General features: G+C 71.0%; 56 protein-coding genes (1 of these 56 only partly in view). 38 read left to right on the top strand and 18 right to left on the bottom strand.

Translation table 11 applies throughout. The features are described from left to right. Positions 1-2,121 carry the 5' portion of a lantibiotic dehydratase gene (locus tag ACIGJO_RS07310; protein ID WP_399953417.1) on the bottom strand. 1,335 nt of this gene lie to the left of the window's left edge, so 2,121 of the gene's 3,456 nt are visible here — the first part of the coding sequence; its start codon is at positions 2,119-2,121; its stop codon lies beyond the left edge, outside the window. A gap of 85 nt (positions 2,122-2,206) precedes the next feature. Beyond that, complete coding sequence (locus ACIGJO_RS07305) at positions 2,207-2,377, bottom strand: gallidermin/nisin family lantibiotic (protein ID WP_399953415.1); 171 nt, start codon at positions 2,375-2,377, stop codon at positions 2,207-2,209. Positions 2,378-2,624: 247 nt separating this feature from the next. Here ACIGJO_RS07305 and ACIGJO_RS07300 point away from each other — a divergent pair, with 247 nt between their 5' ends. The 7 genes from ACIGJO_RS07300 to ACIGJO_RS07270 all read left to right on the top strand — a co-directional run bounded on the left by ACIGJO_RS07300 (position 2,625) and on the right by ACIGJO_RS07270 (position 8,309). Beyond that, positions 2,625-3,182: a sigma-70 family RNA polymerase sigma factor gene (locus ACIGJO_RS07300; protein ID WP_329942197.1), complete on the top strand. Its 558-nt coding sequence runs from the start codon at positions 2,625-2,627 to the stop codon at positions 3,180-3,182. Beyond that, complete coding sequence (locus tag ACIGJO_RS07295) at positions 3,179-4,075, top strand: hypothetical protein (protein WP_399953412.1); 897 nt, start codon at positions 3,179-3,181, stop codon at positions 4,073-4,075. The genes ACIGJO_RS07300 and ACIGJO_RS07295 overlap by 4 nt, the downstream gene beginning before the upstream one ends. A gap of 318 nt (positions 4,076-4,393) precedes the next feature. Continuing rightward, positions 4,394-5,029, top strand: coding sequence for a hypothetical protein (locus tag ACIGJO_RS07290; protein WP_399953409.1), 636 nt, complete (start codon positions 4,394-4,396; stop codon positions 5,027-5,029). Beyond that, positions 5,029-5,820: a hypothetical protein gene (locus ACIGJO_RS07285; RefSeq protein WP_399953406.1), complete on the top strand. Its 792-nt coding sequence runs from the start codon at positions 5,029-5,031 to the stop codon at positions 5,818-5,820. Before ACIGJO_RS07290 ends, ACIGJO_RS07285 begins: the two co-directional genes overlap by 1 nt. Then, positions 5,817-6,719: an ATP-binding cassette domain-containing protein gene (locus tag ACIGJO_RS07280; protein ID WP_399953402.1), complete on the top strand. Its 903-nt coding sequence runs from the start codon at positions 5,817-5,819 to the stop codon at positions 6,717-6,719. The genes ACIGJO_RS07285 and ACIGJO_RS07280 overlap by 4 nt, the downstream gene beginning before the upstream one ends. Positions 6,720-6,738: 19 nt before the next feature. Further along, entirely contained in the window at positions 6,739-7,176 is a 438-nt protein-coding gene (locus ACIGJO_RS07275) for a DUF2511 domain-containing protein (protein ID WP_399953399.1), read from the top strand. 155 nt (positions 7,177-7,331) lie between these two features. Next, positions 7,332-8,309: a hypothetical protein gene (locus ACIGJO_RS07270; RefSeq protein WP_399953396.1), complete on the top strand. Its 978-nt coding sequence runs from the start codon at positions 7,332-7,334 to the stop codon at positions 8,307-8,309. Here the strand turns inward: ACIGJO_RS07270 and ACIGJO_RS07265 are convergent. Further along, positions 8,232-8,969 (bottom strand): ABC transporter ATP-binding protein, encoded by a 738-nt coding sequence (locus tag ACIGJO_RS07265; RefSeq protein WP_399953393.1) that lies wholly within the window; start codon positions 8,967-8,969, stop codon positions 8,232-8,234. The two genes, ACIGJO_RS07270 and ACIGJO_RS07265, sit on opposite strands and share 78 nt — an antisense overlap. Before the next feature lies 1 nt (position 8,970). Further along, positions 8,971-9,774, bottom strand: coding sequence for an ABC transporter permease (locus ACIGJO_RS07260; RefSeq protein ID WP_266932301.1), 804 nt, complete (start codon positions 9,772-9,774; stop codon positions 8,971-8,973). A gap of 310 nt (positions 9,775-10,084) precedes the next feature. Here ACIGJO_RS07260 and ACIGJO_RS07255 point away from each other — a divergent pair, with 310 nt between their 5' ends. Both ACIGJO_RS07255 and ACIGJO_RS07250 read left to right on the top strand, forming a co-directional pair. Continuing rightward, on the top strand, positions 10,085-10,408 hold the full coding sequence (locus ACIGJO_RS07255; RefSeq protein WP_399953390.1) for a hypothetical protein: 324 nt from the start codon (positions 10,085-10,087) through the stop codon (positions 10,406-10,408). 67 nt (positions 10,409-10,475) lie between these two features. Then, on the top strand, positions 10,476-10,709 hold the full coding sequence (locus tag ACIGJO_RS07250; protein ID WP_399953387.1) for a hypothetical protein: 234 nt from the start codon (positions 10,476-10,478) through the stop codon (positions 10,707-10,709). 192 nt (positions 10,710-10,901) lie between these two features. Here ACIGJO_RS07250 and ACIGJO_RS07245 read toward each other — a convergent pair whose 3' ends face one another. Next, positions 10,902-12,719 carry a bifunctional metallophosphatase/5'-nucleotidase gene (locus ACIGJO_RS07245; protein ID WP_399953384.1) on the bottom strand — a complete coding sequence of 606 codons (1,818 nt, stop codon included), beginning with the start codon at positions 12,717-12,719 and terminating at the stop codon, positions 10,902-10,904. A gap of 222 nt (positions 12,720-12,941) precedes the next feature. On the opposite strand from ACIGJO_RS07245, the gene mshD reads away from it, so the two are divergent. From mshD to pstB, 11 genes are all read left to right on the top strand, one after another. Next, positions 12,942-13,865, top strand: coding sequence for a mycothiol synthase (gene mshD, locus ACIGJO_RS07240; protein WP_399953382.1), 924 nt, complete (start codon positions 12,942-12,944; stop codon positions 13,863-13,865). A 112-nt stretch (positions 13,866-13,977) separates the two neighbouring features. Continuing rightward, the gene (locus ACIGJO_RS07235; RefSeq protein WP_399953379.1) at positions 13,978-14,388 is read left to right on the top strand and encodes a GntR family transcriptional regulator; all 411 of its coding nucleotides are present in this window, start codon (positions 13,978-13,980) and stop codon (positions 14,386-14,388) included. Then, the gene (locus tag ACIGJO_RS07230) at positions 14,385-15,287 is read left to right on the top strand and encodes an ABC transporter ATP-binding protein (RefSeq protein WP_399953376.1); all 903 of its coding nucleotides are present in this window, start codon (positions 14,385-14,387) and stop codon (positions 15,285-15,287) included. Before ACIGJO_RS07235 ends, ACIGJO_RS07230 begins: the two co-directional genes overlap by 4 nt. Beyond that, positions 15,284-16,339: an ABC transporter permease gene (locus tag ACIGJO_RS07225; protein ID WP_399953374.1), complete on the top strand. Its 1,056-nt coding sequence runs from the start codon at positions 15,284-15,286 to the stop codon at positions 16,337-16,339. The genes ACIGJO_RS07230 and ACIGJO_RS07225 overlap by 4 nt, the downstream gene beginning before the upstream one ends. Positions 16,340-16,848: 509 nt before the next feature. Further along, the gene (locus ACIGJO_RS07220; RefSeq protein WP_399953371.1) at positions 16,849-19,095 is read left to right on the top strand and encodes an RNA degradosome polyphosphate kinase; all 2,247 of its coding nucleotides are present in this window, start codon (positions 16,849-16,851) and stop codon (positions 19,093-19,095) included. After that, a complete protein-coding gene (locus ACIGJO_RS07215) occupies positions 19,064-20,131 on the top strand; it encodes a CHAD domain-containing protein (protein ID WP_399953368.1) in 1,068 nt (355 codons plus the stop codon). The genes ACIGJO_RS07220 and ACIGJO_RS07215 overlap by 32 nt, the downstream gene beginning before the upstream one ends. Further along, the gene (locus ACIGJO_RS07210) at positions 20,128-20,589 is read left to right on the top strand and encodes an NUDIX hydrolase (RefSeq protein ID WP_399953365.1); all 462 of its coding nucleotides are present in this window, start codon (positions 20,128-20,130) and stop codon (positions 20,587-20,589) included. The genes ACIGJO_RS07215 and ACIGJO_RS07210 overlap by 4 nt, the downstream gene beginning before the upstream one ends. A 528-nt stretch (positions 20,590-21,117) precedes the next feature. Next, on the top strand, positions 21,118-22,257 hold the full coding sequence (pstS, locus tag ACIGJO_RS07205; RefSeq protein ID WP_399953362.1) for a phosphate ABC transporter substrate-binding protein PstS: 1,140 nt from the start codon (positions 21,118-21,120) through the stop codon (positions 22,255-22,257). Positions 22,258-22,515: 258 nt separating this feature from the next. Then, positions 22,516-23,508, top strand: a complete 993-nt coding sequence (pstC, locus tag ACIGJO_RS07200; RefSeq protein WP_399953360.1) for a phosphate ABC transporter permease subunit PstC — start codon at positions 22,516-22,518, stop codon at positions 23,506-23,508. Further along, positions 23,505-24,587, top strand: coding sequence for a phosphate ABC transporter permease PstA (pstA, locus tag ACIGJO_RS07195; protein ID WP_399953358.1), 1,083 nt, complete (start codon positions 23,505-23,507; stop codon positions 24,585-24,587). The genes pstC and pstA overlap by 4 nt, the downstream gene beginning before the upstream one ends. A gap of 43 nt (positions 24,588-24,630) precedes the next feature. Then, complete coding sequence (pstB, locus tag ACIGJO_RS07190; protein WP_399953355.1) at positions 24,631-25,407, top strand: phosphate ABC transporter ATP-binding protein PstB; 777 nt, start codon at positions 24,631-24,633, stop codon at positions 25,405-25,407. A 160-nt stretch (positions 25,408-25,567) separates the two neighbouring features. Here pstB and ACIGJO_RS07185 read toward each other — a convergent pair whose 3' ends face one another. Together ACIGJO_RS07185 and ACIGJO_RS07180 are read right to left on the bottom strand one after the other, a co-directional pair. Then, positions 25,568-26,566, bottom strand: coding sequence for an anion permease (locus tag ACIGJO_RS07185; protein ID WP_399953352.1), 999 nt, complete (start codon positions 26,564-26,566; stop codon positions 25,568-25,570). A gap of 5 nt (positions 26,567-26,571) precedes the next feature. Continuing rightward, a complete protein-coding gene (locus ACIGJO_RS07180; protein WP_266932334.1) occupies positions 26,572-27,192 on the bottom strand; it encodes a DUF47 domain-containing protein in 621 nt (206 codons plus the stop codon). Between the two features lie 231 nt (positions 27,193-27,423). Between ACIGJO_RS07180 and ACIGJO_RS07175 the strand changes: the two genes are divergently transcribed. Beyond that, positions 27,424-27,777 carry a metal-sensitive transcriptional regulator gene (locus ACIGJO_RS07175; RefSeq protein WP_399954508.1) on the top strand — a complete coding sequence of 118 codons (354 nt, stop codon included), beginning with the start codon at positions 27,424-27,426 and terminating at the stop codon, positions 27,775-27,777. 33 nt (positions 27,778-27,810) lie between these two features. Here the strand turns inward: ACIGJO_RS07175 and ACIGJO_RS07170 are convergent, their stop codons facing one another. Further along, positions 27,811-28,089 carry a hypothetical protein gene (locus tag ACIGJO_RS07170; protein WP_399954570.1) on the bottom strand — a complete coding sequence of 93 codons (279 nt, stop codon included), beginning with the start codon at positions 28,087-28,089 and terminating at the stop codon, positions 27,811-27,813. 218 nt (positions 28,090-28,307) lie between these two features. Continuing rightward, positions 28,308-29,165 carry a hypothetical protein gene (locus tag ACIGJO_RS07165; RefSeq protein WP_399953349.1) on the bottom strand — a complete coding sequence of 286 codons (858 nt, stop codon included), beginning with the start codon at positions 29,163-29,165 and terminating at the stop codon, positions 28,308-28,310. A gap of 175 nt (positions 29,166-29,340) precedes the next feature. Here ACIGJO_RS07165 and ACIGJO_RS07160 point away from each other — a divergent pair, with 175 nt between their 5' ends. Then, a complete protein-coding gene (locus ACIGJO_RS07160) occupies positions 29,341-29,571 on the top strand; it encodes a hypothetical protein (protein ID WP_399953346.1) in 231 nt (76 codons plus the stop codon). A gap of 166 nt (positions 29,572-29,737) precedes the next feature. Next, positions 29,738-31,387: an FAD-binding oxidoreductase gene (locus ACIGJO_RS07155; RefSeq protein WP_399953343.1), complete on the top strand. Its 1,650-nt coding sequence runs from the start codon at positions 29,738-29,740 to the stop codon at positions 31,385-31,387. A gap of 193 nt (positions 31,388-31,580) precedes the next feature. On the opposite strand, the gene ACIGJO_RS07150 is transcribed toward ACIGJO_RS07155, so the two are convergent. The 8 genes from ACIGJO_RS07150 to ACIGJO_RS07115 form a co-directional block, all read right to left on the bottom strand. After that, positions 31,581-32,312 (bottom strand): phosphatase PAP2 family protein, encoded by a 732-nt coding sequence (locus tag ACIGJO_RS07150; protein WP_399953341.1) that lies wholly within the window; start codon positions 32,310-32,312, stop codon positions 31,581-31,583. A gap of 356 nt (positions 32,313-32,668) precedes the next feature. Beyond that, the gene (locus ACIGJO_RS07145) at positions 32,669-33,661 is read right to left on the bottom strand and encodes an NlpC/P60 family protein (RefSeq protein ID WP_399953338.1); all 993 of its coding nucleotides are present in this window, start codon (positions 33,659-33,661) and stop codon (positions 32,669-32,671) included. 105 nt (positions 33,662-33,766) lie between these two features. Then, a complete protein-coding gene (locus ACIGJO_RS07140; protein WP_399954505.1) occupies positions 33,767-34,303 on the bottom strand; it encodes a hypothetical protein in 537 nt (178 codons plus the stop codon). A 23-nt stretch (positions 34,304-34,326) separates the two neighbouring features. Continuing rightward, positions 34,327-36,666, bottom strand: a complete 2,340-nt coding sequence (locus ACIGJO_RS07135; protein ID WP_399953335.1) for an alpha/beta hydrolase — start codon at positions 36,664-36,666, stop codon at positions 34,327-34,329. A 232-nt stretch (positions 36,667-36,898) separates the two neighbouring features. Next, positions 36,899-37,378, bottom strand: coding sequence for a hypothetical protein (locus ACIGJO_RS07130; RefSeq protein ID WP_399953332.1), 480 nt, complete (start codon positions 37,376-37,378; stop codon positions 36,899-36,901). An 80-nt stretch (positions 37,379-37,458) separates the two neighbouring features. Beyond that, the gene (locus ACIGJO_RS07125) at positions 37,459-39,276 is read right to left on the bottom strand and encodes an alpha/beta hydrolase (protein WP_399953329.1); all 1,818 of its coding nucleotides are present in this window, start codon (positions 39,274-39,276) and stop codon (positions 37,459-37,461) included. Next, positions 39,273-39,671 carry a hypothetical protein gene (locus ACIGJO_RS07120; RefSeq protein WP_399953326.1) on the bottom strand — a complete coding sequence of 133 codons (399 nt, stop codon included), beginning with the start codon at positions 39,669-39,671 and terminating at the stop codon, positions 39,273-39,275. Before ACIGJO_RS07120 ends, ACIGJO_RS07125 begins: the two co-directional genes overlap by 4 nt. Positions 39,672-39,860: 189 nt before the next feature. Next, positions 39,861-40,331 carry an ATP-binding protein gene (locus ACIGJO_RS07115; RefSeq protein WP_399953323.1) on the bottom strand — a complete coding sequence of 157 codons (471 nt, stop codon included), beginning with the start codon at positions 40,329-40,331 and terminating at the stop codon, positions 39,861-39,863. Between the two features lie 221 nt (positions 40,332-40,552). Here ACIGJO_RS07115 and ACIGJO_RS07110 point away from each other — a divergent pair, with 221 nt between their 5' ends. From ACIGJO_RS07110 to ACIGJO_RS07060, 11 genes are all read left to right on the top strand, one after another. After that, entirely contained in the window at positions 40,553-41,404 is an 852-nt protein-coding gene (locus ACIGJO_RS07110) for a helix-turn-helix domain-containing protein (protein WP_399953320.1), read from the top strand. A gap of 11 nt (positions 41,405-41,415) precedes the next feature. Beyond that, on the top strand, positions 41,416-41,604 hold the full coding sequence (locus ACIGJO_RS07105) for a DUF397 domain-containing protein (RefSeq protein WP_399953317.1): 189 nt from the start codon (positions 41,416-41,418) through the stop codon (positions 41,602-41,604). After that, positions 41,597-41,956 carry a DUF397 domain-containing protein gene (locus ACIGJO_RS07100; protein ID WP_399953314.1) on the top strand — a complete coding sequence of 120 codons (360 nt, stop codon included), beginning with the start codon at positions 41,597-41,599 and terminating at the stop codon, positions 41,954-41,956. The genes ACIGJO_RS07105 and ACIGJO_RS07100 overlap by 8 nt, the downstream gene beginning before the upstream one ends. A gap of 74 nt (positions 41,957-42,030) precedes the next feature. Continuing rightward, on the top strand, positions 42,031-42,960 hold the full coding sequence (locus ACIGJO_RS07095) for an aldo/keto reductase (RefSeq protein WP_399953310.1): 930 nt from the start codon (positions 42,031-42,033) through the stop codon (positions 42,958-42,960). A 74-nt stretch (positions 42,961-43,034) separates the two neighbouring features. Next, entirely contained in the window at positions 43,035-43,664 is a 630-nt protein-coding gene (locus ACIGJO_RS07090) for a DUF402 domain-containing protein (RefSeq protein ID WP_399953307.1), read from the top strand. Positions 43,665-43,992: 328 nt separating this feature from the next. Beyond that, positions 43,993-44,301 (top strand): hypothetical protein, encoded by a 309-nt coding sequence (locus ACIGJO_RS07085; protein ID WP_015610155.1) that lies wholly within the window; start codon positions 43,993-43,995, stop codon positions 44,299-44,301. Positions 44,302-44,509: 208 nt separating this feature from the next. Beyond that, entirely contained in the window at positions 44,510-45,388 is an 879-nt protein-coding gene (locus ACIGJO_RS07080; protein WP_399953304.1) for a hypothetical protein, read from the top strand. Continuing rightward, positions 45,378-46,739, top strand: coding sequence for a hypothetical protein (locus ACIGJO_RS07075; RefSeq protein ID WP_399953301.1), 1,362 nt, complete (start codon positions 45,378-45,380; stop codon positions 46,737-46,739). The genes ACIGJO_RS07080 and ACIGJO_RS07075 overlap by 11 nt, the downstream gene beginning before the upstream one ends. Then, positions 46,736-48,286 carry an SCO6880 family protein gene (locus ACIGJO_RS07070; protein WP_399953299.1) on the top strand — a complete coding sequence of 517 codons (1,551 nt, stop codon included), beginning with the start codon at positions 46,736-46,738 and terminating at the stop codon, positions 48,284-48,286. The genes ACIGJO_RS07075 and ACIGJO_RS07070 overlap by 4 nt, the downstream gene beginning before the upstream one ends. A 151-nt stretch (positions 48,287-48,437) precedes the next feature. Next, entirely contained in the window at positions 48,438-49,856 is a 1,419-nt protein-coding gene (locus ACIGJO_RS07065) for an ATP-binding protein (protein WP_399953296.1), read from the top strand. 1 nt (position 49,857) lies between these two features. Further along, complete coding sequence (locus tag ACIGJO_RS07060; protein WP_399953293.1) at positions 49,858-51,516, top strand: type IV secretory system conjugative DNA transfer family protein; 1,659 nt, start codon at positions 49,858-49,860, stop codon at positions 51,514-51,516. 13 nt (positions 51,517-51,529) lie between these two features. On the opposite strand, the gene ACIGJO_RS07055 is transcribed toward ACIGJO_RS07060, so the two are convergent. Then, entirely contained in the window at positions 51,530-52,090 is a 561-nt protein-coding gene (locus tag ACIGJO_RS07055) for a GNAT family N-acetyltransferase (RefSeq protein WP_399953291.1), read from the bottom strand. A gap of 163 nt (positions 52,091-52,253) precedes the next feature. Between ACIGJO_RS07055 and ACIGJO_RS07050 the strand changes: the two genes are divergently transcribed. The 4 genes from ACIGJO_RS07050 to ACIGJO_RS07035 all read left to right on the top strand — a co-directional run bounded on the left by ACIGJO_RS07050 (position 52,254) and on the right by ACIGJO_RS07035 (position 56,205). Then, positions 52,254-53,189, top strand: a complete 936-nt coding sequence (locus tag ACIGJO_RS07050) for an ATP-binding cassette domain-containing protein (protein ID WP_399953287.1) — start codon at positions 52,254-52,256, stop codon at positions 53,187-53,189. After that, the gene (locus tag ACIGJO_RS07045; protein WP_399953284.1) at positions 53,186-54,040 is read left to right on the top strand and encodes an ABC transporter permease; all 855 of its coding nucleotides are present in this window, start codon (positions 53,186-53,188) and stop codon (positions 54,038-54,040) included. The genes ACIGJO_RS07050 and ACIGJO_RS07045 overlap by 4 nt, the downstream gene beginning before the upstream one ends. Before the next feature lie 201 nt (positions 54,041-54,241). Beyond that, the gene (locus tag ACIGJO_RS07040; protein WP_399953282.1) at positions 54,242-55,543 is read left to right on the top strand and encodes a sensor histidine kinase; all 1,302 of its coding nucleotides are present in this window, start codon (positions 54,242-54,244) and stop codon (positions 55,541-55,543) included. Continuing rightward, a complete protein-coding gene (locus ACIGJO_RS07035) occupies positions 55,540-56,205 on the top strand; it encodes a response regulator (protein WP_399953280.1) in 666 nt (221 codons plus the stop codon). The genes ACIGJO_RS07040 and ACIGJO_RS07035 overlap by 4 nt, the downstream gene beginning before the upstream one ends. Positions 56,206-56,409: the final 204 nt, after the last annotated feature.

The following is a 56,409-nucleotide window of genomic DNA, read 5'->3' as shown; positions in this document are numbered from 1 at the left end:
CGACTCGGCCCGGGCGCGGATCACGTCCAGCCGCCAGACGGCGCAGGCGAGGACGAACCTGCCGTACCGCACGCGCGGCACGAAGGGGGCGTCGGCGAGCGGCCCCCAGTTCCACGGCTCCCACAGGCGCTGGCCCTCCAGTCCGATCTCCCACAGCAGCCGGACGGCGTTGGGCGCCTGGGCGGGAGCGCTGATCATGTTGCCGAGCACCGGGACGATCTCACGGCCGGTGGGCAGGTGCACGGCGGTCAGCCGGTCCAGGGTGGCGCCGATCCCGATGTCCGTCAGCCGCAGTTCCTCGACACCCGGGGTGTCCGGGAGGCCCACGGCGATGCGGCGGCCCGTGGCCGGGGTGGTGTGCGCGAGGTTGGCGGCCCGGCCCGAGCGCGGCCGGAAGGCGAGGTCGACCGGGACGGCGTCCTGGATGTGCACGGGGTTGTGCCGGTGCAGGGCGGCGAACCCCGGTCGCCAGTCGGGGTGCTGGTCCGCGAACCGGGCGAAGGTCGCCCCGGCCCGGTGCGAGCCGGGCGACGGGGACAGGAAGACCCGGAAGTCGCCCCGGTCCAGCGCCGCCACGTCGGGGGCGACGACCTGCACTGTCACCTCGCACGAGTTGGGGAGGTCCGCGGGGTCTGCGGTGTCGTGGCACAGCTCGTCCAGGTCCGCGTCGTGGAGGACGACCTCGCGCAGGCCCGCGCGCTGTGCGGTGGCGGCCAGCCGTGCCATCGCCCGGTCCCGGCGGGCGGTACGGGGGTCGTCGGGCGGGGTGACGGGGGCCTCGCTGTTGGGCCAGCCGTAGCCCGGCGGGGCGCCGAGGCCGGTCGATTCGTCGAGGAGCTCCAGCACGGGGACCAGCCGGTCGGCTCCATGGACGTCGAGGAAGCGTCGGTGGTAGTCGCGCAGGGCGAAGAGCCCGAGCTTGGGGCGGGACAGGCGCCACATCGCCCCGGCGGCCTGCTCGACGGTGGTGCGCACCGCGTGGGGCAGGTGCAGCACGGTGTCGAGGCGGGTGTCGATGTGGAGCGGGGTGTCGTCCGGTTCCACCGACCGCGCCGCCCGCAGCAGCCGCCCGAGGTGGGCGTGGCCGGCGCCGACGGGCCGGGCGTCGTACAGCCGCCGTTCCCGGTCGACCGCCAGCAGCGCCTCGTGCGTACGCCGGGTGTCCTCGGATGCCCCCGTGACCTGGGCCAGCAGGTCCAGGACATGGTGCAGCGGATCGTCACCGGCCAGCGGCGGACGCAGTCCGGTGATGAGGATCTCCTGACGCACCAGCTCGCCGAGCAGCTCGTGGATCCGCTCGACGGGGGCTCCGGGGAAGGCCGTTTCGACGCACCGGACCAGTTCGCCGTACGGCAGCGGGGCCACGCACTCGGCGACGGCCCGCCGGACGACGGGGGTGTGCCGGACCGACACCGTGGAACGGCCCTCGCCGCTGTCGTCGAGCCGTACGCCGTTCGTCGAGGGAGCGGTGAGGACCAGCCGGTCCCCGCGCCCGATCAGGGCCTGGTGGGCCTGGACGGTCAGGGTGGACAGCACGGCCGGGTCGCGTTCGAGGCGGTGGCCGATCCTGGTGAGCCACTGCATGTCCACATGCGTACGGGTGCGGTGTGCGGTGCCCCGCCGGGCCTCGGCGGTGGCGTCGAACCGCCCGGCCGCCACACCGGCGAACAGCCCGAAGGGGGTGGGCCGGGTACGCATCCTGATGTCGTAGCGCAGCACGGCGAGGGCGGCCCGGCGCAGCTGGCCCGCCCGGATTCCGGCGGCGCCGCGCTCGGCGACGCGGGCGACCATGGCACTGAGGCTGGGGGAAGCCAGATCGAGTGCTTCGGTCAGCAGCCGGTCGGCGGGGACCGCGGCGAGGAGTTCGGCGCAGGCGGCGAGATCGTGGGGGCCGCCTGCGCCGGGGAGGGGTAGTCCGGGTGCGTCCGGTGCCAGGGGAGCGCGGTACAGAAAGACGTCTCCGGCCTCGAACGGTGTTGCCTTGAGCGGTGCTGCCTTGAGCGATGTTGCCTTGAGCGGTGCTGCCTCGAAGGGTGCTGCCCTGAGCGGTGCTGCCCTGAGCACTGTGGCCCTGAGCGGTGGCTCGTCGGACGGCGGTGTCTCCTGGGCCGGTTCCCCCACCGATGTCCTCCATCTCGTCCGCACCTCACGCCCGGGAGTGTGCCCGTGAGGCCGGAACGAGGCCCGGCCCCACGGGTCTGAACTGTCAGCAGCAGTGGCTGCAGCCGGAGCCGCCGCCCTCGCTGGTGCACCCCGGGGTGCAGTACGAGATGCTCGTGATGGCAGGACCGGCGACGGACTGCTCCACGCCGATCTCCAGGTCGAGGTCGAACAGCCCCGAGTCGTTGGCCCTCTGAGCGGGATCCTTGATACCCATGCTCTCTCCTTCATAGGAATCGAAGCGGATGCTCGTGGGCCGCGGCGGATGCTCGTGGATCGCGACCCACGATGCACCGAACCACGTGTCCGGTGACCGGACAACGGAATCGGAGCTGCTTGGCAGTCCTGGCAGTGCTGTCAGTACCGGTCTCCGAACAGCGGCAGTTCTGCCCGGATTCGTCCTGATCCGAAGAATTCCGTCGTAAGCCGTGAACCGACCAGGCGTTTATGGATACGTACGTGGTGTGTGTTCGGACGAAGCTCTGCTGACCGGTGTCGCCCAGGGCGACCAGGCAGCCCTGCGTACCCTCTACGATCGGCACGCTGCCGCCATGCTGCGCCTCATCGGCAGACTCACCTCGGACCGGGGAGTCTCCGAGGAGATCCTCCAGGAGGCGTGGCTCGCGGTCTGGCGGTCGGCCGGCGGTTTCCGGGGCGAGTCCTCCGTACGGGGGTGGCTCATGGGCGTGGCCAGACGGCAGGCCCACAATCAGCTCCGCAAGTCCCGGCCGCGGCTGGTCGACCTGGCCGAGGCCCACGACGTGGCGGATCCCTCGTCCAGCGTCGAGGACCAGATCGTGCGGGACGCCGAGCGCACCGCGTTACTGACAGCCGTCCGCACTCTTCCCGGACATCTGCGCGAGGTGCTCGCCCTGGTCCTGGTCGAGGACCTGGCCTACCCGGAGGTGGCCACCGCGCTCGCCATCCCGGTGGGCACCGTCAAGAGCCGGATGTCTCAAGCGCGCAGACGGCTGGGCCACATGCTCGCCGCCACGCGGCTGGAAGGATCGGGACGACGATGACAGACCACCTCACGGACGATGTCCTGGCGCATCCGTCGGGCGAAGGCCCCGACGAGAAGCGCCGGCTGCGGCATCTGGAGACGTGTGCCGCCTGCCGCGGCCGGAGCGCGGTGTGGCAGGACATCCGGTCGGCGCTGCGCACCGAGTCCGCCGAACAGGCCCTCGCCGTACCTTCCTTCGACGCGCTGCTGGGCCCCGCTCTGGCCGGCCCGGCCGAGCGGGCCCCGCGCGCGGACGCCGTGCCCGTGCGCCGCAGGACCGCGCTCCCCTGGCGGACGGCGGGTCAGCTCGTGCTGCGTCAGGCCCTGCTGATGCCGAGGAGCTGGGCGCCGCTCAGCGCCGCCGGGTTCGTCGGAGCGGCGGTACTGGCGGCGGCCGACGCGCAGGATCGTTTCGGGACACGGCTCTTCGGCGCGGTGGTGGTGCTGCTGGTGGTCTTCGGCGCGCTGATGGTCGCCTCGCCCCGGCGGGACCCCCGGCGGGAGCTGCTGTTCACGCTGCCGGTGTCCCCCGCCGTGGTCTTCCTCTCCCGGCTGACCGTGGTGCTCGGGGTCGATGTGGCGCTGGCCATGGGCTGTTCGGCGCTGGTGGCGGGGCCCGGCTGGTGGCCGGTGGTGTCGAGCTGGCTCGGCGAATCGCTGCTGGCCGCCTCGCTGACGCTGGCTCTGTCGGTCCGCTTCTCGACCGCGGCCGGAGCCTCGGCGGGCGCGGGGCTGTGGCTGCTGGGTCTCGTGGGCGGGCCGCTGGCGGGGGTCACCACCCCGTTCGCCGGTTTCCTGGACGCCCTGCTCGCGACGACGCCGTGGAGCCTGGCACTCGCCGCCGCCCTGCTGGGCTGGGCCGCGGCCACGATGCGGTCGTTCGGGGACGGCTCGGCGTCCCGCCCCGCGTAGCCAGGCCGTCGCCCGGCCTGCCGCGGTCCTCGCCGCCCGGCTGTCTGACGGGCTGTCGCGCCGGCGGGCTGTCTCGGGCGGACGGGCGGGCTGTCGGGTCGGCCGGCTGCCTGTATCGCTGCCCGACTGGCCGACTGCCCGACTGCCCGGCAGGCGGGCCGCCCGGCAGGCGGTCTCTTCGCCCGCCCGGACCGCCGGACCGTCCGGCCGGTGCCGTGAACCGTTCGTGGCCGTCCCGCTACGTACGGGGTGTGCTGCCACCGGCAGGTCACGCCGCGCTCGCCGGGCCGGCGTGGGTGCGACGAAAGGAGCCACGACATGACCGCTGCGACCTGGTGGACCCACGAAGTCCGCCGGTGCGGGAAACAGGCCGTCGCCCTGCCCGTCCTGGCGGCGCTCCTCACCTGCGTCGCGGCCGTGGGCCTCGACGGTGCCACGGTGCTCGGCCGGGCCCTGCTCTCCTGCGCGCTGCCCACTGCGGCGGCCCTGGCCTGTGCGGCGGTGGTGGCGCGCGAGCCGCTGCTGGAGCTGCATCTCTCCCTGCCCACCCCCTACCCCCGCACCGTCGCCCGCCGGCTCGCCTGGCCCGCCGCCGTCACGGCCGTCGCCGCGCTCGCCCTGGTGACGACGGTGACGGCCGCCGGACACCCCCTCGATCTCCCCGGCACCCTGCTCAGTCTCGCCGGGCTGACCGTGCTGCTCAGCGGCGGCGCGGTGTGGGCGACGGTCCGGTCCGGCTCGGCGGCACCCGCCACCGGGCTGGTGGTCGCGGTGGTGCTGGCCAAGCTGCTGCTCGTCGACCGGGTGGTGGCCGACGGGGCCGGGCAGGCACTGCCCGCGCTGCTGATCGGCGGCTGCCTGACCGCGGCGTCCCTGCGCACGCTGGGTTCCGGTGGCCGGGCGGGCGCCGGACTCCGACCCGTCGGCGCGCACTCCGGCGACGGGGAGGCCTGATGGTTCTGCTGTGGACCCTGCGGTACGAGGCCCTGATGGCGGCCCGCCGCCGGGTCGTATGGGGGGCGGTGCTGCCGCTGGCCCTGCTCAGTCTGCTCCTGGCCGCCACGTCCCCCGTCGTCACCGGTTCCGCCGACCCGGCGACCCGGGTCGGCGCCGCCGCCGTGCTCGTCAACTCCTTCTGCACCCTGGGAGTCGGCCTCGCCCTCGCGGACCGGCTGCGCCGGAGCCTGGAGTCGCGCGGCACCGCCGAGCTGCTGGCCGCCACCCCGGCGGGGCCGCTCGCGCGGACGGCGGGCGCCCTGGCCGGGCCGCTGCTCACCGCGCTCGCCCCGGTCGCCGTTCTCTTCCTCGCGTACGCCGCCGTCGTCTCGGTGCTCGCCGGTTCCGCGACGCCCCTGGGCTCGGCGGCGGTATCGCTGCTGACGGCCGTACTCCCCGCGGCGCTGCTGGCCACCGCGTTCGCCGGGCTGCTCGGCGTGCTGCTGCCGGTGGCCGCCGCACGGGCCGTCACGGCCCTGGTGTGGCTGTGGGCCTGCCACTTCCCGCCGGGCTTCTCGCCGATCCCCACGGTGACCGGCACCGTGCTGTCCCCGCTCGGCGGCTATCCGATGGCCGCCTGGGCCCACGCCCCCGAGGTGTGGGCGGCCCGGGACGGCACCGGAGCCCTGCGTCCCGCCGTCAGCGACACCACCGCACTGGTGAACGTCGCCCTCGTCCTCGCGACGGCCGCCGCCTGCTACGCGCTGGGCCGTCTCGTCTCCCGCATCAGCCGACACGGAGCCTCATGAACATCTCCACCGAGCAACTGACGAAGGTGCACCGCGGCGGACGCCGCGCGCTGGACGCCGTCGACCTGCACATCGAGAGCGGCACCGTGGGGCTGCTGGGCGCGAACGGCGCGGGCAAGACCACACTGCTGCGCATCCTCACCGGTGTGCTGCGCCCCACCTCCGGCCGGGTACACGTGGCCGGACACGACCTGTCGACGAGCGCCGGACTCAGCGCCGCCAAGCGCACCCTGGGCTACCTCCCGCAGGAGCTGTCCCTCTACCCCGACCTGACGACACGTGAGTTCCTCGACTACATCGGCGTGCTCAAAGGCATCCACGACAAGCGCGAACGGCGGCGTCAGGTCGACGCGCGGATCGCGGAAGCCGGCCTGGAGGAAAGATCCGGCGAGCGGCTGGCCGGGTTCTCCGGCGGTATGAAGCGGCGGGTCGGCATCGCCCAGGCCCTCATGGGCAACCCGACCCTGCTGATCGTCGACGAACCCACCACCGGCCTGGACCCGCACGAGCGCATGCGGTTCCGTTCCCTGCTCGCCGGACTCGGACACGGCCGCACCGTCATCCTGTCCACCCACATCCTCGACGACGTGGCCCAGACCTGCCCCGAGGTGGCCGTGCTCGCGGCCGGCCGGCTGGTCTTCCACGACGCCACCACCGATCTGGTCGGTCAGGCGGCCGGGCGCACCTTCGTGTACCGGCCCACCGGCGCGGACACGGGCCCGCCCCCCGGCGCCGAGGTGGTGAGCGCGGTGACCCGTGCCGAGGGAACCGAATACCGCATCGTGACGAACGCCCCGCCCGCCGGGGCCCGGCCCGTCGAGCCCTCGCTCGAAGACGGCTACGCCGCCCTGCTCCGCGCCGACGGCGCGACCCCGCACCCACCCACAGTGAGGCAGTGACCACGTGACCACGCATGCCATGAACGCCACGAACACCCCGCACGCCCCGCGCAACCGCCGTTCCACCACCCGGGCCCCCCGCGCCCTGGCCTGTCTGGCCCTGACGGCGGTGGCCCTGATCGGCCTGGCCGGCTGCGGGGGCGGCGGCCGCGCCGAACCGGCCACCAAGACTCCCGTACCGCTGCCGAGTCCCACGTCCACCAAGCAGCAGATGAGCGAGAAGAACCTCGGATACACCTGGCCGCTGACGGTCGAGCAGGCCACGGCCGAGTGCCGCGAGGGCGACCAGGCGGTCGTCACCGTCCCCGACGGAACGACCTACGCGCTCAACGACCGGGCGGAGAGCGCCGGTTACCCGGATCTGGCGCCCGTTCGGATGTCCGGCGACGGCGGCGACCCGGTGAGCATCGGCCCGCTGCTCAGCAGGACTCTGAAGCTCTGCGGAATCGCCTCATGACCGGCCCCGGCCGGGTACACCTCCTGGGTGTACCCGGCCCTCACCCCGCCCACGGCGCACAGGAGACACGAGAGGAACGACTCGCACGACGAGGAGTGGGCCCACGAATGAGCTGACGTGGGCCCAGCACGACAGAGAATCACGGGGGCACGACCTTGGAACAGCGCGCATCGACCGCTGACAAGCTGCACGTCCTGGTCCATTCCGGGCTCAGGGAGCACTTCGACTCACCGCCCGCCACTCTCAGCACCATCCGCTCCGGCCTGGACCACGTCGACTTCGTGGACGACGCGTGTCTGACCGCGCCCGGGACGGTGCTCTGTCTTCCCGTACTCATACCGGTCGCCAGCGAGTTCCAGGCCGAGGGGCTGCGCGCCGTGCGGGTTCGGCACCCGTTGTCGCTGCTCATCGCGGTGACCGACGATGTCACGGGGTATCGCACGTACTACGCGATCCGTTCGGGGGCGAGCTTCGTGCTCAATCTCGCCATTCCCGGCGAGAGCCAGGTCGACATGCTGTACGCGCAGCTGCGCGCGCACCGTATGACCATGTCCGCCGTCCGGCTCCATCTCGCCCACGCCGACCACCAGGGCCACGAGGGGCACGACGGTCACGAGGGGCATCAGGAGCACGGAAGCCATCAGCGCGCCCGCGGCGATGCAGCGGCCCGGGACCATGTGCCACGGCACGCGGCCGAACACCGATGTCCGGACATCGGCGTACGACACGACGACGAGCGGTTCGCTCTCGGCCACAGGCCACCGCAGCCCGCCGCGACAGCCCCGGCCACCACCTCGGACACCGGCCTCCTGCGGCTGCTCCGCACCTCGATGACCGTGTCCGAGATCGCGCGCACCTACTACTGCTCGGAGCGGTCCATGTACCGCCGCATCCGCAAGCTCTACGACGATCTGGGCATCCGCAGCCGCACCGAACTGATGTCGCTGGCCATCGGCCCGAACCCGCCACCGCGTCTCCTGCTCCCCGGTCCGGCCGCCGGCCGGACCGATGGCCCGCGTGATGGCCCCCGCCGGTCCACGGAGGCCATCGGGCGGTCAGCGGATTCCCGCGTCGACCGATTCCAGCAGCCGGAAGAATCCGACCTCCACATCCCCGTCGACGGCCAGCCCTGACAGCGGGCCCTCGTACCGGGTGCGGCCCTCGCACAGCACCTGCACCCGGTCGCAGACCTGCGCGACCTCGGCCAGCTGGTGGCTGGCGATCAGAACGGCGACGCCCTCGTCGGCCAGGGAGCGGATGATTCCGCGCATCTCCCGGATACCGACGGGGTCGAGTCCGTTGGTGGGCTCGTCCAGGACGATCAGCCGCGGTTTGGCCAGCAGCGCGACGGCGATGCCCAGCCGCCACCGCATTCCGAGGGAGTAGGAGGAGACCCGCCGGCCGCGCGCCTCGGTCATCTTCACCAGGCGCAGGGCCGGTTCGATCCACTCCTCGGGCACACAGCGCAGCCTCGTGTGCACCTTCAGCGTCTCGTCACCGGTCAGTGTCGGCCACAGGCCGGGGACTTCGATCAGGGCGCCGACGTCCGCCAGCGAATCCCGTCCGACCGGCTTGCCGAAGATCTCGATGCTGCCCGATGTCGGCCGCTGGAGTCCCAGCAGAGCTTTCATGAGCGTCGTCTTGCCCGCGCCGTTCGGTCCGAGGAGTCCATAGACCTCGCCCGCCCGCACGGTGAGGTCCACCCCGTCCAGGGCGTATCGGGAGCCGTAGCGCTTGCTGAGCCGTCGGATCGTCAGAGCCGCCTGCTCCGACGGGGATTCGTACGCGGTCATGTCAGATCTCCTTTCGCTGCATGTGCACACGGCCGATGAGCAGCAGGGCCGCCGTCAGCACGACGGCGAGTCCCACGGCGAGCGGGATGGCGGACATGGCGGTGACCGGGCTTCCCTCGGGCAGCGGCACTCCGTTCGGCCCGATACCGGCCAGTGGCAGCACCACACGCATCGGCCAGGCGAAGGGGACGGCGAACCAGAAGTCCTTGTCCGAGACGAGCGCGCCGCACAGCAGTCCGGCGATGCCCACGCCGATCCCGGGCCCCATCCCCCACACGAACGAGACCAGCACGGCCAGCGCCGTCATCGACAGGCCCACCAGCCAGGGCAGATAGACCGCCGCGACCACCATGCCCATACCGCCCGGGAAGTCGCCGCTGATCAGCGCACCGATCGAGAGCATCACCAGCAGCACGCAGGAGGACAGGAACCCCAGCACACCCAGCGCGGCCACCTTGCCGACGAAATACCGCCCGCGCGGGACCCCGTACGACAGCAGGAGCCGCCAGGCGTCCTGGTCGGCGCGGACCGACAGCGCGGCGGCCAGGCCCGCGGTCATCGGCACCAGCACGCCCCAGAACTCCAGCGTCACATTGCGGAAGACCTCGAAGGTCTGTCCCGCCTTCGCCTCGGAGGAGCCCAGGGAGCCGAGGAACAGCGGAATGGTGATGATCACGGGAGCGAGCAGGTGGTACCAGAGGACGAATCCCCGCTTGTTGCGGGCGAGCTCGGTCCCCACCACGGTCGACAGCGACGGATTGTCGCGCTGCCCCACGAGGGGCGGGTCGGCTGTGTCGTGCGCCATGAGTTCTCCTACCTGACCGTTGTCGGTTGTCGACCGTTGCCGGTTGCCGACCGTTGCCGGTTGCCGGTCGCCGGTTGTCGGCCATTGCCGGTTGTGCCAGGTACGTAGCGAAGTCCGGAGCCGCGGTTCGCCGCGGGAGGACGCGGTCGCCCGACTGGCAGACGGCAGACACCTGACAGGGGGCTGCCAACCGACCGGGCGGGGGCCCGTTCCGGTGCGTGCGGATGCGAGCGTGAGAGGCACCGCCGGGCCGCCACCGGGGTGGGCCGGTCGGGTGTTCCCGCACCAGCATCGTCAGGAAGGAACCCTCATGAAGAAGCTCAGCAGCGCGCTCGTGGCCGGCGCCATGGCCCTCGCGCTCGGCGGTCTCGTCACCCCCACCGCCTTCGCTGCCCCCACCGCCTTCGCTGCCCCCGCCGCCCCCGCCTCCGCCGCCCCGGTGGGGATCATGAAGCTCTGGCACGCGACGGTGCAGTGCCAGATCGTGCGGATCAGCGACAACAACGCGATCAGGTACGACAGGGCCGACGGCACGGGCAACACCGAGAAGGCGGCCATCGACGACGCGGCGCGCAACATCCCCGTTCCGGCCGGGCACTACAAGCGCCACTGCGACGCGAAGCGCACCTGGTAACGTCAAAAAAAGGGGAGCGGACTGGATCGCACCCCTTTTTTTGTCCCCGGGCAGAAAGGCGCGAGCGATGTCCGAAGCTCCCCGTGTGTACGAAGTGCGGCTGGGCGTCTACGCCACCGAGCAGCAGGCCGAGGACCTCAAGGAACGCATCTCCGCGATGCTGTGCCCGGACCCCGACCACGCGCCGCCGTGCCCGATCCCCTGGTCCGTCGCCCTGCTTCGGGGGGAGGGCCTGGAGGATCCCGACGCCTACGAGCACCTGGTCGAGCAGGCCCGCATCGAGAGCGGCCCCCGCCCATGAGCCCCCGCCCGTAAAGCCCTGCCCGTGGGCCGTGGGCCGTGGCCCCGCCCATGGGCCGTCCCCGCAGGGTCACACCCGGTCCGCGAGGTCCTGGGACCGGGAAAAGGTGGGGGCGGCGGGCCATCCGGCCCACCGCCCCCACCCTCGTATTCACTCACTCACGCGCTCCGCGCGCTCACCCGCGTACGGGAGTCACTGCACGATCGTGATCCGGTCCGTGGCCGGCGGGGCCAGCGGGGCGGCCGCCGTCGAGTGGGCCGCCAGGTACGCGTTGAACATGTCCAGGTCCGACGCGCCGACCAGCTTGTTCGTGCCCTTGCCGAGAGCCGCGAAGCCGTCGCCGCCGCCCGCGAGGAACTCGTTCATCGCGACCCGGTAGCTCCTCGCCGGGTCGATCGCCTCGCCGTTGAGCTTGATGGTGTCGGCGGCCACGCGGGCCGCGCCCGTCTTCGTCAGGTCCAGCGTGTAGGTGAGGCCCCTGGAGACCTGGAGGATCTTCGGGCTGGCCTCGTTGGAGCCGCTGACCTGCTGCTGAAGGGCCTCGATCACCTGGGCACCGGTCAGATCGACCACGTTCATCATGTTGGTGAACGGCTGGACGGTGAACGCCTCGCCGTACGTCACCACCCCGTCGCCCTCGGCGCCGGACGCCTTGTGGACCAGGTCCGAGCGGATGCCGCCCGGGTTCATGAAGGCGATCTGGGCGCCGCCCTTGTCGGCCGGGGCCAGACCCTCCAGCTGGGCGTCGGCGATCAGGTTGCCGAGCGGCTTCTCCGGGGCTGTGGCGCCGCGGCCGTTGATGTCGGCGGTGATCCAGCCCTGCGGCTTGTTGGCGATGGGGGCCGCGAGGGCGTTCCAGCGGGCGATCAGCTTCGTCATGTCGGTGGCCTTGGCCCGGTCCCGGCTGACGACGTGGTTCGCGGACTTCACCGACGTACGGACGATGTCCTTGGTGCGACGGTCGTAGGTGAGCGTCGTGTCGGTGTAGACCTTGCCGAACGAGGAGGCCGAGGTGACCATGCGCGGCTTGCCCGACGGGTCCGGGACGGTGCACACGTACGCCTGGTGGGTGTGGCCCGTGACCAGCGCGTCCACCTTGGGCGTGATGCCCTTGGCGATGTCGAGGATCGGCCCGGAGATGCCGTCACCGGCGCCGGGGCTGTCGCAGTCGTAGTTGTACGAGGTCGAGGCGGGGGCCCCGCCCTCGTGGATCAGCGCGACGATCGACTTGACGCCCTTGCGGTCCAGCTCCTTGGCGTACTTGTTGATCGTCTCGACCTCGTCGTGGAACTCGAGGCCCTTGACGCCGTTGGCGGTGACGATGTTCGGCGTGCCCTCCAGGGTCACCCCGATGAAGCCGATCTTGACGCCGTTCTTCTTCCACACCGTGTACGGCTTGAGAAGCGGCTTGCCGGTCTCCTCCTTCGTCACGTTGGCCGCGAGGTAGGGGAAGTCCGCGCCCTTGAACTTCTTGCCCTCCTCGTAGCAGCCCTCGGTGGGGTGGCAGCCGCCGTTCTGGAGGCGGGCCAGCTCGGCCGAGCCCTCGTCGAACTCGTGGTTGCCCACCGCCGTCACATCGAGGTCGAGCTTGTTCAGCGCCTCGATCGTCGGCTCGTCGTGGAAGAGCCCCGACATCAGCGGGCTGGCGCCCACCATGTCACCGCCCGCGGCGGTGACGGAGTAGCGGTTGCCCTCGCGCGCCTCGCGCAGCGACGTGGCGAGGTATTCGACACCGCCCGCGGGGATCGGCTTCACCGTGCCGTCGGCCTGCGTCTCGGAGACCGTGCCCGCGGAACCGGCCGGGGGCTCAAGGTTGCCGTGGAGGTCGTTGAAGGACAGCAGCTGCACATCGACGGTGCGGGGCTTGTGCCCGTGGCCATGTCCGTGGCCATTGCCCCGGTCCTGGGCGCCGGCCGGCATCGCGGCGACGAGCGCGCCCACGGTGGCCAGACCGGCCGCGGCGGCGAGCACCCGCCGGGACGCACGGTTCTTCTGCGGAGTCGCTGACATCGGTCCCCTTGTGGTGTCACATCGTGAATCCTGCGTGCCGCAGCCTAGGGTCAACGCGCGTAGCGCAACAGGTGTTCGAGGTTACGAGCTGGTTGCCGTGCCGTCAGAAACCTCCCTTATCGACCAATAGCGCCCACATGGCCCCCATATACCGCCGGAACCACCGCCGGATCTCCCCTCGGTGCCGCCACCTCGCGCGCCCGTCGCCGTACGCTCGTACGCATGACGACTGACGTACCGCTCCCCGCCCCCGGACGCGAGATTCAGACCCTCGACGCGCTCGACCCCGTACAGGCCGAAGCCGTTCTCGACCTGCTCGGCGAGGCGGCCCGGTCCGACGGCAGGCAGGCGGTCTCCGAGCAGGGGCGGCTCCAGCTCCGGGGCGGACACCGCGCGGGCGTACGCCACTTCCTGCTGACCAGCGCCGGGGTCCTCGCCGGGTACGCCCAGCTGGAGGACACCGACCCCGTCGAGGCCCCGGCCGCCGAACTTGTCGTGCACCCCGCGCACCGGGGCCACGGCCACGGGCGGGCCCTGGGCGCCGCGGTCCTCGCCGCGACCGGCAAGCGGCTGCGGGTCTGGGCGCACGGCGGCAGTTCCGCCGCCCGGCATCTGGCCCAGGTCCTGGGCCTCTCCCTCTTCCGCGAGCTGCGCCAGCTCCGGCGCACGCTGATCCCCCTCGACCTCGCCGAGCCGGTCCTGCCCGAGGGCGTCACCGTCCGCACCTTCGTGCCCGGACAGGACGACGCGGCCTGGCTCGCCGTGAACAGCGCCGCCTTCGCGCACCACCCCGAGCAGGGCTCGCTGACCCAGCGGGACCTGGACGACCGCAAGGGCGAGCCCTGGTTCGACCCGAAGGGCTTCTTCCTGGCCGAGCGCGCGGGCGGGATCGTCGGCTTCCACTGGACGAAGGTGCACGCGCGGGAGCAGCTCGGCGAGGTGTACGTCGTCGGCGTCCTGCCCGACGCGCAGGGCGGCGGCCTCGGCAAGGCACTCACCGCGATCGGGCTGCGCCATCTGGCAGCCGAGGGGCTGCCCACCGCGATGCTCTACGTCGACGCCGACAATCCGGCGGCGCTGAAGGTGTACGAGCGGATGGGGTTCACCACCCATGAGGTGGACCTGATGTATCGCACGGAGTCCTGACATACGGGACGGTCTCCGACGGAGGCTCAGAACACCCAGGGGCGGCGTCACTTGACGCCGCCCCTTCTTTCCACCACCCTTTCACTACTCAATTAGTGAAAGGGTGGTGCACATGGCAGAGTCCGCAGCGGTCGAGTTCCGTATCGACCGGCGCAGCGGCGTCGCCACGTACCTCCAGATCGTCCAGCAGACCAAACAGGCCCTGCGCCTGGGCGTCCTGGAACCGGGCGACCGGCTGCCCACCGCCCGCGAAGTGGTGGAGGCGACGGCCATCAACCCGAACACCGTGCTCAAGGCCTACCGCGAACTGGAGCGCGAAGGGCTGGTGGAGGCCCGGCGCGGGCTCGGCACCTTCGTCCGCCGGACCCTCGGGAGCGCCGCGGCGGGCGCCGAGGCACCGCTGCGCGCCGATCTCGCCGAGTGGACGCGCAGGGCCCGGAAGGCCGGGCTGGAGAAGGACGACGCGATCGCGCTCTTCACCGCCGTACTGGACAGCACATTCGAGGGGGACCAGCACTCATGACAGGCGCTGCGATCGAGGCGGACGGCCTCGGTACGAGGTACGGGCGGAAGAGCCGATGGGCCCTGCGCGACTGTACGTTCCGGCTGCCCGCCGGGCGGGTCTGCGCGCTCGTCGGGCCCAACGGGGCCGGCAAGTCCACGCTGCTCACGCTGGCGGCCGGGCTGCGCCGGGCGGACGAGGGCACGCTGCGCGTCCTGGGCGCCTCCCCCGTCGAGGCCCGTGACCGGATCGCGTACGTCGCCCAGGAGAAGCCGCTGTACCCGCAGTTGACCGTACGGGACACCCTGCGGGCGGGCCGTGCGCTGAACCCCGCCACCTGGGACCCGGACACCGCCGAGCGCGTCGTCGGGGACCTCCCGGGGGAGGCGAGGGTCCGCTCGCTCTCCGGCGGCCAGCGCACCCGGCTCGCGCTGGCCCTCGCGCTCGGCAAGCGGCCCGAACTGATGCTGCTGGACGAACCGATGGCCGATCTCGACCCGCTCGTCCGCCACCGGCTGATGGGCGTCCTGATGGCCGAGGCCGCCGAGCACGGCACCACCATCGTGATGTCCTCGCACATCCTCACCGAGCTGGAGGGCGCCTGCGACTACCTCCTGCTCGTCGACGGCGGCCGGATCCGCCTCGGCGGGGAGACCGAGGACATCGTCACCGCGCACGCCCTGCTCACCGGCCAGATCCGCGACCTGGCCCCGCACACCGTCGTCGAGTCACGCACGACGGGGCGTCAGCTCACCGCACTGGTACGGAAGGAGGGCCCGGTGGACGACACCGCCTGGGACATCACGGAACCCTCGCTGGAGGAACTGCTGCTCGCACACCTCCGCGCACCCGAGGCCCCGCCGCTGCTCACCCCGAGCGCGACGGGCCCCATGTCCCGGAAGGCGGTGGCCTCGGCATGAGCACCCTCACCCGGCACGAACCCGGCAAGCCCGGCGCACCCGGTGCGCCCGCCAGTGACGCGCGCACCGGCGTACCCGACGGCGCACGCGCCGACGGCCCGCTCTCCGGCCCCGTCCGCGTGCTGCTCCGCGTGCACCGCCGCCCCCTCTGGATCGCGGGCGCGCTGCTCCTGCTCGGTATCGGCGCGGTCGTGGGCCTGCGGATCTGGGTCGCGACCGCGGCCGGCCAGGAGCGCTGCCCCGACGGGGACATCACCGCCTGCGGCGACGACGTGTACCGGACCACCTACGCGCGTACCAGCGCCACGACGTTCCTCGCCGACGGCGGGACCGCGACGCTGCTGCTCGCCGGGCTGCTCGGTATCTTCGTCGCGGGCCCGCTCATCGCCCGGGAGCTGGAGAGCGGCACGTTCAGGATGGCGTGGACCCAGTCGGTGGCCCCCTCCCGGTGGCTGACCGCGCGCATCGCCGTCCCGGTGGTCCTGGCCACGGCCGCGACCGCCGTGGTGGTGCCCGTGTACCGCTGGGGCTGGACGGGCCTCCAGGACAACCCGTACTCCTGGGACCTGCGCTGGTACGCGGGCGACGTCTACCTCGGCAGCGGCCCGGTCACGCTGGGATACGCCCTGCTGGCCGTGGCCCTCGGCGCGCTCGTCGCTGTACTCGTACGCCGCACCCTGCCGGCCATGGCGGTCACCGCGCTCCTGGTCGGCGCCGTCGCCGTGACGCTGACGCAGCTGCGCGAACACCTGTGGCCGGTCGTCCGGGTCACGGGAAAGAAGGGCTCGGACGACTTCGCCTGGTTCATCGACTCGGGCATGCTGACCGCCTCCGGCAAGGCGGTGTACTGGAACGACTGCGCCGACGGGGCAACGTCCGGCGAGGATCTGTCCATATGTATGCGCGAGCGCGGTGGCGTCACCCCGTTCACCGATGCCCACCCGTCCTCCCACTTCTGGCCCCTCCAGCTCGTCGAGACGGGCATCCTGCTCGCCCTCGCCGCCCTGGCCGTGTTCGCCGCCTTCCGGGTGCTGCGCCGCCTGCACGGCTGAGAAGGGCCACCGGCTCCCGCCCGCCGTCCGGGCCCCGCACGGGGTGGCCCCGGACGGCGGGCGCGTACGGTGTGGGCGGACCGGCCCCCGCGGGCCTCCGGCGGGTCCCGCCGCAGGCGTCCGGCGGGTCCCGCGGCGCGCTTCCGCGGGTCCCGCCGCGGGCCTCCGGCGGGTCCCGCCGCGCGCTCCCGCGCGTCCCACCGGAGACCTCACCGGGTCCTTGGGCAGGACCCACCGGCAGGCACACCGCTTCCTGCATGTCATGTCGCCGTTACCGGCCATTCAGACACGCTTGCGACCCTCACTGGATGCAGCCAGCTGTGCCCACCCCCCGCAACGGGAGAGCCGCCCGGAAGGAACCGGGGAGAGCGCCCGGAACCGAGCACGGCCCCGACCGCGGTTCCGGGCCCGGACCGGAGCCCGGAACCGGACGCGGCTTCCCCGGGCCTTCCGCGATCTTTCCCGGCTCCGACGCGCCTGGAGGCCCTTCCGCGCGGAAGAATGGATACATGAGCCAGCAGCCCAGCTCCGAGGTCCCCGCCCAGCCCGTCCAGCCGTCGGTCGGTTCCCTCGCCGCGCACCGGCCGCATGCCACCGCTCCGTCCAACAACGTGGGCTTCTCCACCGCCGCCGACCTGGATCCCGACCTCGACGCCGACGCGGACGCCTACGAACCCGACCGGGACGGCGACGAACTTCCCCAGGGCCGGTTCCTCGACCGGGAACGCAGTTGGCTCGCCTTCAACGAACGCGTCCTCGAACTGGCCGAGGATCCGGCGACGCCCGTACTCGAACGGGCTAATTTCCTCGCCATCTTCGCCTCGAACCTGGACGAGTTCTTCATGGTCCGGGTTGCCGGGCTCAAGCGCCGTATCGCCACCGGCGTCGCCAACCGCTCCGCGTCCGGGCTGCAGCCCCGCGAGGTCCTCGAACTGATCTGGACCCGGTCGCGCGAACTCATGGCGCGGCACGCCGCCTGCTACCAGCAGGACATCGCTCCCGCCCTGTCCGACGAGGGCATCCAGCTGATCCGCTGGCCCGAACTGACCGAGAAGGAACAGGCCCGCCTGTTCACCTTCTTCCGCCAGCGGGTCTTCCCGGTGCTGACCCCGCTGGCGGTCGACCCGGCGCACCCCTTCCCGTACATCTCGGGGCTCTCGCTCAACCTCGCCGTCGTCGTACGCAACCCGGTCAGCGGCCACCGCCACTTCGCCCGGGTCAAGGTGCCGCCGCTGCTGACCCGCTTCCTGGAGGCGTCCCCGCAGCGGTACGTCCCCATCGAGGACGTCATCGCCGCCCATCTGGAAGAGCTCTTCCCGGGCATGGAGGTCCTCGCCCACCACATGTTCCGGGTCACCAGGAACGAGGACCTGGAGGTGGAGGAGGACGACGCGGAGAATCTGCTCCAGGCCCTGGAGAAGGAGCTCATGCGGCGACGCTTCGGCCCGCCGGTCCGCCTGGAGGTCGAGGAGTCCATCGACCCGTACGTGCTGGACCTGCTGGTACGCGAGCTGAAGGTGTCCGACGCGGAGGTCTACCCGCTGCCCGGACCGCTCGATCTGACCGGTCTGTTCGCCATCGCCTCGCTGGACCGGCCGGAGCTGAAGTACCCCAAGTTCATCGCGGGCACCCACCGCGATCTCGCCGAGGTCGAATCCGCCTCGGCGCCCGACATCTTCGCCGCCCTGCGCGAACGGGACGTCCTGCTCCACCACCCGTACGACTCCTTCTCCACCTCCGTCCAGGCGTTCCTGGAACAGGCGGCGGGCGACCCGGACGTCCTGGCGATCAAGCAGACGCTGTACCGGACCTCCGGCGACTCCCCGATAGTCGACGCCCTGATCGACGCGGCCGAGTCCGGCAAGCAGGTCCTCGTACTCGTCGAGATCAAGGCCCGCTTCGACGAGCAGGCCAACATCAAATGGGCCCGCAAGCTGGAGGAGGCGGGCTGCCATGTGGTGTACGGCCTCGTCGGGCTGAAGACCCACTGCAAGCTGTCGCTCGTCGTCCGACAGGAGGGCGACACCCTGCGCCGCTACTCCCACGTCGGCACCGGGAACTACCACCCCAAGACCGCCCGGCTGTACGAGGACCTCGGTCTGCTCACCGCGGACCCGCAGGTCGGGGCGGACCTCTCCGACCTGTTCAACCGGCTCTCCGGCTATTCGCGCCGCGAGACCTACCGCCGGCTCCTGGTCGCCCCGAAGTCCCTGCGCGACGGCCTGATCGCCCGCATCAACAAGGAGATCGCCCACCACCGCGCCGGGCGCCCCGCCTACGTCCGCTTCAAGGTCAACTCGATGGTCGACGAAGCGATCGTCGACGCCTGCTACCGGGCCGCGCAGGCGGGCGTGCCGGTCGACATCTGGGTACGCGGCATCTGCGCGATACGCCCCGGTGTCACCGGCCTCTCCGAGAACATCCGGGTCCGCTCGATACTGGGCCGCTTCCTCGAACACTCACGGGTCTTCTCCTTCGGCAACGGGGGCGAACCCGAGGTGTGGTTCGGCAGCGCCGACATGATGCACCGCAACCTCGACCGCCGGATCGAAGCACTGGTCCGGGTCACCGACCCCGCCCACCGCGCCGCGCTCAGCCGACTCCTGGAGACCGGTATGGCCGACACCACCGCCTCCTGGCACCTCGGCCCCGACGGCAACTGGACCCGGCACGCCATGGACGCGGAGGGCCAGCCGCTGCGGCACGTACAGGAAATGCTCATTGATGCCCGGAGGCGCCGGCGTGCGACGCCCTGACCACCAGACGACGACGCAGGCCCCCGCGGACCTGACCGCGGAAGCCGTCCTCGCGCCCTATCTCCGGGCGCAGGCAGCGGACTTCCTGCGCAGCCTGCGCCTGCACCGCGAGCACAGCGCCCCCACGGACCCCGGGGCACGGGGGGCCGAGGAGGCCGCGAGCGCGCTGCGCCGCTCCGCCCGCCGGATCAGCGGCTCGCTGCACACCTTCCGGAGCGTGCTCGACCCGGTCTGGGCCGACCAGCTCCGTACGGAACTGGCCTGGCTCTCCGGCACGCTCGCCCGGGAGCACGCCTACTCCACCCGGCTCGTCCGGCTGCTCGACGCCCTGCACCGGCTCTCGGGCGCCGCCCTGCCACCGGCGCGCGCCGGTGGCAGCGCCACGCCCCCGCGGCCCACCGCCCCGGGCTCGTCCTCCGGGGCAGCCTCCGGAGCCGCCGGGCAGGAGCGGGCCGCACTGGGTGTCGGCGCGGCGCGCGCCGGAGCACTCCTGGAGCGCCAGCTGACGCTCGCCCGGACCCGCGCCCACTCCGCGGCCCTGCAGGCGCTCGGCTCCTCCCGCTTCCACGCGGTCGCCGACGCCGTCGCGCTGCTGGCCTCCGAGGTCCCGCTGGCCGGCGGAACCTCGGCTCCGGTTCCCGAAGCGCTCCTGGAGCCGGCCGAACGGGCCGAGCAGCGGCTGCTCGGTGCGGTGGCGGCGCTGCCACCCGACGAGCGCGCCGAGCCGTACAACGAGGCGCAGGACGCGCCCTGGCACCAGGCCCGCCTGCTGCTGCGGCTGCACCGGTACGCGCACGAGGTGGTCCTGGGCGCCCCCGATCCGGTCCTGACCGGGGCGGGGCAGGCCCTCGATCTGCACCGGGACGCGGCGGAGGCGGCCTCGGCGGCGGCAGCGGCGGCCCGTACCCCGCGGATCGCCCCGGCGACGGCGTACGCCCTCGGGGTGCTCCACGCGGACCAGCGGCACGGGGTGGAGGCGGCGCGCGGGGCGTTCCGGGAGGCATGGCCGTACGCGGCGGCCGTGACCGCGCCATGACGACCGGCACGGGCCCGGCGCACGACCGCCCCAACACGGCCGGCACGGACCCGGCGCCGGTGCTGGCGGCGGGCTGCGTGCTCTGGCGCCGCTCCCCGTACGGCGGGGGGCTGGAGATCTGCCTGGTCCACCGGCCCCGCTACGACGACTGGTCGTTCCCCAAGGGCAAGCTGAAACGGGGCGAGGCGGCGCTGCACGGCGCCCTGCGCGAGGTGCTGGAGGAGACCGGCCACCACTGCGCCCCGGGGGACCGGCTCCCGACATCCCGGTACCTGGTCAACGGCCGGCCCAAGGAGGTCGCGTACTGGGCGGCCGAGGCGACCGGCGGCGCCTTCGCCCCCAACGACGAGGTGGACCGCCTCGCCTGGCTCTCGCCCGGGGCGGCCCGCGACCGTCTGACCCGCGCCCGGGACCGCGACCAGCTGGACGCCCTCCTGAAGCTGCTCCCCCACGCCTGACGCACGCCGGGCGCCGACACCTGACGCACGCCGGGCGCCCGCGCCGACACCTGGCGTACGCCCCGCGCCGCGCCCGCAGCCGGCGCCGGCCCCCGCGACCGCGGCACCACCGCCTGCACCACCTGCACCACCTGCACCACCTGCACCACCGCTAGCACCACCCGCACCACCGCTAGCACCACCCGCACCGCCCGCACCGCCCCGCACGACCGCTTCACCACCCCCGCGCCGCCCTCCTCACCCCCCTGCCCCACCGCTTTCACCACCACCGCTCCAGGCAGCTCTTCCGGTGCGCCCTTCCTCACTTTTCGGCGCCCCGGGCGGACCCTCAGGAGGGCGCCCCGCATGCCACCCCCCGCCCGTCCGACACGGTTCACCTTCCGTTCACCCTCTCCCGTAGGCCGCTTCACCTGTTCTGCTTAATTTCGGACGTACACGGTGCGCGGCGCCAAGCCGCGGCACCACTCCTCATCGCACGCCGTCGTAGAACGAACAGACCACGGCGGCTCCTGGAAGGAACACCCGAAAGTGAAGCTTCAGCGCAAGAACCGGCTTCGTGCCACCGCGCTCGGTGCCCTCGCCGTCTCCGGCGCCCTGGTCCTCACGGCGTGCGGTTCGGACGACAACAGCGGCGACGGCAGCACCGGTGGCGGCGGCGGCAAGACCAGCGCGGCGTCGAACATCAAGTGCGACGGCGCCAAGGGCCAGCTGCGCGCCTCCGGCTCCAGCGCGCAGAAGAACGCCATGGACCTCTGGGTCAAGAACTACATGGCCGCCTGTTCCGATGTGGAGATCAACTACAAGTCCTCCTCCTCCGGCGAGGGCATCATCGCCTTCAACCAGGGCACCGTCGGCTTCGCCGGTTCCGACTCGGCGCTGAAGCCCGAAGAGGTCGCCGACTCGAAGAAGACCTGCAAGACCGGCCAGGGCATCAACCTCCCGATGGTCGGCGGCCCGATCGCGATCGGCTTCCACCTGGAGGGTGTCGACAGCCTCACGCTGGACGCCCCCACGCTCGCCAAGATCTTCGACAACAAGATCAAGAAGTGGAACGACCCCGCGATCGCCAAGCTCAACGACGGCGCCAAGCTGCCGGACAAGGCCATCCAGGCCTTCCACCGCTCCGAGGACTCCGGCACCACGCAGAACCTCGGCAAGTACCTCGGTGCCGCGGCCCCGAGCGACTGGAAGTACGAGGCCGAGAAGAAGTGGCCGGCCCCCGGTGGCCAGGCCGCGTCCGGCTCCTCCGGCGTCGCCGCCCAGGTGAAGCAGGTCGACGGCGCGATCGGTTACTTCGAGCTCTCCTACGCCTCGTCCCAGGACATCACCACCGTCGACATCAACACCGGTGGCGCCACCCCGGTCAAGGCCTCCTCGGAGAACGCCTCCAAGGCCATCGCCGCCGCCAAGATCAAGGGCACCGGCAAGGACCTGGCGCTCGACCTGGACTACACCACCAAGGCCGAGGGTGCCTACCCGCTGGTCCTGGTGACGTACGAGGTCGTCTGCGACGCCGGCAACAAGGCCGACACCCTCGGCACGGTCAAGTCCTTCCTGACCTACACCGCCTCCGACGAGGGCCAGAAGGTCCTCACGGACGCCGGCTACGCCCCGATCCCCGCCGAGATCAACGCCAAGGTCCGCGAGACCATCGGCAGCCTTTCCTGACCGAACGGCACCCGCGTGCCGCGGTACGGGAACCCGCACCGCGGTACGTGAGACCCGGCACCACGTGACACCCGGCACCACCGCGGTGCACGCGCACCGCGACACACGCGCACGGCACCACCGCAGTACGTGACACGCGGCAGGCCGGCCCGGCGCACCCCTCCGGACCGGCCCGCCGCACCACCCCCCATACGCCCGACCCATCCGGTGCACCGCCGCCAGGGGAGCGCAAGCTCCCCCACACAGACCGGAAAGACCATGGCTACCACCACACCGATAGACACACCACCGGCCCCGCCGACGCCCCGGACGCGCCCCAGGTCCACCGGGCGCGCGGGCGACAAGATCTTCCTGGGCCTCTCGCGGGGCTCGGGCATTCTGCTGCTCGTGATCATGGCGTCGATCGCCGTGTTCCTCAGCTACCGCGCCGTCCTCGCCATCTCGAAGGACGAGGGCAACTTCCTCACGACCTTCGACTGGAACCCGGCCGGTGACCCGCCGGTCTTCGGTATCGCGGTCCTGCTCTTCGGCACCGTCGTCAGCTCGGTCATCGCGATGATCATCGCGGTTCCGGTCGCCGTCGGCATCGCCCTCTTCATCTCGCACTACGCGCCGCGCAAGCTGGCCGCCCCCCTCGCCTACGTCGTCGACCTGCTCGCCGCGGTACCCAGCATCGTCTACGGCATCTGGGGCGCGCTCGTCCTCGTGCCGTACCTCGAAGGCCTCAACCTCTGGCTCGACCAGTTCTTCGGCTGGACGTACATCTTCGAGAAGACCGAGGTCGGCGTCGCCCGCTCGCTCTTCACCGTCGGCGTTCTGCTGGCCATCATGATCCTGCCGATCGTGACCAGCGTCAGCCGCGAGGTCTTCCTCCAGGTCCCGAAGATGAACGAGGAAGCCGCGCTCGCCCTCGGCGCCACCCGCTGGGAGGTCATCCGCCTCTCGGTACTGCCCTTCGGCCGCTCCGGCGTGATCTCCGCGTCGATGCTGGGACTGGGCCGGGCGCTCGGCGAGACGATGGCCGTCGCCACGGTGCTGTCGCCGAGCTTCCTGATCTCGCTGCATGTGCTCAACCCGGGCGGCGGGACGTTCGCCCAGAACATCGCCGCGAAGTTCGACGAGGCCGACGCCTTCGGGCGCGACGCCCTGATCGCCTCCGGACTCGTCCTCTTCATCCTCACCCTGCTGGTCAACGGCGCGGCCCGGCTCATCATCGCCCGCCGCAAGGAATACTCGGGGGCCAACGCATGAGCCACGCACCGACCGGCGTCCAGGAACGCCCGAAGCCCGTGCCCACCGCGCCGAAGAACAGCCTCAGCAGCAAGACCCTGCCCCGTCTGGCCCCGCTCGGCTTCGCCGCCGTCGCCCTCGCCCTCGGTGTGGGAATCGGGCTGGCGGCCGGCTGGCACAGCCGCATCCAGTGGGGGCTGATCTCCGCCCTGCTCTTCCTGGCCATCTCGTACGTGGTGACCACCGTTGTCGAGAACCAGCGCCAGGCCAGGGACCGCCTCGCCACCAGCGTCGTGTGGGTCTGCTTCCTGATCGCCGTCGTTCCGCTGGCGTCGCTGCTCTGGACCACGATCAGCCGGGGCGCCGAGCGCCTGGACTTCTACTTCCTGACCCACTCCATGGCGGGAGTGCTCGGTTCCGAGGCCAGCGGCGGTGTCTACCACGCGCTGATCGGCACCCTGGAGCAGGTCGGCATCGCCACGGCGATCTCCGCCCCGCTCGGCCTGCTGACCGCCGTCTACCTGGTGGAGTACGGCAAGGGCGCACTCGCCAAGGCCGTCACCTTCTTCGTCGACGTGATGACCGGTATCCCGTCCATCGTGGCCGGCCTCTTCATCCTGTCGATCATGCTGATGGCCGAGCTCCAGCCCTCCGGCCTGATGGGCGCGCTGGCCCTGACGATCCTGATGATCCCGGTCGTGGTCCGCTCCACCGAGGAGATGCTCAAGCTCGTCCCCAACGAGCTCCGCGAGGCCTCCCTCGCCCTCGGCATCCCGAAGTGGCGCACCATCCTGAAGGTGGTCCTGCCGACGGCGATCGGTGGCATCACGACCGGCGTCATGCTCGCCATCGCCCGTATCGCGGGGGAGACCGCGCCGATCATGCTGCTGGTCTTCGGCAGCCAGCTGATCAACCCGAACCCCTTCGAAGGCGCCCAGTCCTCGCTCCCCTTCTACATCTGGGAGCAGTACAAGGTCGGCGAGCCCGCCTCGTACGACCGTGCGTGGGCCGCTGCCCTGGTGCTGATCGCCTTCGTCATGATCCTCAATCTCGTGGCCCGCGGCATCGCCCGCTGGAAGGCCCCGAAGACCGGTCGCTGACGCGGCCACCAGCGACCTCCCGAAAGAAGCAGTGATTCTCACCATGGCCAAGCGCATCGACATCAGCGGACTGACCGCCTACTACAGCAGCCACAAGGCCATCGAGGACATCTCGATGACCGTGGAGCCCCGCTCCGTGACCGCGTTCATCGGCCCTTCCGGCTGTGGCAAGTCCACCTTCCTGCGCACCCTGAACCGGATGCACGAGGTCACCCCCGGCGGCCGCGTCGAGGGCAAGGTGCTGCTGGACGACGAGGACCTCTACGGTTCGAACGTCGACCCGGTCACCGTGCGCCGCACGGTCGGCATGGTCTTCCAGCGCCCGAACCCGTTCCCGACCATGTCGATCTTCGACAACGTCGCGGCGGGCCTGCGTCTGAACGGCAGCTACCGCAAGAGCGAGCTGAACGACACGGTCGAGAAGTCCCTGCGCGGCGCGAACCTCTGGAACGAGGTCAAGGACCGGCTGAACAAGCCGGGCTCCGGCCTCTCCGGCGGTCAGCAGCAGCGCCTGTGCATCGCCCGCGCCATCGCGGTCGAGCCCGACGTCCTGCTGATGGACGAGCCGTGCTCCGCGCTCGACCCGATCTCGACCCTCGCCATCGAGGACCTGATCGGCGAGCTGAAGGAGCGCTTCACGATCGTCATCGTGACGCACAACATGCAGCAGGCGGCCCGTGTCTCGGACCGCACGGCGTTCTTCAACCTGTCGGCGGTGGGCAAGCCCGGCCGGCTCATCGAGATAGACGAGACGGAGCGGATCTTCTCCAACCCGTCGGTCCAGGCGACGGAGGACTACATCTCCGGCCGCTTCGGATAACCCACAGACGGCCTTGCGGTGCTGCATGGCGGTGCCACCACAAGGCAAAAGGGTCCGCCCCCGATCTCCGGAGAGAGAACGGGGGCGGACCCATTTCCGTACGGCCGCCGGGTATCACGTGTCAACGGCGGGGCAACGGGGTGACGCCGGGTACCGGCTCTCAGCCGAAGAGCAGCACCACGACGCCGTAGCTCAGCGCGGCGACGAGCGCCGCGGCCGGCATGGTGATGAACCAGCCGAGGATGATGTTCTTGGCCACGCCCCACCGCACCGCGTTCACCCGCTTGGTGGCACCGACACCCATGATCGCCGAGGTGATGACATGCGTCGTGGAGATCGGCGCGTGGAACAGGAACGCCGAGCCGAACATGATCGACGCACCGGTCGTCTCGGCCGCGAAGCCCTGCGGCGGGTCCAGCTCGATGATCTTGCGGCCGAGCGTACGCATGATGCGCCAGCCGCCCGCGTACGTACCGAGCGAGAGCATCAGCGCACAGGCGATCTTCACCCAGACCGGGATCTCGTCGTTCGGTCCCTCGACATCGGCGATGACGAGCGCCATCACGACGATGCCCATCGTCTTCTGGGCGTCCTGGAGGCCGTGCCCGAGCGCCATGCCCGCCGCCGAGACCGTCTGCGCGATCCGGAAGCCGCGCTTGGCCTTGTGCGGGTTGGCGTTCCGGAATATCCACATGATGGTGACCATCACCAGATAGCCGACGACCAGACCGATGATCGGCGAGAGGAACATCGGGATGACGACCTTCTCCAGCACCCCGTCCCAGTGCACCATCGTCCCGCCGGCCAGTGCCGCACCGACCATGCCGCCGAACAGCGCGTGCGAGGACGAGGACGGCAGGCCGTAGTACCAGGTGACGAGGTTCCAGATGATCGCGCCGACCAGCGCCGCGAACAGGATGCCCATCCCCTTCTGGCCCTCGGGCGTGGCGATGAGGCCTTCGCTGACGGTCTTGGCGACCCCCTGGCCCAGGAAGGCACCCGCGAGGTTCATCACGGCGGCCATGGCCAGGGCCGCCCGCGGGGTCAGCGCCCGGGTGGAGACCGAGGTGGCGATGGCGTTCGCCGAGTCGTGGAAGCCGTTCGTGTATGTGAAGCCGAGCGCGACACCGATGGTCACGATCAGCGCAAAGGTGTCCACGAGGTTCAGGACTCCTTGACCGCGATGGTCTCCACGGTGTTGGCGACGTGCTCGAACGCGTCAGCCGCCTCTTCCAGTACGTCCACGATCTGCTTGAGCTTCAGGACCTCCATGGCGTCGTACTTGCCATTGAAGAGGTGGGCGAGCAGCTTGCGGTGGATCTGGTCGGCCTGGTTCTCCAGACGGTTGACCTCGATCCAGTACTCGGTGAGGTTCTCCATGGTCCGCAGGCTCGGCATGGCCTCGGCGGTCAGCTCCGCCGCACGGGCCAGGACCTCGATCTGCTGCTCGACACCCTTGGGGAGCTCTTCGACCTGGTACAGCACGACCAGGTCGACGGCCTCCTCCATGAAGTCCATGATGTCGTCGAGCGACGAAGCGAGGTTGTAGATGTCCTCGCGGTCGAACGGCGTGATGAAGGAGGAGTTGAGCTGGTGGAAGATCGCGTGGGTGGCATCGTCCCCCGCGTGCTCCGCTGCCCGCATACGCTCCGCGATCTCGACTCGGGAGGCAGAATCCGCCCCGAGCAGTTCCATGAGGAGTTTCGAGCCCGTGACGATGTTGTCCGCAGACGCGGAGAACATGTCGTAGAAGCTCGTCTCCCTGGGGGTCAGACGAAAGCGCACGTGGGGTCCTCGGGTGCTTTGGATTCGGTCAGGCTGATGCTAGGCGCATCATCCGGCCACGGCTAACCGGCATTCTCAGTGTCGCCCATCAGGCACAGTGATCAGCACGGACCCCCGGTCACGTTTCGGCTGGATTCGTTACGATATACCCGGCAGGGGTATATCGAACGCAGATAAGACGCAGGCAAGACACAGCTCAGAGGACAACGGGAGGACGCAATGACGGACGCGATGACCACGACCGAGGCCACGGAGAGCGGGGCGGCGGGCACCGCCGAGGTCGTCACCGACCACGACCGCGGTATCCACGGCTACCACCACCAGAAGGACGAGCACCTCAAGCGCCTGCGCAGGATCGAGGGCCAGATCCGCGGCCTCCAGCGCATGGTCGACGAGGACGTCTACTGCATCGACATACTCACTCAGGTCTCGGCCTCCACCAAGGCCCTGCAGTCGTTCGCGCTCCAGCTGCTGGAGGAGCATCTGCGCCACTGTGTCGCCGACGCCTCGGTCAAGGGCGGCGAGGAGATCGACGCGAAGGTCGAGGAGGCCACGAAGGCGATCGCCCGTCTGCTCCGCACCTGAGCCGGTGGACGAGGAACCACGACGTGCGGGATGTCACCCCCGGCGGCAGCCCTGCCGGGGGACCGATGTCCGGTGCCCGGCGCACGGCGCGTCCGCCCGCACGTCTCCCCGTACGTCCGCCCGCGCGTCTCCCCGCACGTCACCCCGTCCGTCCGCCCGTACGCTTCCGCGCACGTCGAGCACCTCGTCGATACGGTCGGGACTGAGGCGTTCCTCACGGGTGGCCGAGGCCGCGATCATCAGCTCGCCGCACAGTTCGATCTCGGCGAGAGCCACACAGTCCTGAGCGTTCGGAGCGCTGAGCGTCACCACCCGCGTCACCTCTCTCTGCCGTCGCCGACCCTTGGCTCACCTGCCCCCAGCGTAAGGAGCGGGACGGTCGATGTGCATGGCACGGACGGACCATTTCGGCCACCCAACCGGACCCCGCACACGGCGGGCACGTACCCCGGTTCGCGGGCCGGGCGGGACCGGGCGGGCGGGACCGGGCGGGCGGGGCCGGGCCCGGCCGGGCGCTCAGCCCTCGGCGCTCAGCCCTGCCTGATCTCCCCCGTATAGATGTCGTCGTCGTCCGGCAGCATCACGGTGACCGGCACCCCGAACCCGTACAGCAGCATCGTCGACACCACGGACACCTCGGGCCCCTGCGCGGCGAAGGTGAAGCGGTGGCGCACCTTGCGCAGCCGCCCCTCCTCGTCCAGATAGGCGTCGAAAGGGACGGCGTCCCTGCTGAACCCTTTCGCCGCGGCGGCCAGCGCACCGCGCGACTGCGGGGAGGCCGCCCGCGCCGCCCGGCCCAGGTCGGCGGTGCCCCGGTAGTGATGCACCGTCACCCCGGCCAGCTCCGTCTCCCCCCGGTACGTCACCCCGCGCGCACCGCGCAGCAGTTCCGCCGCGGCCATCGGATCGGTGACCCCGCCGGTGAGGAGATTGCCGTCGTCCAGAGCCGTCGTGTCGACCCTGACCCACTTGTCGTCGGGGACTCCGGCGCCGCGGTTCTTCATGTAGAGCGCCCCGGGGGCCAGCAGCTCGGTGATCGGCCGGTGCCCCTCGGCCCCCGCGGCGTCCTTGGGGAGCACGACCTTGATCTGCCCGAGCTGTCTGCGGAAGTCGTACATCCCCTGGCCCCTGATCGTCACCCGGGTCCCGCCGACCGCCGTCTCCATCGACGTACGGGTCTCGGCCCCGCCGGACTCGGCCAGCACATCGGCCGCCTGTCCGAGCACATCGGCGGGACGTCCCGCCGAGACCGCGCCGCCCCCGGCCCCCGGCTGCCCCTCGCCACCGTCGCCGCCCGAACACCCGGCGGACACCGCCATCACACCCGCCACCGCCAGGGCGCGGACCGCCAGGGCCCCGCCTCCACACCTGTGCTGCCGCACCACCATCGCCTGCCAACCCTCAACGACTACTGCCCGACCGAGCCCTCACCCGCCCCGCATAACGACCACCGCGGTCCCCCGTCACGCCGCCCCGGCGCGCCCCCGCCGCGCCCCTCCCCGCCACCCCGGGCGATCGGCCCGCTCCCTCCCGCATCGGGACTGCCCCCAGTACCGTGGACGCGTGCCTGAGGAACCCCCCACCCACACCCCCGTCACCGCGGCATCCACCACCGTGACGCCCCTCGCTCACCGGCAGACCGCACCCCCGCCGGACCCCGCCGGACACAGCACCTCGACGGTCGAACGGGGCTCGTTCTGCCTGGCCCGCTGCAGCTGCGGCTGGTCGGGGCCGGCCCGCAGATCACGGGACCGGGCCCGCACCGACGCCGAACAGCACCGCACCGCTCCCTGACACCCCGGCGCTCCCCGGCTCCCCGGCTCCCCGGCTCCCCGGCTCCCCGGCTCCCCGCACGCTCCCGGACTCCCCGCCGCTTCCTGACGCCCCGCACGCTCCTGGACAGCCGTACGTTTCCGGCCGGAGGCTCCGCCCCGGCGGTCCCCCGATCCGGAGGTCCCCCATGAACGCCCCCACCGCGCCGAGCCGCCGCACCGTGCTGGGCACCGGCCTGGCCGCGGCGCTCACCGCCACCGCCACCGCCTGCGAGGCCCCGGACAACGGCCCCGGCGCGGGCGGGTCCACCGGCGGGGGCTCCGGTCCGGGCCCCGGCGGCGCCTCGGCCACCGCCCGCCCCACCACGGCCACACCCGCCCCGCCGGGTTCCGCCCCGGCCTCCCCGGCCGACTGGCCGGCCCTGGCCCGCAGCCTGGACGGACCCCTCGTACGGCCCGGCGACTCCGCGTACGGCACGGCCCGACAGCTCTACAACACCCGGTTCGACGGTCTGAAACCGGCGGCCGTGGCGTACGCGGAACACGAGGACGACATCCGCGAGTGCCTGGCCTTCGCCCGCAGGACCGGCACCCCCGTGGCGATACGCAGCGGCGGCCACTCCTACGCGGGCTGGTCCAGCGGCAACGGCCGCCTCGTCATCGACGTCTCCTCGCTCGCCCGGGTCGAGCGCGACGGCACCGGAAGCACCATAGGCGCGGGCGCCCGGCTGATCGATGTCTACCAGGGCCTGGCCCGGCACGGCCGGACGATCCCCGGCGGCTCCTGTCCCACGGTCGGCGTATCCGGCCTCACGCTGGGCGGCGGACACGGCGTCGCCTCCCGCGCGTACGGCCTGACCTGCGACAGCCTGACCTCCGCCAGACTGATCACCGCCGACGGCCGGACGGTCACCGCGGACGCCTCCCGCCATCAGGACCTGTTCTGGGCCCTGCGCGGCGCGGGCAACGGCAACTTCGGAGTCGTCACCGAACTCCGCTTCCGCACCCGGCCGGCCCCCAGGACGGTCAGCGCCTACCTCAGCTGGCCCTGGTCCCGCGCGCAGGCGGTCCTCGCCGCCTGGCAGTCATGGGGTCCGGACCAGCCGGACGAGATCTGGTCCTCCGCCCACCTCGCCGCGGGGCCGGGCGGCGCCACCCCCACCCTCACGGTCGCCGCGTTCAGCCTCGGTACATACGGGGACCTGCAGAACGCCGTCGACCGCCTCGCCGACCGGGCGGGCGCCTCCGCCTCCTCCGTATCGCTGCGCAGCCGCAGCTACCAGGAGGCGATGCTCGTGTACGCGGGCTGCTCGGGCTTCACGGACGCGCAGTGCCATCTGCCGGGTACGACACCGGGCCGTACGGCGGACGGGGCCCTCCAGCGCGAGACGTACAGCGCCGCCTCCGACTTCTTCACCGGCTCGCTCCCCCCGGCCGGCCTGCGCGCCCTGATCGACCGGACGGAGGCGTTCACCCGGATCGGCGCGGGGCGGGAACAGGGCGGAGGCAGCGGTTCCCTCTCGCTGACCGCGCTCGGCGGGGCCATCAACCGGGTCGGCCCGCAGGAGACCGCGTTCGTCCACCGCGGCTCACGGATGCTCGCCCAGTACATCGGTTCCTGGCGCCCCGACAGCTCCGGTACCGTGCAACAGGAGTGGCTGAAAAACACCCATGGAGCGCTGCGCCGGTACGCATCGGGCGAGGCCTATCAGAACTATCCGGACCCTCTGCTGACGGACTGGCGGAAGGCCTACTACGGCAGTGCGGCGGACCGGCTGTCACGCCTGAAGAAGCAGTACGACCCGGCGGGCCTGTTCACGTTCCCCCACGCGCTGTGAGACGCAGGGGCCTTCAGAACTCCGGGACCGTGCGTCTCTCCGGAGCCTTGTGACGCCCAGGCCCACCCGGGCCCAGGACTACGGGCCCAGGACTTCCGGGGCCCAGGACTTCCGGGGCCCAGGCCCATCCAGGCCCAGAGCCCGACCCAGGACTTCCGGGGCCCAGAACCTCCGGGCCCCGGCGGTCAGGCGGTCAGGCCGCCAGGTCCTTCTCCCCCGCGGCACCGCGTCCGGACCCCGGCCGCGGCTCGGGAATCCCGAGCGCGTCCTCGCGGCCATCGGCAGGACCGGCGAGGGGACGCCGGGACCGTACGAGTACGCCGACCCGCTCCGACCGGGAGACGGCGGTCACCAGCGGGGTCAGCAAGGCCATGGCGAGCGGCGCGAGCAGCAGGGCCACGGCCGTGCCGAGAGCAAAGCCGCCGATCACATCGGTGGGGTAGTGCACGCCCATGTAGACACGGCAGAACCCTTCGACGAGCGCCAGGCCGAGGGCTACGAACCCGAACTTCCGGTTGGCCACGAAGAGTCCGACGCCGATGGCCATCGCCATGGTGGCGTGGTCGCTGACGAAGGAGAAGTCCGTCTTGCCCTTCACGAGCACATCGAGCCCGTCGTGGTCGTTGAACGGACGCGGCCGCTCCACGAACCCCCGGATCGGGATGTTGATGAGCAGCGCGATTCCGGCGGCGAGCGGAGCCCAGACGAGGCCGGCGACAGCGGTCACCGAGTCCTCGGCCGTACCGCGCCGGCGAACGCTCCACCAGCACCACAGGGCCACCAGGACCATGCCGAGCATGATCCCGTACTCACCGACGAACTCCATGACCCGGTCGAACCAGGTGGGAGCGGCTTTCGCCAGCCCATTGATGTCGTAGAGCAGGCTGACGTCGGGGTTCGACCCATCGAGTGCGAGTCCAGCCATCTGCTGCGGCCCCTTGCCTTGTCTGCTGCCGCGGCGCGCGTCCGTGCACGCCGCATTGGTCGAACCCCCGTGTTCGGTGCGATCCGGATACCGCGGGTCGGGCCCTGCGGTCACGTCACCGTGCGACGGCTCTGTCGCACGACGTCCGGACCGCCGCCCGCATGGTCAGTGCTCGGGCCGTCCCAGTCCAGGGAACGGCCCGCCAACCGTGTACGTTCCGCTCTCCACCGAATGATCACCATGACGTTATCGAAGAGAGACTCGTCGTCGCAGCTCAGGGCCCAGGCTTCACAGAGAGTTCCGGCCACGGCCGACTCTCCGTCAGGCGTGGACGGCCTCCGGCCGGCCCGTGACCGTCAGGCCTGGGGAAGGTCCCTGGGAAGTGCCGCGGCCCCGTCCTTGGTGACCCGTGTCGCACCGAAGTAGTCCGGTGTGTCGATCTTGTCGAACCGGATCACGGACCCGGTGTACGGAGCGTTGATCATGTAACCGCCCCCGACATAGAGCCCCACGTGGCGGATGGCCCGCGAGTTGGTCAGGTCGTCGGAGAAGAACACCAGGTCGCCCGGCAGCAGCTCGTCCCGCGAGGGGTGCGGCCCGGCGTTGTACTGGTCGTTGGCCACACGGGGCAGTTCGATGTCGACGGTCCGGTAAGCGGCCTGGGTCAGCCCGGAACAGTCGAAGCGTCCGCCCTGTTCCTTCGTCCCGTTCCCGCCCCACAGATACGGCGTACCGAGGCGGCCCTGCGCGAAGTGGATGGCGGAGGCAGCCTGGCGGGACGGCTCGACACGGCCCACGGGCCTGGCGAAGCTCTTCTCCAAGGTCCGGATGATCTTGACGTAGTTCTGGGTCTCCTCGATCCCGGGGACCCCGCCCGCCTTGATCACACGGTAGGCACCGGCGTTGTACGCGGCCAGCATGTTGTCGGTGGGATCGCCCGGGACCTTCTTCACGTACCCGGCGAGCTCACAGTCGTACGAGGCTGCCGAGGGGATCGCGTCGGCCGGGTCCCACACGTCCCGGTCGCCGTCCTTGTCCCCGTCGATCCCGTGCGAGGCCCAGGTACCGGGGATGAACTGCGCGATGCCCTGCGCGGCCGCATGGCTCTGCGCCTTGGGGTTCCACCCGCTCTCCTGGTAGAGCTGCGCGGCCAGGAGAGCGGGGTTGATGGCGGGACAGAGATTGCCCCACTTCTGCACCAGGGGCTGGTAGCGCGCCGGAACAGCGCCCTTGGCCAGCCCGACAGCGCCGCCGCCGGCACCCGCGATCCCGGCGGCGGCCGAGTACGTACCGACGACGAGCAGCGCCACGAAGCACATGGCCAACCCGACGCCGATCCCACCGACCATCCAATATTTCCGCACCCCTCAACCATCCCCCATCGGAGCGCGGTTCACGGCCGATTTCGCGGGTGTGTGCGACTTGTTCGGGTCATCGGGGGCGCTGACCGGTCATCAGGAGGCTCCGGCGGACCAGAAATCGGAGCGGACGTTGGGACGGGGCAACGGGTAGACCCCCTTGTACGCCTTGCCGTTCGGCTCGGACGTGGAGTCTGCGACCTTCGACTCCTTCACACAGGGGCTGTCCGCCTCGAAGAAGGCCTGGCCCTTGCCGCGGATACTGACGCTGATGCCGAACCCGCTCTTCGTCACGGCGTAGACCGCGGGGAACACCTCGTCGTTGTTGACCGCCTTGATCCGGTAGTCGCTGTCCCGCCAGAAGGTCTCCACCCGGTCCAGGAACATCTCACGGCGCTCGGCGGACACGATGGTCATCACGGTCCGCCTGCGGGTCACGCCGCAGGCGCGCGTGGTCGTCGGGCCGTGCGCCCACTCGACCTCCGGCTCGATGCCCTTCAGAACCGCGTCGAGCATCTCGTCGGAACGTTCGGCGGCCTGCTGCATGTCCATGCCGCTCTTCTTCCCTCCGTCCGACTGACGCATGCTCTCGGTCCCGCAGCCGGACAGGGCGAGCCCGAACGTCAGGGCCATCGCAACGATCGGGAACCTTCGCCTCACCTTTGCTCCTCCATCTTGAGCCGGTCGGAGTGCCCCGACACGATCAGAGCGATGCTGTCCGCAGAAACGGCGTCCCGTTCGGGATCGAAGTACTGCGAGTGCGCATCCAGACTGACACCACTGCCGCTGATCACGGCCGGGCCGTCGTCCACGGGGAACCGGTGGGCACCGAATGCCTTGCTCGCCGGGTCCTTGCCGAACCAGAGGTCGTCGTCGCCCGGATCGGCCAGGTCTCCCGCGAGGTACGAGATACCGGGGCCACCCGTGATCAGACCGATCGCACCCACCGCGACCTGGGTCTTGGAGGGGAGCTTGGTCACCGGGTCGTTGCGCGCGGCTCCGACGAAGACGTGCCCGCTGCCGACCCCGAGGTCCACGGCGTGGTCGACGCCGACCCCGGGACTGCCGACCAGGATGATGTCGTCGACCCCCGGAATCCCGCCCTCCCGCTGCGTCGCGGCACCGACGGTGCGCGAGCCGTAGGAGTGGCCGATCGCGGTCACATGCGGGTCCTTGTTCTGGTTGGTGGCCGCGATGCCGCCCATGAAGTCGCTGTAGGCCGCACCGCCCTTCTCCGCCCGGCCGCTGCCCATCACCGCGAAGTACCCGCCCACACCGTCGCTGTCGGGCAGCTGCGGAGCGTCGTACCCGAGCCAGACGATCGACGCGGTGGACTCGTCGTACCCCTGGGCGCCGATGGCCGTGTCACGGGCGCGGCCGAGGTCGTTCTTCGCGAACTCCTCGTCCAGGGAGGTGTTGAGCCCCGGTACGTACGCCGACACGTTCTTCGAAGTGTCGGGGTTCCCGTAGGAGACGATGGCCCTCCCGTTGCCCTCGTCCCCGATGCCGATCAGATACATCGGCGGCTGCTGCTTCTCCTTCAGCTGCCGGTCGATCTCCTTGAGACCCGCCAGCTGCTTCTTGGCCTTCTCGGTGTCCGTCTTCTCCAGCTTCCCGATCAGGTCCTGGAGGTTCTTGCGGTTGGCCGCGTCACGGGCCGCCACCGGAATACCGTCGAGGTTGCCGATCCGGTCCGGGCTCAGCTCGATGTACCGCTCGCGCTGCTCCTCCGAGAGCCCGTCCCACCAGGACTTGCGCTGGGCCGCGGTGGCGTTCTCCGGAATCCGGTCGTTGAGGAACCCGCGCTCGGCCTCCTTCACCTCGGCGTCGACACGGCCTCCGGAGCCCGGCAGCCCCATCCCGCCACCGCCGCCACCGACGGCCTTGTTCACGTCCCGGACCGCACCGATGAAGTCGCCCCGGTCCCACTTGTCGCTCGCGCCCTGTGCGTCCTTGGTCCACTGGTCGGCGATGCCCTTGCCGCTCTCGACGGGGTTCAGGACCGCGTCGATGACGCCGCTGACATCGCCGCCGAGCCCGTCGCCGAGGAAGCCGTCGATGAACCCGCCCTCGGAGCCGCCGCCGGAGCCGTTGCCCGGACCGTTGCCTCCGCCGCCATTGGATCTACCCGCGTCGACCGGCGTAGCGGAATCGCCCCCACCGGACGCGGCAGACCCTTCGGTGCCACTGGAACCACCGGTTCCGCCCGCGCCACCGGAGCCGCCCGAGCCGGACCCGCCGGACGCGGCGGAACCACCGGCGTCGGACCCGCCGGAGGCATCCGAACCACCGGTATCCGTACCGCCGTTCATGCCACCCGTGACGGTCGAACCCTCGGAGCCCGCGCCGCCGGAGGCCGAACCCTCACCGCCCTGGTTGCCCCCGGAGCCCGAACCGCCGCCGGCCTCCACACCGGTACCCGGAGCGGAGCACGAGCCTCCGGCCAGTTCACAGATCGCGCTCTGCAGCCGGCCGCTCACCGACCCGCCGATACCCGTAGCCGTGATCGCGCCGACGAGGGCCACGACCACCAGGACCATTCCCAGGTACTCCAAGGCGCTCTGGCCGCTGTCGCGGCGCGCCTTCACCATCCGCGCAATGCTGAACGGCCGGTGCTCGGCGCGCTCTTCCTTGCCCAGCCGGAACCAGGCACGCACTTCGGCGCGTGTAAGCAGTACGACGACCACGGCGGGAATCACCAGCCGCGTCAGACCCTGCAGACCGGCCTCACCACTGAGCGTGGCCAACGCGCCGAGCATGAACCAGGCATGCACGGCGAGGAGGCCCCGCCAGATCCCGACGCCACCTGTACGCGCATACAGGGACAACACGAAACCGGTGATGCCGGGAAGGGCGGCGTACAGGAGCATCCCGATCAGATGCCCGTCGACGGCGTCGACCGAAGCGGCGACCGACAGCACGTCGATCCCCCCCACGATCGTTGCCACGAGGAGCACTTGAACGAGAATCAGCACCGCCTGCAGTGGGCGTGGCATCGGTTGCCTGCCCGAACGGACCGCGACAGCGCTTACATCAACGCCGCCCGGAACCGCGACTCCTCGTATGCCAGACAAGACCAGTCCCCTACCTTGTGAGTGGGCGGCGCAGCGACAGATAAATCACTCCACGTATGCGACCACAGCGGCAGGGGACGCAGCATGGGTCCCTGGGCCCAATGCAGGGCTCAAAAACTTTGCCCGTTGGGCAAGTTGAGATGGATTGCTCCGGTCATGGAGATCCCGCCGACCGGGCCCCCGAGGCCCCGGCGGACCAGAAGTCATCGTGGATGTTGGGTCGCGGGATGTGCTCCATGCCTTCGTAGGTGGGAGCGGTGGCCCTGCTGGTGGAGTCGGCCACCTCGGACTCCTGGACGCAGGGGGTGTCGACGTCGAAGTGGACCTGCCCTGCGGCCGCGACGATCAGGCTCACTCCGAAACCGTCCTGTGTCTGCGCGAAAATCGCTGGGACGTCGACATCGTTGTTGATGGCCTTGATCCGATAACCGCTCTTCCGCCAGAAGCGATCGACGACGCCCAGGAAGCTTCCGCGCCGCTCAGCAGACACGATGGTCATCACCGTCCGCCTCCGCGTCACCGCACAACTGCTTGTTGTCGTCGGGCCATGCGTCCAGCGCACGCTCGGTTCAATTTCTGCGAACACGGCATCAAGAATCTGATCCGAATGCTCCGCCGCCTCTTGCATGTTCATTTCTTCCCCCCGACCTCCTGAACAGCCCGCCAGGAACGTCCCCGCAAGAACTGCCACCACCACGCACCTACCTGCTCGGCTCATCGCAGTTCCTCCATCTTGACGTTGCGTGAATTCCCTGAGGCGACCAAAGCAATACTCTCGGCGGACACCGCATCTCGATCCGGATCGAAGTACTGCGAGTGCGCATCGGCCGACAACCCACCCGGCCCGACCGGCGGGGGTCCGTCGTTCACCGGAAAGCGCCTCGCTCCGAACGCCTCACTGGCCGGGTCCTTGCCGAACCACACATCGTCATCACCCGGATCGGCGATCTCCCCCGCCACGTACGCAGCCGCCGGGCCGCCGAACAGCAACTCGGCCGACCCGATCAAGGCCTGGCCCTTGGAAGGCAGCTTGGTGACGATGTCGTTCTTGGCCGCACCGACGAAAACATGATCCTTCGCCACCCCCATGTCCTCCGCGCGGTCCACTCCCACGCCGGGACTCCCCACCAGCACAATGTCGCTGACGCCTGGAATTCCATCCCCTTGCTGAGTTGCGGCACCCACTGTTCGCGAACCGTAGGAATGGCCGATGGCTGTCATATGCGGATCCTCGTTCTGGTTGGTGGCCGCCAAACCGCCCATGAACTCGTGGAACGAATCCCCGCCGGCCTCGGCTCTCCCGTCACCAGCGACAGCCAGACTTCCCCAGCCGTCCGGCGACTGCGGTGCGTCGTATCCGAGCCATGTGATCGCGGCGGTGGAGGGGTCGTGCCGTTGTGCGGCAATGGCCAGATCCCGGGACCGCTTGAGGTCCCCCTTGGCGAACTCCTCGTCCAAGGACGTATTCAGCCCCGGCACATACGCCGCCACATTCCGCGACGTATCGGGGTTCCCGTAGGAGACGATCGCGCGCCCGTTCCCCTCGTCCCCGATGCCGAGCAGGTACATCGGCGGATCCCCGGCCTTGGGGACGGCCTGCAACTGCCGGTCGATCTCCCTCAGCGCCGCCAGCTGCGTCACGGCCGTCCGGTCGTCCCGCCCGTCCAGCTCGCCGATGAGCAGCCGCAGGTTGTCCCGGTTGGCCGCGTCCCGTACGAGGGCCGGGATCCCGTCCAGGTTGCCGATCTGATCCGGGTACACCGCGAGGTACTCCTCGCGCTGTTCGTCCGTCAGGCCGGCCCACCACGCCCTGCGCTCGGCCGGAGTCGCGTCGTACGGGATGGCCTGCTTCAGGTAGCCCCCCGCCGCGTTCCGTACCGCGGCCGCGTCCGCCGCCGCCTCCGTCCACACCGTGTCCGGGACCCGCAGCCCCTCTTCCGCCCTCAGCTTCCGCAGGATGCCCGCGTACTTCCAGTCGGCCTCGGCCGCCGCGCGTACGGCCCGCACCACCCGGTCCGCGATGTCCTGCGCCTTTGCCGTGTTCGGGTTGGGCGCGACCAGTCCGGACGGCGCGAGGAACCCCGCCCCGGCCACTCCCGACGCCGTGCCACCCGGTAACGGTGTCCCGTCGATCAGCCCCTCGCCCGCCGCCGGGTACGTCACCGAACCGTCCTCGTGCACGGTGAACCTCAGCGCCGCCGCATCGTCCAGCGCGTCCTGCAACGCCCGCTGCTGGGCCTTCACCTCATGGGCCAGGCTGTTCAGCGCCGTACGCAGCAGGCCGCACTCCGTGTAGACGTACTGGAAGTTCCGGGCCAGTCGGCGCAACCGCAGGACCGCCGCCTCGGCCGCCTCGCCCTGTTGTGTCGCGCGGAGGCCGTGCAGGAGCTGTTTGTCGATCCGGTCCCGTGCGGCGTCGGCCCGGTTTCCGGCCTTGCCCCAGCCATCGGCCGCGCCCTCCAGTTCGGCGCACTTCACCTCGCGCAGCTTCGCCCAGGTGAGCGCGGTGGACGCCCTGCGGTCACCGTTCACCGCGCACCGCCCCCACCCACGTGACTCCCGCTCCCCGTCACCGGAGCGAAGGCGGACTTCACGGCTTCGTCGGTCTCGCCCTGGGCCCGCGCCACGGCCCGCAGCTTCGCGGCGAGACTCCCGCACTCCCCGCGCGCGGCCTCGATCCGCCGCTCCCACGAGTCCCGTACGGCGCCGAGCTCCGCCAGCGCCGACAGCTCACCGGCACCGGTCATCAGACCCTCATGCGCTGTCGCCAACTCGGCACGCACCGGCCCCAGGTGCGTACGCACGGCTTCCGCGCCCCCGGCCGCCCGGGTCCAGGGCCCGCCACTGTGCTTCAGCTCCGCGCTGCCGCCGCCTCCCGGCGCTGCCGCCAGATCGCTCAACCGCTGCCGGTCACCCACCCAGCTCACCCCGCTCCTTGATCGTGGAGCGGCACTGCGCCAAATCGGATGTACGCGACACGCCGCTCTCCCGCGTGCCGTACGGCGCGTGGGTCCTTGCCGCGTCAGGGCCCGGAAGCAACGGCGACGGGTGGCCACTTCACCCGAACGGGCGGTTCTTACTGGGGGGATGGGCCATTCATCGCGCCGTCGCGGCTGCTACTCCTCCGGGCACGAGAGGTCGGACCCCTGATTCCCAGGCTTCCCCGAGCACTCGACCCACAGCAGCTTCCCGCTCTGCTCCGGCAGGGCTCCGCCCATCGGATACGCGCCCCAACTGTCCGCGCACTGCTGAACCAGATGCAGCCCGCGCCCTCGTTCGGCAAGCGCGGACGGTTCCTCCAGGCAGCCGCTGAACGGGGCGGGGATCTCAGGATTGGTGTCCCAGACACCGACCCGGACCCGGCTCCGCCCGGCCCTGCGCAGTCGGAGTGAGTACGGCCCCGACGAGTACCGGTAGGCGTTGGTGACCAGCTCGCCGGTCAGCAGTTCGGCGGTGTCGATGAGCTCGCCCATCCCGTGCACGCGCAGCACGGTACGGAGGGTGGCCCGCGCGATACCCGGTCCGCGGGGATCCTGCGGGAGTTGGAGGGTGTAGGCCCAGGGCGGCGCTACGGTGGTCGTGGCCATGGAAGTCTCCGTTCACGGAGGGATGTTGGTTGAGTGAGCTGCAACGCAGTCGATGCCCAGTGACCTGGCCGCTCCGTCGAGCGGGGTTCTTCCGGGCCGGTGGCCTGAGTCAGAGACTAGACTCTGGCAAGGATTCCTTGCATTGAATGGGCGGAATCCTTGCTTTGAACCACTCGTGTGAGTGATAGCCCAACTCAACAGGCGTCTGGGGAGAGTTCGCGATGGCAGGCAGAGCCGCACCGACAGCTCGGCGCGCACGCCTCGGAGCAGAGCTGCGGAGACTTCGCGAGCGGGCGGGGTTGACCACCACGCAGGCCGCCGACCTGCTGGGCACGAGCCCCGGCCAGCTGAGCAATGTGGAGGTGGCCCGGTTCGGAGTGAGCGCCGACCGCGTACGTGTCGCCGCCCGCATCTACTCCTGCTCCGATCAGGCTCTCATCGAGGCGTTGGTCGCCATGACGGGTGACCGTCGGCGCGGCTGGTGGGAGGAGTACCGGGAGATCATGCCGCCCAAGCTGCTGGATCTGGCCGAGATCGAGCATCACGGCACGGCCCTGCACGCGGCACACAGCATCCACATTCCCGGCCTGCTCCAGACTGTCGATCACGCACGGGAGATCTATCGGCAGGCGGTACCCGAGATCTCACCGCCGGAGATCGAGCACCGCGTCTCCTACCGGATCAAGCGTCAGGCTGTGCTCTACCGGACCGGCGCCGTCCCGTACCGGGCCTTCATTCACGAAGCCGCTCTCCGCATGAGATACGGGGGCCGTGCCATCGCGCGTGCTCAGCTCCTGCACCTACTGAGGACGAGCGAACTCGATCACCTCACCATGCGCGTGATCCCGTTCGCGAACACGTACTACCCGGGGTCCGGCCAGTCCGTGTACTACGTCCAAGGCCCCGTGCCCTCCCTGGACACCGCGCAGCTCGATCAGTCGCACGGCCCGGTGTTCATCGACTCGGAAGCTCAGCTCGCGCAGTACCGGCTGCTGCTCGAACGCCTCGGCGAGACGGCACTCGGCGTCGCCGAATCCCGTGACCTCGTCCATGGGATCGCCCAGGAACTGTGAAGGGAACACCGATGGCCACGTACGACTGGCAGAAGTCCTCCTACTGCGCCCAGGGTGAGGCCTGCGTCCACATAGCCGCCTCCCGCGGCACCGTCCATCTGACCGAGACCAGCGACCCCGGCGGCGCGATACTCCGCGCCACTCCCCCCGCCTGGGCCGCACTCGTCCGCGCCGTCAAGGAGAGGAGGAACGATGTCTGACCGGCCGCTCCCCGACGAGCTCCGCTGGATCCGCGCCGCCCCCGAGGGCGAGCCGGAGGGCCCCGGCCCCTGGATCGAGGTCGCCGAAGGACAGGGGGGCGATCTCATTCACCTCCGGGAGACCAGCGACCCCGCCACGGTGGTCACGACGACCCGGACCAAGTGGGAGGCGTTCGTGAAGGGTGTCCTGGCCGGCGAGTTCGACCACTTCGCCGAGATCGGAGCGGACAGCGACACCGGCAGCCGCACCGGCATGGGCGGCGGCAGCGAAACGGGCAGCGATACGGAGAGGCCCACCGCCCGCCCCCCAGACCCCGAAGACCCCGAAGGCCCCGAAGGCCCCAAAAGCTGATTTCCCCCCGGCCGTCGCGGATGCGGTACGGGAACGGGTCCGGCCGCGCGCCCCACCCGTGCCATCATCCGCTGATGTCCTCACAGAAGAACGACTCAGCGGCCCCGGCCGGGCCACCGGCGCCGGCCGCCGCGTCCGGCACCTGGAAGCTCGGCGACCTGTCGGTCAACCGCATCGGCTACGGCGCGATGCGCCTCACGGAGAACGCCGACGGCACCCCCAGCGACCGCGACCGGGCCCTCGCCGTACTGCGCCGGGCGCTCGAACTGGGCGTCAACCACATCGACACCGCGGCCTTCTACTTCTCGCCGCTGCGCTCGGCCAACGAGCTGATCAACCGGGCGCTGGCCCCCTATCCGGACGACCTCGTCATCACGACCAAGGTCGGTCCCGGACGCGACACATGGGGGGTCTGGCACTGGGCCCGCCCGGAGCAGCTGCGGGGGCAGGTCGAGGAGAATCTGCGCCAGCTCGGCCGCGACCACCTCGACGTGGTGAATCTGCGCGTCCCCCGCAAGGAGACGACGGGGTCGATCAGCGAACACTTCGGGGCACTGGCCGAACTGCGCGAGGCCGGGCTCATCCGCCACCTGGGCATCTCCAACGCCCGCCCCGATCATCTCGCCGAGGCCCTGGCCATCGCGCCGGTGGTCTGTGTCCAGAACGCGTACGCGGTCGGCGCACCGCGCGAGGAGCACGCGTTCCTGGACGCCTGCGGGGAGCGGGGCATCGCCTTCGTCCCCTTCTTCGCCATCGCCGGGGCGGGCCGCGAGGCGGGCGCGAGCGGCACGGACGACCACCGGGTCCTCGGGGTCGCCCGTCAGCACGGGGTGACGGCGGCTCAGGTCAGGCTGGCCTGGACGCTGAACCGCGGGCCGCACGTCCTGGCCATCCCCGGCACCGGCAACCCGGACCACCTCGCCGACAACGTGGCCGCGGGCGCGCTCCGGCTCACGGCCGACGAACTGGCCCTGCTCGAAGCCCCGGCCGGGACCGGGGCGTGACCGGGGGCGCCCGGGGCCGCGGTGGATGACGGACGAAGGACATGTCCAAGGGCCCCCGCGGGGATGATCCTCCGATGGACGACGACACCCCGGGCCGGATACTCCGCTGGAACCTCTTCATCGGCGGCCACCTGAGTTCCTCCGTACCCGTACGGCTCGTCGAGCGTACGGAGGCGGGCCGGCTGGTCTGGCTGGAGACCGGCACACCGATGTGGCGCACCGGACTGCCGGGCGGCGCGCACCTCCGCGACATCCCGCCGCAGGACCGCCCGGCCGGCGGATACGAGGCCGCGGCGGACCGGTGGCCCATGGGCAGCGCGCTCATCCTCCAGCCGGCCGGGGCCGGTCACGCGGTGTTCTGGTTCTTCGGCCGACGCCACAGGTTCCGCGGCTGGTACGTGAACCTGGAGCACCGCGTGCACCGCGGCGAGGACATCGACGTCGTCGACCAGGAACTCGACATCACCGTGGCTCCCGACCGGACATGGCAGTGGAAGGACGAGCGGTCGTTCGCCGAGAAGACCGGGCATCCCGCCTACTGGTCGGCCGGGGAAGCCGTGGCCATCCGCTCCGAGGGCGAGCGGGTGGCGCGGCTGGCGGAGGCCGGAGCGTTTCCGTTCGACGGCACGTGGTGCGATTTTCGGCCACCTCGGCACTGGAGGACACCGCCGCTCCCACCGCGTCCCGGCAGGACCGTCCTGTGAATCCCCACGAAGCCGACCGGCGCACCGACGGCTCTCGAACGGCGCATGCGAACACGCCGTGCCCCGCCAACGCTGCGACCGCATCGGGAACCCATGGCCATCGTCGTTGCCCGCGGTCACATCGCGTGATACACAGAGTGACTATGCATAAGCGCGTGAAAACGGACATGAGCCGCAGGTCAGGGTGGCTGTCCCGGTCAAACGTGCGAGATCCGGGTAAAGAGACCCGGGAAGGCGTCGTGCGGACACGGTTTCATCAGCGAAGATAGAAGGTGACCCGTGCGGTTCGGCGCGGGCATCGAACTACCCAACAGGGGCGGTGACTTACATGATCCTGGCAGCTGAGAAGGGCGACATCACCACCATCATCGGCGGAATCGCCCCGAACTGGGGGCCGTTCGGGACGCTGGGCAACGAGGCGCGCATCATGATCGAGGTGGTGATGGCGATCGCCATCCTGCTCTGCCTCGGCATCGCGATCTGGGGCGCGGCGAAGCAGCGCATCGGGGCGACGGCGCTGCGTGACACGTTCAGCGCGGAACAGGGCAAGGGCCTGATCGTGGCGGGCCTGACCGGAGTGTTCATCATCGGTTCGCTGGGCACCCTGTTCACCATCGTGTACGGCATGGCTGTCTGACCGCCCGTCGGACGGCCCTCCCTCCGTCGTTCCGCACCCCGTCCCACACCGGGCCGTCCCAGCCCGCCCCCCACCGTCCGCCCGTCGTGCCCACCGGCTGAGGTTGCGTCTCCCTGATGTCGAGTCACCACACCGCGCCCAAGCGGCAACCAGCACAGCTACCGTCGTCCTGCGCGGATCCGCACACGACCGAGGGAGCGTACGCGGCATGAGTCCCGGCGACGACCACGACTACCGCGGCAAGGAGCAGGCCGGCCGCACGGACGACCCGTACAGCACCCTCGGCGGAACCCGGCAGACCCGTACACGCCTCCCCGACAGCGACACCGGCACCCCGCACACCCGCCGGCCCGCCCGCAACTCCCGCTCCCTCGTCACCGTCGTCGGCATCGTCGTCCTTCTCCTCGCGGCCATCGCCTTCGCGAACCGGGGCGGCGGCAACGACGACAAGGCCACCGGAAGCGGCGAGAAGCCGGGCACCGGAGGCACCACCTCCACCGCGGCCACGGGCACCAAGCCCGTGACGGGCACCGACAGCACGGCCGGAACGATCGCCTCGGGCTTCGCCCATGACGAGCAGGGGGCGCAGAGCGCGGCGGCGAACTACGCGGTGGCGCTGGGGTCGGCGGAGATGTTCGACACCGAAGCACGTGGCGGCATCATCGAAGCCACGCACGTCCCCGCGGTCGCCGGCGGTCTGCGGGCCGAACTGGACCGGGCCTACTCCCCGGACTTCTACCGGAACGTCGGGCTGAACGCCGACGGCAGCACCCCCGCGGGGCTGACGTTCGTCTCCCGGACCGTACCGGTGGGGACCAAGGTGGTCGCGCGGAGCGGAGACACGGCCACCGTCGAGGTGTGGTGCACGGGCCTGGTCGGACTGGCCGGCCAAGGCTCCACCAAGCCCGTCACCGAGACGTGGGTCACCATCTCCCAGAAGCTCAAGTGGGTCGGGGGCGACTGGAAGATCGAGTCGTCGTCCCAGGCCGAGGGCCCGACGCCGGTCAACAGCGGCAACCGGGCATCGACCGCCGAGGAGATCGCCGGAGCGGTCGAAGGATATGGAGGGTTCACCTATGCCCGATAGCCGTCGCTTCCGTGCACTGTCACTCACCGCGGTCCTGGGCAGCCTTCCTGCCACGGTCATCCTGCTGGCATCGCGGGCATCCGCCGACCCGTCGCCCACACCGACGCCGACCCCCAGCCCGTCGCCGAGCAAGAGCGACAACCCGTGCGACCTCATCGTCGGCCTCGCCAAGGACTACTGCGAGGACGGGGAGAAGGCCAGCACCGGAGGCTCCCGCTCCCTCCCCCCCACCACGGACTCCCTGGACCCCCTCTCCTCCCTGGCCAAGGGCTGCGCCGACGCCGCCGCGTGGATCGTCGGCAAGCTCAGCGAGGCCGTGAAGAGCACCGCGAACGTCGACTTCACCAACCCCAAGTTCCTCCAGCAGTACGCCGTCATCTTCGCGGCCTCCACCATCCTCACCCTCGTGCTGTGGCTGCTCGCCGTCGCCAAGCGCGCCATCCGCGGCGTTCCGCTCACCACCGCGATCTCCGAGGCCGTCGGCTTCCTCTGGCTGACCGTCCTCGCCTCCGCGTTCACACCGCTGATCCTCTACACGATCGTCTCCGCCACCGACGGCGTCACCGAGGTCATCGCCACCTCCACCGGCGGCCAGACCGATGTCTTCTTCGGGTCGTTCGCCGAGGCCCTCAAGAAGGGCACCGACATCGGCGGCGGGCCGATCATGCTGATCGTCGTCTCGCTCGTGTCGATCCTCGCCGCCGGCGTCCTGTGGCTGGAGCTCGTCATCCGGGCCGCCCTGCTCTACGTGGGCGCGCTGCTCGGCATCGTCGTGTACTCCGGCCTCGTCGACAAGAACATGTGGGGCCACGTCCGGCGCTGGGCAGGCATCATGATCGCGGTGATCATGGTCAAGCCGGTCATCGTCATCGTGCTCGGCCTGGCCGGGGCACTCTCCGAGGACGAGGGCCCGGACGCCTTCTCCGCCGTCGTCTCCGGCCTCGCGATCATCCTGCTGGCCATCTTCGCCTCCGCCATGATCTACCGCTTCGTCCCCGGCTTCGGCGACGAGATCCAGGGCGCCCGCACCAACCGGAAGCAGGCCACCGACGGCGCCCAGGCCGCCGCCCTGATCAGCTCCCCGGCCGCCCTCGTCTCCCAGGGAATCAAGACCCACAGCGGCCGCAACGACCAGAACGGCGGAGGCGGTGGAGGCGGCGCCCGCCCCTCCAACACCGTCAGCGGCGGTGTCGCCGCGCACAGTTCCCGCAGCACCGGCGGAGGCGGCGGCTCCACGCCCTCGCCCCGCAGCGGATCCGGCCCCACCTCCGGCACCCCCCACAGCAGCCGCTCCTCCCGGGGCGGTTCAGGCAGCACAGGTAACACGAGCACAGGAGGTGGAGGGCGTTGACGACCCAGTCCCACACGATCGCGCCCCGCCGTACGTATCTCATCGGCCGCGCCCGGCCGAACGCGATCGTCGGCAAGAACCGCGAGACCGGCGAGATCGCCCTGATCATCGCCGGTGCGTTCCTCGGCATGATGAGCGGGCTGATCGTCCCCGTCCTGTCCCTGCGGATCGTGCTGCTCATGGGCTTCCCCATGCTCGCCCTGGCCGTCGTGTACGTCCCGTACAAGCAACGCACGTTCTACAAGTGGTTCGAGATCAACCGCAGCTTCAAGCGGTCCCTGCGCCGCGGCACCGCGTACCGCTCCTCCGCCATGGAGGCGGGCGTCAGCGCCGACGGCCGCGAGGTCGAGATCGGCCCGCCGCCCGGCATCGGCCGGATCAGCTGGCTCGCGGCCCCCTTCGGCCCCGACGAGATCGCCGTACTCCTGCACGCCGACCGCCGCACGGTCACCGCGGCCATCGAGATCGAGGGGCCGGGCGTCGGCCTGCGCGACAGCGAGGACCAGGAAGCCCTGGTCGACCGGTTCGGCACGCTGCTCAAGCACGTGGCCAACGGCGACGGCTTCGTGACCCGCCTCCAGATGCTGGCCCGCACGCTGCCCGCCGACCCGGACGCGCACGCCAAGGACGTCGCCCAGCGCGGCGACAAGACCGCCCCCGGCTGGCTCCAGGACTCCTACGACCAGCTCCAGTCCATGGTCTCCACCTCCAGCGAGCAGCACCGCGCCTACCTCGTCGCCTGTATGCACTACAGCCGCGAACTGGCCGCGGAGGGCCACGCCATCGCCCGCGCCGCCCGTCCCCAGGGCGGCCGCAGGCTCGACCGGGACGCCGGTCTCGCCGTCGTCATGGCCCGCGAGCTCACCGATATCTGCGCCCGCCTCGCCGAGGCCGACATCCGGGTACGCCAGCCGCTCGGCCAGAGCCGGCTGGCCTCGCTCGTCCACTCGATGTACGACCCCGACCACCCCATCGACCACATCCAGGCGATGACGAAGCGCAACGCCTGGCCCGCCGAGCTGGACGCGGTCGAGCCGACGTTCCTCCAGGCCAAGACCCGTGAGTCCTCGACCCGCGCGCCCTGGTGCCACGCCACGGCCTGGGTGAAGGAGTGGCCGATGACCCCGGTCGGCGTCAACTTCCTCGCCCCGCTCCTCGTGCACACTCCCGACGTCATCCGTACGGTCGCGGTCTGCATGGACCTCGAACCCACCGAGGTGGCCATCGAGCGCATGCTGACGGAGAAGACGAACGACGAGGCCGAGGCGAGCCGTCAGGCCAAGATGAACCGCACCGTCGACCCCAGGGACATCGCCGCCCACGGGCGGCTCGACCAGCGGGGTGAAGATCTGGCGAGCGGCGCGGCCGGGGTGAACCTGGTGGGGTACATCACGGTGTCGTCGCGATCGCCCGAATCCCTCGCCCGGGACAAGCGGACGATCCGGGCTTCGGCCGGCAAGTCCTATCTGAAGCTGGAGTGGTGCGACCGTGAACACCACCGGGCCTTCGTGAACACCCTGCCGTTCGCGACAGGCATCCGCCGCTGACCGGCAGCCGCGCCGAAGCACCTCCGGAACCCCGGGGCACAGAGCCCCGGAGCCCCGGCCCCGAGCACCACCGACACCACCGACACCCCACCGCCACCGCCACCGACAGACTCCACCGAGACCGGAAACCGAGAGAGAGGGCAGTCACGCCATGCGAGACCCGTTGTCCGCATTGTCGGATGCCTTCACCGCCTTCCTCTTCGGGAAGGTGGAGACGACTCGGCTGCCCGTCCGTACGTCGACGGGCCAGGCCCAGGCCGTCTACCTGCCCACCGCCGCCCCCGGCCTCGGTGACTCCGGCGTGATCATCGGACGCGAGGTCTACTCCGGCAAGGGCTACATCTACGACCCCTTCCAGCTGTACGGGCAGCAGCTCCCCGCCCCGCACTGGCTGGTCCTCGGCGAGTCCGGCAACGGCAAGTCCGCGCTGGAGAAGACCTACGTCCTGCGCCAGCTCCGCTTCCGCGACCGCCAGGTCGTCGTCCTGGACGCCCAGGGCGAGGACGGCGTGGGCGAGTGGAACCTCATCGCCCAGGAGCTGGGGATAACTCCCATCCGCCTGGACCCGACCGCGGCACTGAACGGCGGCATCAAGCTCAACCCGCTCGACCCGTCGATCACCACCACCGGCCAGCTCGCCCTGCTCCGCACGATCATCGAAGTCGCGATGGGCCACGGGCTCGACGAGCGCTCCGGCTTCGCGCTCAAGGTCGCGCACGCCTATGTGAACGAGACCATCGCCGACCGCCAGCCGGTCCTGATGGACATCGTGGAACAGCTGCGCCACCCCGAGCCCGAATCGGCCGAGGCGATGAACGTCGACATAGACGACGTACGGGCCTGGGGACTGGACGTCGCACTCGTCCTGGACCGGCTGGTCGACGGTGACCTGCGTGGCATGTTCGACGGCCCCACGAGCTTCGGGATCGACCTGGACGCCCCGCTGATCGTGTTCGACCTCTCGCACATCGACCGCAACTCGATCGCCATGCCGATCCTGATGGCGATCGTGGGGGTCTGGCTGGAACACACCTGGATCAGGCCCGACCGGAAGAAACGCATCTTCCTGGTGGAGGAGGCCTGGCACATCATCAACTCGCCGTTCGTCGCCCAGCTCTTCCAGCGACTGCTGAAGTTCGGCAGGCGGCTCGGACTGTCGTTCGTCGCCGTCGTCCACCACCTCAGCGACGTGGTGGACGGTGCGGCGGCGAAGGAGGCGGCGGCGATCCTGAAGATGGCCTCGACCCGGACGATCTACGCCCAGAAGGCCGACGAGGCGAGAGCGACCGGACGGGTCATCGGCCTCCCCCGGTGGGCGGTCGAGATCATCCCCACGCTGACACCGGGCATCGCCGTCTGGGACGTCAACGGCAATGTCCAGGTGGTCAAGCACCTGATCACCGAGGCGGAGCGCCCTCTGGTCTTCACCGACCGTGCGATGACCGAGGGCTCCGACACCGACCTGCTGCCCGAGGACGTACGTGCCGCGGAGCTGGAGGCGGAGCAACGCGCGGCCCGGATCGAGAACCAGCAACGGCTGAACGAGTCGTCCGAGTCAACGGTGGCATGACATGGCACGCCAGGCAGCGCACGGTACGGGACGTGGGCGCGAGGACGAACGAAGCGGCGGCGGCATCCCGGACGGCCTGCTGATCGGTCTCCTGGGCCTCTTCGTCGCGCTGACCGTGCTGGCCTGGACGTCCACGGGCCTGGCCGGACTCCTCGCGCACGGCGCCTGGCCGGACGGGGTGGCGTTCACCCGGACCCCGCTGGCCCTGCGCGAACTGATCGCGGCACCGAACGACCTCCCGGGCGCCTGGCCGCACACCCCGCCGGCCCAGCTCTCCGGGTACGGGCTCTTCTGGGGCCTGTTCATCGGTGAGCTGATGGTGCTGCTGGTGCTGACGGTGTTCGTACTGGGGGTGGTGGCCCGCGGCCGCGCGGTACGGCAGCGGCGCCGCGAGGAGCGGATGGGCCTGGTGCACGACACCCCGGCCCCGTCGTCCGTACGCGGCGGACGGAGGCCGGAGGGCAAGGAGGCCCCGGCCACCCCCGTACCCACCGAAGCCCCGGCCGCCCCTGTACCCACCGAACACGCCCCCGCTGAACCCGCCACCGCCCCGGCCGCCACCGCCTTCACCCCCAGCACCGCGGCGAACACCCCGACCGCGGCGACCGAAGCCGCCCCCGCGGCGCCCACCGTCCACACGGCTCCCGCGGCTCCCGCGGCACCCATGCCCCACACGCCGCTCGCCCAGCCCGCGCCTCCCACCGTCCTCCCCTCCCCCCGCGCGCCGTTCCTGCTCTACGCCCCCGCCGCCACCCGCCGCCCCACCGTCGTCCAGGCCATCCGCGACGCCGACGGCCCCGTGCTCGTCGTCACCTCCGACCCCACCGTCTGGGCCGAGACGAAGGACGCCCGCGGCAAGCTCGGCCCCGTACACGTCTACGACCCCGGCCACCTCTGCGACACCCCGTCCCGCCTGCACTGGTCGCCCACCACCGGCTGCGAGCAGCCCGAAGTGGCCGCCACCCGCGCCGCCGCGCTCCTCGCCCCGGTCAGGCCACAGGCCCGGATCGACGCGGCGACCGCCGACACGGCACAAACGCTGCTGCAGTGCTGGCTGCACGCCGCCGCGGTGGACGGCCGCCCCTTCCGCCAGGTGCACCGCTGGGCACTCGGCGGAAGCGCCCACGAACCGGTGCGCCTGCTCCGTACGCACCCCAAGGCCGCCTCCGGACTCGCCGGGCTGCTGGAGTCGGCCTTCACCGCCTACCCCGAACGCCGCGAGGTGGCCCAGGAGTTGACCGTACGGGCCCTTTCGGCCCTGTCCTCGGTCCACATCCGCGAGGCGTGCACGGCAAACCGAGCGGATTCGCTCGCACTGGAATCATTCGGGGCCGAGGGGGGAACGCTCTATGCAGTGGGCGACCCCATCGAGGATCCCCGCCACCGCCCGGGCGCGATGCCGTTCCTCACCGCGCTCACCTCATACGTGGTCGAGCACGGCCGCCGCATGGCCGCACGGTCATCCGACGGTCGGCTCGACCCACCAATGACGCTCGTCCTCGACGACGTCGCGGCCGTGGCTCCCCTTCCCCAGCTCCCGGAGCTGCTGGCGACCGGTCAGGACCAGGGCATGCCCACCTTGGTCCTGCTCCGCTCGCAGGAACAGGGCCGCGCCCGCTGGCGCCGGCACCTCGAACTGCCCGCCACCGGCCGCGGATAGCGGAAGCACCCCGCTACCGCCCGAGGACGTACTCCAGCTCCAGATCCGGCTCCCGGTCACTCGCACCACCGGGCATGGGGACCGTCTTCCCGGACGGTACGAAACCGAACCGTCGGTAGAAGGCGGCGGCCCGCAGATTGTTCTCGTGCACATACAGCCGCACCCTCTCCAGGTACGGCTCGGACAGCGACCAGGCCCAGTCGACCGCCGCCCGGAACAGCGCGTCGGTCACACCCGTGCCACGCGCCTCCGGCCGCACGAACACGCCGACCAGATGCCCCTGGTTCACCTCGGCGGCGTCCCCGAAGCGCGCCTCGCCCTCCGGCCGCTCGACAAGCACCGTCACGGTCCCCACCCACGCGCCGTCGGGCGCCTCGGCCACGAACTGCATCACGTTCACCCCCGCGGCGGCGTCGGCCGTCCTGCCCCGCCAGAACTCGTCCGGCTTCCCGAGGGCACTCTCGTACGTCTCCAGGAACGCGAGGGGCGCCACCGGGTCCTGGAGGGCAGCCAGGCGAAGTTCCCTGGCCGACGGCCATTCCTCGGCGCGCACGGGGCGTATTGCGTAGTCCATGGACCGATCCTGGACTCCGGCACACCGTCCGGGCAAACCCGTTTCGGCCGCGCCGGCGTCGTACCCGGTACCGCCCCCGCGTCGTACCCCGGTACTACACCCGCGCCGGCATCCCGCCCCCGGTCGGACGACCACCGCGCGCCCGCTCCGTAGCGTCGACGGCATGATCAAGGCGTACGAACTCACCAAGCGGTACGGGGCCAGGGCCGTCGTCGAGGGCCTCGACTTCACGGTCCGCCCCGGCACCGTCACCGGCTTCCTCGGCCCCAACGGCGCCGGCAAATCGACCACGATGCGCATGCTGCTCGGCCTGGACGCCCCGACCCGGGGCCGGTCCACGATCGGCGGGCGGGCCTACGCCACCCACGCCGCACCCCTCACCGAGGTCGGCGCCCTGCTGGAGGCCCGGTCCGTCCACCCCGGGCGGTCCGCCTTCAACCATCTGATGGCGCTGGCCCACACCCACGGCATCCCGCGCGGCCGCGTCGAGCACGTCCTCGACCTGGCAGGCCTCACCGAGGTCGCGCACAAGCGGATCAAGGGCTTCTCGCTCGGCATGGGCCAGCGGCTCGGCATCGCCGCCGCCCTGCTCGGCGACCCGGCCACCGTGATCCTGGACGAGCCGGTGAACGGTCTGGACCCGGAGGGCGTCCTCTGGATCCGCACGCTGCTCAAGTCCCTGGCCGCGCAGGGCCGTACGGTCCTGATCTCCTCGCACCTGATGAGCGAGACGGCCCTCACCGCCGACCACCTCATCGTCATCGGCAGGGGCCGTCTCCTCGCCGACACCACCGTCGCCGACCTGATCCGCACAGCGGGCGGAGCCCACGTCAAGGTCGTCACACCACAGGCAGCCGCGCTGCGCGCACTCCTCACCGCGCCCGGCACGAAGATCACCGCACAGCCGGACGCCCCCGACGAACTGGAGATCCGCGGCACGGACGCGGCACACATCGGCCGCATCGCCGCCGCCCACGGAATCGCGCTCCACGAACTCACGCCGCGGAACGCGTCCCTGGAGCAGGCGTTCATGGACCTCACCCAGGAATCGGTCGAGTACCGAGCCGCAGCCACTCCCCCGACCGGAGCCGCAGCATGACGACCACCGACCCCACCGGCCCCGACCCCAGCGGCCCCGGCCCCACCACGCCCCTCCCCACCAGGCCCGCGGCCCCCGTACGCCTCGCGTACCGCATCACCCCGGCCCGCGTCCTGCGCTCCGAGTGGCACAAGCTCTGGTCCCTGCGCTCCACCTGGGTCACCGTCATCTCGGCATCCGCCCTGATCCTCGGTATCGGCCTGATCATGGGCGGCACCTACACATCCGGTGGCGGCGACTCCGATGTCGACACGGTCGTCCTGACGCTCTACGGCACCCTGCTCGGGCAGCTCTGCATCGCGGTCCTGGGCATCCTGGTCACCGCGGGCGAGTACTCCACCGGCATGATCCGCGCCTCGCTCACCGCCGTGCCGCGCAGGCTCCCCGTCCTGTGGGCGAAGGCCGCGGTGTTCGCGGTCTCAGCCTTCTCGGCCATGTTCGTGACCGCGCTGATCACCTTCTCCGCCGCACAGCTCTTCCTCCACGACACCGACCAGGCGGCCTCCCTCGGCGATCCTGGCGTGCTGCGAGCGGTGGCGGGCAACTCCGCCGGCATCACACTGCTCAGCCTCGTCGCGCTCGGCCTCGGCGCGCTGTTCCGCTCCGTGCCCGGGGCGATCGGCGCCTTCATCGGCGGAGTCATGATCGTCCCGGAGATCCTGGGCATGATCCCGTACGAGACCGTCGAGAGCGCCATCGCCTACTTCCCCACCCAGGCCGCCGGGGCGCTCGGTTCCGCCGCCCCGCTCCCGGACGCCGCCTCCCCGGGAACGGCACTGTTCGCCCTGTGCCTGTGGGCAGCGGCCGTGCTGGGCGTCGCCGCCCTCCTATTGCGGCGCCGGGACGCCTGACAGCGGACACCCGCAGCACCACGACGCACACGACCGCCGGACGGACACCAGACGGACACGGACGAGGATGGCCCGGTGACGGACAACAGGACACCCGCCGAACCGGACGTCGGTGCGCGGCACAGGCCGGCCACTGAAGACCGGCGGCGCACGGAACGACGTGAGGCGCGGGAGGTGCGGGAAGCGCGGGGGAACGGGCCGTTGGACGGGCAGTCGGCCGGGCGCGATCAGGAGCGGTTCACGGGGACCGCCCCGCTGACCCGGTACCTCCAGGGCCGGCTGCACCGCCTGCGCGCCTTCGACCGGCGCCGGCCCGTCGTATGGGACGCCCTGGTGACCGCGTTCTGGGTCCTGGTCGCGGTGCTCGACTTCACCTCGGGCGGCTGGCGCACGGTGGCCCGTGACGTGGAGACGCCCGAACCGCTGGTCCTGTTGATGACGCTGTGCTTCTCGGTGCCGCTGCTGTGGCGGCGTACGCATCCGGTGGCCGTGCTCGTCCTGATGGCGCCGGTGTCACTGGTCAACATCTGGGCCGGCGCCGTCGTCCAGGCCGCCTTCCTCCAGCTGATCCCCACGTTCCGGATCGCGCTGTGCCTGCCACTCAGGACCCTCGCCGGCGCCGGCCTGCTGATGTGCGCCCCGGCCGTGGCCGGTGCAGCGCGCATCCCGCAGGTGTGGAGCCAGCAACTGGTCTCCTACCTCTGGGGCTTCGCCTTCGTCGCCCTGCTGGGTATCGCGGTCCGCACCCGCAAGGACTACACCGAGGCCCTCGTCGAGCGGGCCCACCGGCTGGAACACGAACGCGACCAGCAGGCCCGCCTCGCGGCCGCCGCCGAACGCACCCGTATCGCCCGCGAGATGCACGACATCATCGGCCACAACCTGTCCGTCATCACCGGGCTGGCGGACGGCGGGGCCTATGCGGCGGCCAAGTCCCCGGAGCGCGCGGCCCAGGCCCTGGAGGCCATCGGCACCACCAGCAGACAGGCACTCGCCGAACTCCGCCGCCTGCTCGGCATCCTGCGCGAGGACCACCCCGAGGCCGACCGCGCGCCCCAGCCGACGCTGGACGACCTGGAACCCCTCATCACCGCCGTCCGGGCCGCCGGCCTGCCCGTATACCTGGAGATCCACGGAACGCCGCACGCCGAATCCCTCACCCCGGGGCGCGAACTGACGGTGTACCGGGTGGTGCAGGAAGCTCTCACCAACACGCTCAAGCATGCCGCCGCCCACCCCGGCCTGTCGGCGGCGGTCACGCTCACCCACAGCCGTACGGACCTGGAAACCCGGATCACGGACACCGGCCCGCCCGTCGCGGACACCGGCCGGCCGGCGACCACCGCTCCCGCGCCGCCGCCCCGAATCCCGCACCAGGGGCAGGGGATCGCGGGTATGCGGGAGCGCGCCGCGCTCTACGACGGCACAATCGACGCGGGCCCACTGCCGGACGGCGGCTGGCAGGTACGACTTCGCCTTCCCCTGGAGGACGCTTCCCCGTGACGACCGTACTCATCGCGGACGACCAGCCGTTGCAACGCTTCGGCTTCCGGATGCTGCTGGAGAGCCAGGACGACATGACGGTCGTCGGCGAAGCCTCCAACGGCACCGAGGCGCTCCACCTGATCGCACAGCACCACCCGGACGTCGCCCTGATGGACATCCGTATGCCGGGCCTCGACGGCATCGAGACCACCCGCCGCGCCATCAGGTCGGGTGCGCCCACCCGCGTCCTCATCGTGACGACCTTCGACCTGGACGAGTACGCGTACGACGGCCTCCGTGCCGGAGCGAGCGGCTTCCTCGTCAAGGACGCCCTGCCGGAGGAGCTCCTCTCCGGCATCCGCGCGGTCGCCGGCGGCGACGCGGTGGTCGCCCCGGGCCTCACCCGTCGGCTCCTGGACGCCTACGTACAGCATCTCCCGGCCTCACCCGGCGACCCCATGGCCACAGACAGCCGGATCGCCGCCCTCACGGACCGGGAAAGAGAAATTCTCACGGTCATCGGCCAGGGCTGGTCCAATACGGAGATCGCGGCCCGACTCCATCTCGCCGAATCAACGGTGAAGACCCATGTCACCCGCATCCTCGCCAAAACAGGAGCCCGGGACCGCGTCCAGGCAGTCATCCTGGCGTACGACACCCGGCTGGTCACCCCGGCATAGAGGCAGCACGGCCACGGGTACGGCTACTTGCACGGGTACGAGCACGGGTACCGGTACGGGTGGTGAAATGTTCTGGTGGTGAACGCAGGAAAGCCCCGTGCCACAAGGCACGGGGCTTTCCCGGAAAAATTGTTCGGCGGCGTCCTACTCTCCCACAGGGTCCCCCCTGCAGTACCATCGGCGCTGAAAGGCTTAGCTTCCGGG

This window comes from Streptomyces sp. NPDC079020 (genome assembly GCF_044542225.1).
GTDB lineage: Bacteria > Actinomycetota > Actinomycetes > Streptomycetales > Streptomycetaceae > Streptomyces.
Note: the sequence above shows the minus strand (reverse complement) of the source record. Positions and strands in the feature narration are given on the sequence as shown.

Coding starts and splice junctions, on each gene's coding strand:
- ACIGJO_RS07305 (WP_399953415.1), bottom strand. CDS start 2,377: ATGGGTATCAAGGATCCCGCTCAGAGGGCCAACGACTCGGGGCTGTTC.
- ACIGJO_RS07295 (WP_399953412.1), top strand. CDS start 3,179: ATGACAGACCACCTCACGGACGATGTCCTGGCGCATCCGTCGGGCGAA.
- ACIGJO_RS07290 (WP_399953409.1), top strand. CDS start 4,394: ATGACCGCTGCGACCTGGTGGACCCACGAAGTCCGCCGGTGCGGGAAA.
- ACIGJO_RS07285 (WP_399953406.1), top strand. CDS start 5,029: ATGGTTCTGCTGTGGACCCTGCGGTACGAGGCCCTGATGGCGGCCCGC.
- ACIGJO_RS07280 (WP_399953402.1), top strand. CDS start 5,817: ATGAACATCTCCACCGAGCAACTGACGAAGGTGCACCGCGGCGGACGC.
- ACIGJO_RS07275 (WP_399953399.1), top strand. CDS start 6,739: ATGAACGCCACGAACACCCCGCACGCCCCGCGCAACCGCCGTTCCACC.
- ACIGJO_RS07265 (WP_399953393.1), bottom strand. CDS start 8,969: ATGACCGCGTACGAATCCCCGTCGGAGCAGGCGGCTCTGACGATCCGA.
- ACIGJO_RS07260 (WP_266932301.1), bottom strand. CDS start 9,774: ATGGCGCACGACACAGCCGACCCGCCCCTCGTGGGGCAGCGCGACAAT.
- ACIGJO_RS07255 (WP_399953390.1), top strand. CDS start 10,085: ATGAAGAAGCTCAGCAGCGCGCTCGTGGCCGGCGCCATGGCCCTCGCG.
- ACIGJO_RS07250 (WP_399953387.1), top strand. CDS start 10,476: ATGTCCGAAGCTCCCCGTGTGTACGAAGTGCGGCTGGGCGTCTACGCC.
- ACIGJO_RS07245 (WP_399953384.1), bottom strand. CDS start 12,719: ATGTCAGCGACTCCGCAGAAGAACCGTGCGTCCCGGCGGGTGCTCGCC.
- mshD (WP_399953382.1), top strand. CDS start 12,942: ATGACGACTGACGTACCGCTCCCCGCCCCCGGACGCGAGATTCAGACC.
- ACIGJO_RS07235 (WP_399953379.1), top strand. CDS start 13,978: ATGGCAGAGTCCGCAGCGGTCGAGTTCCGTATCGACCGGCGCAGCGGC.
- ACIGJO_RS07230 (WP_399953376.1), top strand. CDS start 14,385: ATGACAGGCGCTGCGATCGAGGCGGACGGCCTCGGTACGAGGTACGGG.
- ACIGJO_RS07225 (WP_399953374.1), top strand. CDS start 15,284: ATGAGCACCCTCACCCGGCACGAACCCGGCAAGCCCGGCGCACCCGGT.
- ACIGJO_RS07220 (WP_399953371.1), top strand. CDS start 16,849: ATGAGCCAGCAGCCCAGCTCCGAGGTCCCCGCCCAGCCCGTCCAGCCG.
- ACIGJO_RS07215 (WP_399953368.1), top strand. CDS start 19,064: ATGCCCGGAGGCGCCGGCGTGCGACGCCCTGACCACCAGACGACGACG.
- ACIGJO_RS07210 (WP_399953365.1), top strand. CDS start 20,128: ATGACGACCGGCACGGGCCCGGCGCACGACCGCCCCAACACGGCCGGC.
- pstC (WP_399953360.1), top strand. CDS start 22,516: ATGGCTACCACCACACCGATAGACACACCACCGGCCCCGCCGACGCCC.
- pstA (WP_399953358.1), top strand. CDS start 23,505: ATGAGCCACGCACCGACCGGCGTCCAGGAACGCCCGAAGCCCGTGCCC.
- pstB (WP_399953355.1), top strand. CDS start 24,631: ATGGCCAAGCGCATCGACATCAGCGGACTGACCGCCTACTACAGCAGC.
- ACIGJO_RS07175 (WP_399954508.1), top strand. CDS start 27,424: ATGACCACGACCGAGGCCACGGAGAGCGGGGCGGCGGGCACCGCCGAG.
- ACIGJO_RS07165 (WP_399953349.1), bottom strand. CDS start 29,165: ATGGTGGTGCGGCAGCACAGGTGTGGAGGCGGGGCCCTGGCGGTCCGC.
- ACIGJO_RS07155 (WP_399953343.1), top strand. CDS start 29,738: ATGAACGCCCCCACCGCGCCGAGCCGCCGCACCGTGCTGGGCACCGGC.
- ACIGJO_RS07150 (WP_399953341.1), bottom strand. CDS start 32,312: ATGGCTGGACTCGCACTCGATGGGTCGAACCCCGACGTCAGCCTGCTC.
- ACIGJO_RS07145 (WP_399953338.1), bottom strand. CDS start 33,661: ATGGTCGGTGGGATCGGCGTCGGGTTGGCCATGTGCTTCGTGGCGCTG.
- ACIGJO_RS07140 (WP_399954505.1), bottom strand. CDS start 34,303: ATGGCCCTGACGTTCGGGCTCGCCCTGTCCGGCTGCGGGACCGAGAGC.
- ACIGJO_RS07135 (WP_399953335.1), bottom strand. CDS start 36,666: ATGCCACGCCCACTGCAGGCGGTGCTGATTCTCGTTCAAGTGCTCCTC.
- ACIGJO_RS07130 (WP_399953332.1), bottom strand. CDS start 37,378: ATGAACATGCAAGAGGCGGCGGAGCATTCGGATCAGATTCTTGATGCC.
- ACIGJO_RS07115 (WP_399953323.1), bottom strand. CDS start 40,331: ATGGCCACGACCACCGTAGCGCCGCCCTGGGCCTACACCCTCCAACTC.
- ACIGJO_RS07110 (WP_399953320.1), top strand. CDS start 40,553: ATGGCAGGCAGAGCCGCACCGACAGCTCGGCGCGCACGCCTCGGAGCA.
- ACIGJO_RS07105 (WP_399953317.1), top strand. CDS start 41,416: ATGGCCACGTACGACTGGCAGAAGTCCTCCTACTGCGCCCAGGGTGAG.
- ACIGJO_RS07100 (WP_399953314.1), top strand. CDS start 41,597: ATGTCTGACCGGCCGCTCCCCGACGAGCTCCGCTGGATCCGCGCCGCC.
- ACIGJO_RS07095 (WP_399953310.1), top strand. CDS start 42,031: ATGTCCTCACAGAAGAACGACTCAGCGGCCCCGGCCGGGCCACCGGCG.
- ACIGJO_RS07090 (WP_399953307.1), top strand. CDS start 43,035: ATGGACGACGACACCCCGGGCCGGATACTCCGCTGGAACCTCTTCATC.
- ACIGJO_RS07085 (WP_015610155.1), top strand. CDS start 43,993: ATGATCCTGGCAGCTGAGAAGGGCGACATCACCACCATCATCGGCGGA.
- ACIGJO_RS07080 (WP_399953304.1), top strand. CDS start 44,510: ATGAGTCCCGGCGACGACCACGACTACCGCGGCAAGGAGCAGGCCGGC.
- ACIGJO_RS07075 (WP_399953301.1), top strand. CDS start 45,378: ATGCCCGATAGCCGTCGCTTCCGTGCACTGTCACTCACCGCGGTCCTG.
- ACIGJO_RS07065 (WP_399953296.1), top strand. CDS start 48,438: ATGCGAGACCCGTTGTCCGCATTGTCGGATGCCTTCACCGCCTTCCTC.
- ACIGJO_RS07060 (WP_399953293.1), top strand. CDS start 49,858: ATGGCACGCCAGGCAGCGCACGGTACGGGACGTGGGCGCGAGGACGAA.
- ACIGJO_RS07055 (WP_399953291.1), bottom strand. CDS start 52,090: ATGGACTACGCAATACGCCCCGTGCGCGCCGAGGAATGGCCGTCGGCC.
- ACIGJO_RS07050 (WP_399953287.1), top strand. CDS start 52,254: ATGATCAAGGCGTACGAACTCACCAAGCGGTACGGGGCCAGGGCCGTC.
- ACIGJO_RS07045 (WP_399953284.1), top strand. CDS start 53,186: ATGACGACCACCGACCCCACCGGCCCCGACCCCAGCGGCCCCGGCCCC.